We start from the raw sequence: 57,671 nt of genomic DNA, 5'->3' as shown, positions 1-57,671 counted from the left end.
AGTCAGCGGATAGGAGTCATCCAAAAATACACTGTCGCTAACGCGCCCAGATACAGGGGTCAAATCCAACTGCACTGACACCAGCATGATTAACATGATCCCCCACCAGAAAATTGGCATTGAGTAACCTGTTAGGGATAAGCCAATTGCTGTGTGATCGAAAATAGAGCCACGCTTCACTGCGGCTAAAACACCGACAGGGATCCCCACTGAAATTGCAAAAATCATCGCACAGATTGCCAGTTCCATCGTGGCTTTAAAACGGGGGAAAAATTCATCCCAAACCGCTATCCGGCTTTTCAATGAAATCCCTAAGTCACCATGAAATATGCCATTAATATAGTGAAGATATTGTTTCCACAATGGCTGGTCTAAGCCCAATTCAGCCATTAAATAAGCGTGTCGTTCGGGCGATAAGCCTCTTTCACCTGCCATAATCATCACGGGGTCACCCGGGATCATATGCACAAATGCGAACGTGAGTAATGTGATACCGATAAACGTAGGGATAACTAGCCCCAAACGTCGGAGGATAAATTGCAACATATCCTGAATCTCTTTTAATAATGCCTTTGACGGCTCTGAGTCCGTTTGGCTAATCAGAAGAGTGTGACTCTTCTGTCTGCTCACAAAGAACTGAGTTTTCTGTTTCCCTGAAATTCAGAGGTGAAAACGCCCTTCGCTATCAAAAAGATGGCGAAGGGCTGATACAAATTAACAACGATTATTTTTCAATATCGACGTTTTCAAAGTGGTGTTTGCCGAGAGGGTCGACAACATAGCCCTTCACTTCTTTACGGACTGGTTCATATACCGTTGAGTGAGCAATGATCAGGGCTGGTGCTTGTTCATTCATAACAACCTGTGCTTGCTTGTAGAGATCAATACGTTTGTTATGATCTGCTGTCATACGAGCAGGCTGGATCAAGTCTTCAAAGCCTTGATAACACCATTTCGAATAGTTAGAGCCTTGCTCTTTCGCCGCACAGCTAAACAGTGTCGCGAAGAAGTTATCAGGGTCACCATTATCACCGGTCCAACCCATCATTACCGTTTGCGGTTCACCATCTTTAGCACGCTTCAGATATTCGCCCCACTCATAGCTCACTACTTTCGATTTAACACCAATTTTTGCCCAGTCAGCTTGGATCATCTCAGCCATACGGCGCGCATTTGGGTTATATGGACGTTGGACTGGCATTGCCCATAAATCGATTTCGAAACCATTCGGGAACCCGGCCTCAGCCAATAACGCTTTTGCTTTTTCAGGATTATATTCATAATCCTTCACATCATCGTTATAGCCCCACATCGTTGGTGGAATTAAGTTTTTCGCTTTCTGTCCTGCACCTTGATAAACGGCATCGATGATAGCGTCTTTATTCACAGCCATAGATAGCGCTTGGCGCACTTTCTGGTTATCTAGTGGTTTTTTCTCAACGTTGAAAGAGAGATAACCGACGTTCAAGCCAGGTTGCTCCATCAATGTAATATTTTTATCTTGCTTCATGCGTTCCAAGTCTGCCGGATTTGGGTATGGCATAACTTGACACTCATTTTTTTGCAGCTTGGCATAACGGACAGACGCATCAGGTGTAATCGAAAAAACTAAACGATCAATTTTAGGTTTATTACCCCAATACTCTTTGTTGGCTTTATAAAGAATACGTGAATCTTTTTGGTACTGCTGTAGCTCAAATGGGCCTGTTCCAATAGGGTTCAAATCCACTTTTTGCGGTGTGCCCGCTGCTAACATTTTGTCAGCATATTCAGCAGAAAGAATGGAAGCAAAGTCCATTGCCATATCAGCTAAAAAAGGTGACTCTGGACGAGAGAGTGTGAAACGTACGGTGTAATCATCAACTTTTTCAACTTTATCGATGATTTTATCCATATCCATGCCCATAAAGTACTCATAGCTACCGCCGGAGACTTTGTGGTATGGGTGATTCGCATCTTTCTGACGCATGAAGGTATAAATGACATCATCCGCATTAAAGTCGCGGCTTGGCTTAAATTCTTTATTTGAATGCCATTTTACGCCTTTACGTAAGTGGAAAGTATAAACTTTGCCATCATCGCTTACTTCCCAACTTTCCGCTAAACCTGGCTCTATCTCTGTAGTACCAAGTTTGAACTCAACTAAACGGTTATAGAGTGGAATTGAGCTAGCATCGTAAGTCGTACCGGAAGTAAATAGCTGAGGGTTAAAGCCCTCTGGAGAGCCTTCTGAACAGTAGACTAATGTTTTCGCTTGCACAGAAGCAGAAACTGCAAGTGCTGCAAGTGTTAGCCCAATGGTTAAACCTGTCTTTTTGATTGAGAGCGTCATCTGTATGCTCCTGTGGTGTTCATGTGTTATTTGCTTGATGCCCAAACCCATCCTTGAAATGACAGATAGGGGATCTGTATTTTTTTGTTATTCACTGTGCAATTAATCAACTGTCATCCACTTCGTCAATAGTATCTCTCTTTAAACAGACAACTATCCTATAACATTTTAGAAACATATTAAGAGTGTTCTTAGGTCTTTGTATGGTTATTTAAGTCATATGGCAGACATAATAACCATAAAAATACTACAGGATAGTGTTTTATCTCTGGGTGATTTATTTTTATATTTGTGATTAAGTGCTGAATTACTGAACGAAAATAGTGCAACACCTAAGAGAGTGCGGCATAAAGTTCTGGTGTGTTTAAAATAAATAATTACTTTAGGTTGTTATTATTTTGCTTGTTTTTTATTCATATAAAAAAGTACGGTTCATTAAATTTTAACAATTTATTGATTAGTTAATAACTTCAATAATCGCACGATCTACTTGATTTCATTCTCTCTACGGGCCTTCACTATATGACTCTGCTCTCATTCAATGACTCGCCTTTTCCAAAATAAATAATTTACTTTAATATCAATCCATTATAATTATTCACGCCGGAATATCGCTAATCTCATCCCCTTTACTCGCTATATTAATTGCTTTATAAGTATTCCAATGCCTGCACAACAATGCTCAGAGATACCTAAATAGCCGTTATTTGGGGGCTTTATGAGTACAATATAACGGTTTCCTTGAACTCGCTGCTGTGTAACCCTACTTCAACCAGACTTCTGCTTACCTATTTATGTTTGGGCATAAACCATATTCATAGCCAATGAAACTGCGACCAAATAAACTGGCTAATAATCAATACTCACTTTCGCCCCAACATTCACCGCGTTCGTTGCTAATTTCGCCGACTGCCAAAGAGGAGCCTCGATAAAGAGTTGGTAGTTCAAGCGATCAATCTGCCCTCTCACACCAATTTCTGTACCGAATAACCTGTTTTCTCGCCAAATATGTGCGCTTTGCGAAGATGTCGAGGCGAAATCCAATGCACCATATAGCTCATAACCCCGCCATGGGGTAAACCACCCCCACTCATTTTTAAGTTTCAACGTGTTATCTCCCAAATTCTCCGTTAATACGCTATTTGAGAACCCCCTAATCCCAAATTTCCCAGTAGGACTATTTAGCTCAAGCTGCGGATCTAGTGGCGAGCGACTTAATTGCATTTCAAGCTCATGTCGGTGATACATCGATTGGTTGGCTAAATAAAATTGCCGTTGAAAATCTACCGAAAATAGATATATGCCGGCTCGCTCTAACCCTGTCACTTGGCGCCTTGTGGAACCGAACCAATCCGTATCTTGTTTATAACTCAATGAAAATGTCACATTACCTTGTGCAAAATGACGCTGATGCTTTACCCCAAGTAAAAGATAACTCGTAAAGCGTTGTTGGGTTTTCAAACGATATCGCTCTAAAAAGAGATCTAATGTTTGAATTTGAGTCCCCATACTTATCGACGTTGAGTGATATAAGGCTCGATGAAGAACATACTCAGCTTGTAGCGACAGTAATCGGCTTCTCACATCATTTCTAACTTTAATGCTATCAATTAATTGGAAGTTTTGATGAATGCTGTTCTCTTGATAGCCCGCATATAAACTCAATAACCAATAATGGTAAGGAACTGAATACAAAATGGAGACCGATTTCAATTTCTTTTCAGGCTCTTTTCCAATATCACTATCTAAATTTAGAAAAAAGAAATCATTCAGTGCTAATGGATTAGCTAACATAATCAGATTGCTGACAACATGGGTAGGAAATTGCGGTGATTGTTTCGACGCTAAAAGTAGTTTTCCTTTAAAAGCTCTTGCTGCATTACGTTGGATCACTAAACGGTTCATATTGTTCTGTTCGTGATCGGAAACAATATGAATTTGATGTGGGATCAACTGGGTATTGCGTAAATTAGCCAGACCTTGATTTATAGCGTGGATATCTACGACTTGCCCTTTGCGTAATGGAAAAGCGTACGCTAATGATTGGCTAGCACTATCTTGATACTCAATACTGCCGAGCTTCCCCGCGACTAATTCAACCTGCAACACACCAAATAACAGAGTTTGCTCTGGGTAGTGAATAGACGATGTGATATATCCTACCTCAGCCAACTGCGCGTTAAGAAAGTCTGCATAGCGCAATAGCCCTTCCTCACTAACACATCTCCCTTCAACGCCCTGTTTCCATTTATTGATATCACTCGAGGTAATTAACGGAAATAGTGCCAATGTTGAGAAATGAACTTGGTGAATCGCAATACAGGGGGTTGATGGTGATTTCACCGCAAAATCAAGCTGCCTATTGGCATAACAAGGCAGATAGTTGAACAGTAAAAATAACAAAATAAACAGTGTTGGTGCTGTTTTCATTAACAGGTTCCTTGTTATGAAAAATCCATTGATAGGTAATAAACAACTCGCGACTACATCATGCTTTTCATTACACTCAAGAAAACAACGTTAATGAACATAACAACAGATTATGACGAGAAAGGACAACAAAGTTACTCTGAAAGCGCATGTTGGTAAGTTAGACAAAAACCATGCCACCAGAATCAGTATTTGGATGATGAGAAAAATTACTGTGTGAAATGTTTGCTGACGTGCAAATGCAAAAAACCCCACCTCATATAAGGTGGGGTTCTGGAATCTGGTCGGCGAGAGAGGATTCGAACCTCCGACCCACTGGTCCCAAACCAGTTGCGCTACCAAGCTGCGCTACTCGCCGAAAACGGTGTGAATCATACTGTTGAGCGCCCTTCCCGTCAACCCATTTTTCACTAAATTTGTTTGTATGCTGATAAAACCATCAACTTGATAGGGTTTTTTAACTAATCGCCCCTATAAGACAACATTAAGCCCTTGCAAGATCTTATCCTGCAAGGGCTTATAAAGATTAATAAATGATATTTTTAGTCAATACCATCACTTGTTCACGATTTATTGTAGCAATGAAATATCTGCAACTTTCAAGAACAAATCACGTAATTGGCTAAGCAGAGTTAGACGGTTAATACGTACCGCTTCATCTTCATCCATAACCATAACATCAGCAAAAAATGCATCCACAACTTCACGTAAAGAAGCCAATTCAACTAAGGCATCTTGATAATTACGCTCAGCAAACATTGGCTCTAGTTTTTCTTGTAATACAACAAGGTGTGTAGCCAACTTCACTTCTTGTGGTGCTTTTAGCACAGATGCGAGAACTTTATCAGCCAGTTTCTCATTAGATTTACTCAAGATGTTCGAAACACGCTTATTGGCTGCCGCTAAAGCTTCTGCATCTTCCAATGTACGGAAGTGAGTCACAGCCTTCACACGTGCATCAAAATCGGCTGGTGATGTTGGACGGCGCGCTAACACCGCTTGAATCGTATCAATACTATAGCCAAGCTCTTGATACCAAGAACGGAAGCGGCCAAGCATAAATTCAACAACATCATTCACTACATTTTTGTTAGTGAGTTTATCACCGTAAAGGCGGACGGCTTCTTCTGTCATTTCAACGAGATCAAGCTGATAGCCTTTTTCAACAATAATGCGTAACACGCCTAATGCAGCTCGACGCAGTGCAAATGGGTCTTTATCACCTTTCGGATGCTGACCGATGCCGAAAATACCGGCTAAGGTGTCCATTTTCTCGGCTAAGGCAAGTGCCGCTGAAACATCAGTAGATGGCAACGCATCCCCTGCAAAACGAGGTTGATACTGCTCTTTCAGTGCTAATGCAACATCTTCTGATTCACCGTCATGGCGTGCGTAGTGCATCCCCATCACGCCTTGAGTGTCTGTAAATTCAAACACCATATTGGTCATCAGGTCACATTTTGCCAACAAACCCGCGCGAGTCGCATGATTAACATCTGCACCAATCTTCGCTGCAACCCAACCTGATAAGGCTTCTAAACGGTCAGTCTTATCACGCAATGTGCCAAGCTGTTGTTGAAACAGAACGGTTTCCAAACGTGGTAAATTATCTTCAAGACGTTGTTTACGGTCAGTTTTAAAGAAAAACTCCGCATCCGCCAAACGAGGACGTACCACTTTTTCATTACCGGAGATAATTTGTTGTGGGTCTGAAGATTCAATATTCGCCACAAAAATGAAATTTGGCATCAGGTTGCCAGCATTGTCATAAACAGGGAAATATTTCTGATCCCCTTTCATGGTATAAACCAATGCTTCCGCAGGTACTTCTAAGAACTTCTCTTCAAATTTTGCAGTTAATACGACAGGCCATTCAACTAATGAAGCAACTTCTTCTAGTAAGCTGTCGGTTAAATCCGCTTTCCCACCAAGGGCGAGCGCGGCTTTTTCAGCATCAGCTTTGATGACGGCTTTACGTTCTTCATAGTCAGCAATGACTTTGCCGCGTTCACGTAAGATCGCCGGATATTGGTCTGCATGATCAATCGTAAACTCTGATTCACCCATAAAACGGTGACCACGGATTGTACGACCGCTCTTAATGCCTAGCACTTCACCGTCAACAACATCGCTACCCAATAATAAGGTTACGGTGTGGACAGGGCGCACAAAATGCGTCTCTTTATCGCCCCAACGCATGAGTTTTGGAATAGGTAACTTAGCCAGAGAACGGCTTACCATATCGACCAACAATTCACTAACTGCTACGCCTTTTACTTGAGCGCGATAAAGTAACCATTCACCTTTATCCGTTTTTAAACGCTCGGCTTGGTCAACGGAAATACCGCAACCACGAGCCCACCCTTCAGCAGCTTTGGTTGGTTGACCGTCAGCGCCAAAAGCAGCAGAAATCGCAGGGCCACGTTTTTCAACTTCACGGTCAGGTGATGAGTCTGCAAGAGCAGCGACTTTTAAGGCCAAACGGCGAGGTGCTGCAAACCAGCTAACTTCACCGTGTGCAATATCCGCGCTATCCAATTCAGCCGTAAAGTTTGCCGCAAATGATTCAGCTAATGAACGAAGAGCCTTCGGCGGTAACTCTTCTGTGCCGATTTCCACTAGGAAAGTCTGTTGAGTCATGACAGCCTCTTAATTCTTGTGACACATAGGGAATCCGAGCGCCTCACGGGAAGCATAATAAGCTTCGGCAACCCCTTTAGTTAGGGTACGGATACGTAGAATATAACGCTGGCGTTCTGTCACTGAGATTGCTTTACGAGCATCCAGTAAGTTAAATGTATGAGCCGCTTTCAAAATGCGCTCATAAGCCGGTAGCGGCAGTGGTGTTTCTAGTGACAGTAAATATTGAGCTTCTTTCTCATACTCTTCAAAGCATTTAAAAAGAAAATCGACATTAGCATATTCAAAGTTATAGGTTGACTGCTCAACTTCATTTTGATGATAAATATCACCATAGGTCGTTTTACCGAGTGGGCCATCGCACCAAACAAGGTCATAAACGCTATCAACACCTTGAATATACATAGCAAGGCGTTCAAGACCGTAGGTAATTTCACCCGTTACAGGCTTGCATTCCAGCCCGCCAACTTGTTGGAAGTAAGTAAACTGAGTGACTTCCATACCATTTAGCCACACTTCCCAGCCTAGACCCCAAGCGCCTAGTGTTGGGTTTTCCCAGTTATCCTCAACAAAACGGATATCATGAACGGTGGGATCAATTCCCAATTCCTTCAATGAGCCGAGGTAAAGTTCTTGAATATTGTCAGGTGATGGCTTAATGATCACTTGAAACTGATAGTAATGTTGAAGGCGGTTTGGGTTTTCACCGTAACGGCCATCAGTAGGACGACGAGAAGGCTGAACATAAGCCGCCGCAATTGGCTCAGGCCCTAACGCACGCAAGCACGTCATTGGATGAGATGTTCCTGCGCCGACTTCCATGTCCAGTGGTTGAACAATGGTGCAGCCTTGGCGCGCCCAGTAATCCTGCAATGTCAGGATAAGACCTTGGAAGGTTTTGGTATCAAACTTTTGCATGTTAGATCCGCACGCGATACATATGATTTAATGAAAGTACGTCAGTATACCCTTTGACCGCCAGATATACAGCATTGAATCTACGTCTATTTGCCCTATAAATAAAAAAACTTTATTTTGTCTCTTTTAAACTGGACATTTATACAGTATAAATAGGGCATATAAGCCTTGGCCCCCCTTGAAAGGAGACAAAATGAATTCATCGCCAATTCGTTGCCATTGGGTAAATCAAGACCCAGAATATATCGCCTACCATGATAATGAATGGGGAAAGCCAACAAAGGATAACCAACAGCTATTTGAGATGATCTGCTTAGAAGGTCAACAAGCTGGGCTTTCTTGGTACACCATTTTAAAAAAACGCCAAGATTATCGCATACTGTTCCATCAGTTTGATCCTGCAAAAATTGCCATGATGAGTGAACAAGATGTTGACAGCTTAATGCAGGATCCTCGTATCATTCGGAACCGCGCTAAAATTAACGCGATTATTGCTAATGCAAAGGCTTATTTAAAAATGGCTGAAAACGGCGAGGATTTCTCAACATTTTTATGGCAATTTGTGGGTGGCAAACCTATCGTCAACCAGTGGCAGTCTCACACTCAAGTTCCCACAGAGACAGAGCTTTCAAAACGTTTATCCAAAGCACTTAAAAAACGTGGATTTAAGTTTATTGGTTCCATTACTTGTTATGCTTTTATGCAAGCGACAGGCATGATTAATGACCATTTAAAAGATTGTTGCCACTATAAATAAATCAGAATGAATCGGCATCACCCCCATTATCAAAAGCAACATTCACCATATTTTAACCAATTTTCACAAATATCAGCCCAGAAGTTAATAAAAAAGCAGTATTTTGTATCAATGTTATATTGATTGAAGCTGTTGAACTCTCTTGTCGAGCAGAGTATGTTTTTAAATTCCATTAACAACCTACTTAACATATGTGAATAAATGAGATGATATTTTCTAAATTCGGTAATAAATTCGCACAAAATTCAGGTATATCAACATTAATGAAAGACTTGAATGATGGCTTGAGAACTCCCGGTGCAATTATGCTAGGTGGTGGGAACCCTGCTCATATCCCTGAGATGGATGCCTATTTCCAAACACTATTAGCAGAAATGTGCGCCAACGGTAAATTAACGGATACTTTGTGTAACTATGACGGCCCACAAGGTAAAGATGCCATGTTGAAAGCGCTAGCAGCAACCCTAAAAGCAAAACTAGGCTGGAATATTAGCGCCAAAAATATTGCCCTATCCAATGGCAGCCAAAGCGCGTTTTTCTACCTATTTAACTTGCTTGCTGGTCGTTTTGAAGATGGCATCACTCGTAAGGTTCTATTCCCACTAGCCCCCGAATATGTTGGCTATGCCGATTCAGGGCTAGATGACGATCTATTTGTGGCAAATAAGCCACAAATTGAATATTTACCGAATGGTCAATTTAAATATCACGTTGATTTTAATACATTAGAAGTAACTGATGATATTGGTGTTATCTGTGTTTCACGCCCAACAAACCCTACCGGTAACGTGATAACCGATGAGGAAGTGGAGCACCTTGATAAACTGGCAAAGCAACACAACATTCCATTACTCATTGATAACGCTTATGGAGTTCCTTTCCCTGGCATTATTTTTAGTGAAGCGACGCCATTTTGGAATGAGAATGTCATTCTGTGTATGAGCTTGTCTAAGCTAGGGTTACCCGGTACTCGTTGCGGTATTATCATCGCGAATGAAGAGATCATTGAAGCGGTGAGTAACATGAACGGCATTATTAGCCTTGCACCGGGTAGTGTTGGCCCTGCATTAGCGTTGGAAATGTTGCAGCGGGATGATCTGATTTCTTTATCAAAAAATGTTATTGGCCCCTTCTATAAACAACGTGTAGAAGAGGTTATCCGCATTATCCGTCGCTATATTCCTGAAGATAAATGTCTGATCCATAAGCCTGAAGGTGCTATTTTCTTATGGTTATGGTTCAAAGATTTGCCGATTACTAGCTTAGAACTCTATCAACGACTAAAAAAACGCGGTGTTTTAATGGTTCCGGGGCATTACTTTTTCCCTGGTCTAGAAGAAAACTGGCCACATGCACATCAATGTATGCGAATGAATTATGTGCCAGAGCCAGAAAAAATCGAGAAAGGTATTGCTATCCTTGCTGAAGAATTAGAATTGGCTTATCAAACTGTCGAATGTTAGATGTTCCTGTCGTTAGCTTGTTGTCATCCTTGTATATCAAGGATGACTGGTTAACTAACACGGTTAATAGATACCTGATACCCTAAAAATAAAAAAAAAGCCCTTTTATGAATTAAAAGGGCTAAAAATTAGCGAGAACTCCGTAATCAAATATTACATTACGAATATCATTCAACTGTATTAAACCATCTTTTTAGATTATTCATCGTTTGAATAAACACCATTTTTACCTCTATATATCTAAATACCCTTCTCGCCCATCATCACTTTTAGCAACTATCGTCATAATGTCCAAAATAAAATCGCCAATAGCTGCGGTGAAATAATGCGTAAAAACATCGCTAAAGGATAGACGGTTGCATAAGAGAGAGCCGGTGCCCCACTGGTTGAATGAATATTGTTAGCAAATGCCAGTGCTGGTGGATCTGTCATTGAACCTGCCAGCACACCACACAGGCTGAGGTAATTCATCTTGCCGAAGATCCGAGCAATAAGGCCAGTAATAAATAACGGAACAAAGGTGATTAATAAACCGTAGCCGATCCAAGTTAGCCCATCACCTTTAACTAAGGTATCAATAAAACCACCGCCTGAATTTAAACCGACCACGGCAAGGAACATCACAATACCGAGCTCCCGTAATGCAAGGTTAGCACTAGGCGGCATAAACCAATATAAACGCCCTATGGTGCCTATACGCCCTAAAATCAGTGCGATGACCAATGGTCCACCTGCCAGCCCAAGTTTTAATGCTGCGGGGAAACCCGGAATAAAAAGAGGTATCGACCCCAACACAACACCAAGACCTATACCAATAAACACAGGTAGCATTTGTACTTGCTGTAGTTTTTGTTTGGCGTTGCCAAGCAATGCGCTAACGGCTTCAATAGACTCAGGCCTTCCCACAATATTGAGAATATCACCGAATTGCAGTACTGAATTATTATTCGCCACAAGCTCAATCCCTGCTCGATTTAGTCGAGTGACCACCACGTCATATTTCTGTTTTAAGTTCAGATCACGTAGACGTTTACTCAATACTGAATCATTTGTTACTACTACACGAACAGAGTGAAGTATTGAGCCAGATGTCGATAATGATGCATCCACCTCCTCACCAAGAATTAAACGGACTTTATTAAGGTCTTCTTTTTGCCCAACCACATGCAGTAAATCGCCTAATTGAATTTCCGTTGTAGGCTGAGGCACCATAAGCATTTCGCCTCTTTTCAATCTTGAGCAAACAATATCCTCACTTCCTAATAAAGGAATATCTTGCATCATCAAGCCATCTAAGTTGGTATTGCGAACCGCAATATTCATCGTTTGCAATGTTTCTCGCTGATGCACATTCTGGCTGCTAAAAGCTGCGGCTTCTTTATCAACACTGATCCTAAAAATGATACGGATCAACCACATTACTAGCAAAATACCACATATGCCCATCGGATAAGCCATGGCATATCCCATTCCCATTTGCCCAACCAGCGCAGGGTCCGAGCCTAAGTCAGTGAGTATTTGCTGGCCTGCACCTAAAGAAGGCGTATTCGTGACCGCACCAGAAAAAATCCCCAAAATAATTGGTAACGGAATATTGGCTAATTTGTAGATAACCGCGGTTACTACAGCACCTAATACAACAACTAATAAAGCAAAGCCATTTAGTTTTAATCCAGAAACACGCAATGATGAGAAGAAACCTGGCCCCACTTGAATACCGATAGTATAAACAAACAGGATCAAGCCAAATTCCTGAATAAAATGCAGCATGTGACCATTGAGTTGTAAACCATAGCTTTGTGCGAAATGGCCGACAATAATACCGCCAAATAATACCCCGCCGATCCCAAGGCCAACATTACGGATTTTCCAATTACCTATCCATAAACCAAGTGCAGCAGCTAACGCCAACAAACTCACAGTAAGAGCTAATTCACTCATAGACCGCTATCCTTTTGACGAAAAGTCACTTACAAAGCGTAACGTGAAAGACGATAAAACGTACAACTGAATCGATTATGTCAAATAAAAACAAAGTAATATGTGCATTAGTCCACAGTTCGTCATTTATGAAAAAGAGATTAGCTCACCGATTGATGCCAATACATATACGTATTAAACATTCAATGATATTAGTTAATATTGGTAACAAAATAGATCATTTGTTTAGACAGTTATCAATTTTTATAATACAAATTCAACAATTCATATTATGCTGTGATTGTGAATTTTTGATTTTTAGCTATTATTGTCACAGGGAAAGATAATAAATTTAAAACATAGGTTAAATGGACTATATGGCTGGACTATTGCTAAAAAGAATATTGATATGTTTTACACCATTAATACTTTCAGGTTGTTCAAGCATTATGACTCATGCCGGGCCTTCTGACGGTTATTACCCCGGCTCTAAAAACAGTATCGAAATGATTAAAGATAAAGATACTGGCTGGGTTATGCGCCCGCTATTAGCGATTGATTTACCCTTTACCGCGGTAATGGACACATTGCTTATTCCCTTAGATTATGTGAAATCTGATAGTAACTCTGAAGAGAGTTCACCTAAAAAGCGTATTGAAGCACTCGATAAACAAGCTAATACCCAAATAAATAACCACCCAGACTCTTTAGAGAGCAATCTAGAATAGCGTATTTGTTACAAGTAACATATTCAGTTAATGAGTATTAATTTTATAATTAATTACTCTTTGTTTTACTCTTTATTTGCATACTTTTTTCAATGTTATTCTAATTAACACGATTTAATAATGATTAAATCACCGAATAAATTACTAAGATATAATTAATTAACACTATAAACACTAGCTAATTAATTATATTTCGAGTATTGAGAAGAGGCACTTTCGCCTCTTCTCTCTTACTTTATCTAGGTGGTTACCTAGCATGCGATTTAGCATCCTAAGCCTGTTTCTACAATATGAATTTGCCTATACCCCTTTGTGTCATCACGCATAAAAGCAATCAAACGGTCATCAGGTGAAAACACAACGGCGTCCGCAACGGGAGCGGTTGCACTTCGCACCGTCAATCTTTCTAATTCACCTGAAATCACATTGCAACGCATCACGCTGTTATCACAAATAAAGGCAATATGCTTGCCCTGACTATCCCAACTAAAGGCAGATTGGATAGATGAGGAACACTGTGTAATTTGCTTAAGACTTCCTGTCGATGTACTGGCTAACCATAACTGAACAACGCCATTATCATCCTTCATTAAACAGGCAATAAAACGGCCATCAGGCGATGAACGTAACCAGTGCCTTGGTTGTTTCGCCAGCCCTGGATATTGCCGCTCATGGGTAAATGTCAACCTACGTTGTTGAATATTTTTAGGGGGAAAAGGTAGCCGAGAATCCGTGCCTTGCAGCGGGAAATCACCTTGTTGCATAAAGGCATTCTCATCCTCGGGCAGGTCAACGATGAAGATTTCAGGAATAATTTCACCATCAAGCGAGTGAGTATCACCAATAAACGCGATTGCCCTGCTTTGCCACTGCCCATTATCTGATAAATACCCTTTTTGCCCAATCCAACCTTCTTCGTAGGCTCGGCTGATTTGATGACTGCCAAGAATCGGCTCTGGGGTTGTGTGGGAAATAACACAGCAGAAATATTCCCCGCTATACTCACGTTGATGACCTTTCGGCTCCACATTGACTGCTTTGATAGGAACAGCGATAGCAACATTACGTTGATCTAACCGAATATCTCTTTCATGCATAACATGGTCGTTATAAGTAAAACTTAACCACTTACCATCGGGACTAAAGACATGAACATGTGTTCCTCCTCTTAATGCTCCTGCAAGATAAGGTGGAGTAATACACATGGCATCAATTGAATGCGCCTCTCCTAATTTATCATCTCTAACGTATACGCCTCTGCGATGATGAAAATCGTATTGCCACTGCTCATCAGGAAATTCAGGGCCATGAATAAAGGCATAACGAGGTGGGTCTTCAGCACTTACCGTCACAACACCCACATGCGCACCATGATTAGCGCGATAGATTTCACATGGCATCTGACGCTCAATATGAATTTTTTCTATGGTCAACCCAGTAAATGAACTCGGACTAGGGCGAACATCATAAGCTATCCATTGGCTATCCGCTGTCCAAACATTAATATTTGTAAGTTGATGACTTCGCTTATCGTGCGTTATTTGAGTTTCTTTATAAGGTAATTTGCCGTTCAATCTGTTATCCTTTGACATCTCTTAATATGGGCTATCGGATTACTTTAACTAATCTATTTTGTAAGGCACTAGAAAATCTCAGTCGAGAATTTCTATAAGTAATATTACCCTTTAGCAATCACTTTAGTGTCGAATAGAATCATTATGTTATTAAGTGTTCTTTATATTATTGGTATTACCGCTGAGGCCATGACAGGCGCCCTCGCAGCCGGTCGCCGTAAAATGGATGTTTTCGGCGTTATTATTATTGCCTCAGCGACCGCCATTGGCGGAGGCTCTGTGCGCGATGTCTTACTTGGGCACTATCCATTAGGTTGGGTTCAAAACCCCGAATATATCTTGACAGTCGCCGGTGCCGCTATCGTTACTATTTGGATCGCACCAATGATGAAACATTTACGTCGTTTGTTTCTAATTTTAGATGCGATAGGCCTTATTGTATTCTCAATTCTAGGTGCCCAAATAGCCCTTGATATGAATTATAGCCCAGTGATTGCCGCGATTGCTGCTGTAATTACCGGAGTATTTGGCGGTGTCCTTCGTGACATGCTATGTAACACCATCCCCCTCGTTTTCCAAAAAGAAGTTTATGCTGGCGTCTCATTTGCCGCTGCATGGCTGTATATTGGGCTTTTATATACCCCACTACCACAAGACATCGTCGTTATTATTACCCTCGTCGCGGGGCTAAGCGCACGGCTCATCGCCATACGTTATCGCTTAGGGTTACCCATTTTTAACTACGAAAGCCAAGACTAACGATTTAGGCCATCAAGCGGTTAGATTGATGGCCCGTTTCTTATCTCATCAATAACCTGAAATATCTCTTTGATATCCGGTGTTGAAAGCCATTGATTAAGCTTTGTTTTTTGTATGATAGACAAACCTAACCCCTCTAAAAAAAGCGTATTATTTAATAGGCTTAATTCTGTAATTAATGATAAATGTTTATCTTTTAAAGGGATCCCTAAGCCTTTTAGCCAATTCATGAGTGGTTGCTGCCCCACCAGCCTAAATTGCTCAATGATTTTCTTGGTTTTTTTAGTATTGGGTAGACTGGTTTGCCAACTTGGAGATAACCATGTTGTCAGCTTATTCAGATGGTAATGTTCTGCCCATTCACGCCAAGTAGCTTCACTAATTCCTTTTATCTTCAATTGCTTGCCTAGCCAATTTAAACGAGCAACAAACTGCTGCTCACACTGAGGAGTCATTACAAAACAGCTTAAAGCGTGAAACTGCTTAAACTGAGATAAGTCAGGGTAGGTGCGTTGTTGAAGGCGCCAAATTACCGATTCAAGTTTTGGAATACCATGCCCCGCTAGTGCCACTTGAATAGTATCACCAACCAGCAGATCCTTTTTCTGCCATGATTTCAATGAGCCTAAATAGAGCCGACTCACCTTTTTACTATCTAGTTCAACAGGTTCAATTTCCGCCACCACACTCACAGCCCCCGTTCTCCCCACGCGAAAATGGAGGTTAGTCACTTTTGAGGCGATTCGAGCATAAGGATGCTTCCAAGCTACAGACCAACTGTTGTGATTCACTTGCCATGCCGCTACCCGTGGCGTTGGAAATGACTTAAGTACAATACCGTCTGTCGCAAAAGGCATCGGCTGTTGATAGTAATAGGACTGCCATTTTTTCACTTGTGCCATAGTCGTGACTTTATGGCTATATTGCTGAGTAAGTGGAAACCCTAAATTTGCCAGTTGCCGCCATTGCTCTTCGGCTTTCCCCACTCCCTCTGGCCATGCCCAAATAAAGACATCAATATTGGCCTCAGGGGTTACAGGCTTACTTTTGCGCATTAACCACCCTGCAACTTGATTTCTGGCATTAACCCCACCACTGGCTTGTTGCCTATGATCTTTTAGCCGCCAAAATAGCTCTCCTTGTAATATAAGCTGTGGTTGTGATGTCGGTAGTTGCTTGGGGATAGCTGGAATAAAATCCGCCTTATCACGCCATTCAAGCCCCTCAATACCATTTCCACGACTGATCATTGAAACCAATTTCCCTTGTTGATAAACCAACGAAATGGCAACGCCATCAACCTTCGGTTGTAGCCAGACCTCCTCCCGTGTATCTATCCATTTTCCAATATCCACTTCATTTAATTTTTTTAAGCCCGTATGCACAATAGGATGCTTGACTGTGCGCGAATGAGGTGGCAAATGGATAGGCGGTAATTGCCCAGACAAATTTTGGCACTTTTGCCATTGTTGCCATGTATTCAGCAGTTGATCATATGTTTCATCTGTTACGGGGCTATTCCCCGATAAACGGTATAGACGGTTCCATTGCTGCAACTGCTCGCCCAATTTCTGGCTCTCTTTTTTTAACTCATCCTGACTCAATGTTGAGCATTGGTGGGGATAAAAAAGCCGTGTTGCGTCGGCTGACACATAGCTACAGTAAAAACTCAGTACCACAAAGACGTATTGAGCAGCCCGCCCTCTTTTTTCCTGAACAAATCCCTTTTGCATAAGCTGTCCTTATTCCTTTAGTTATCCCTTCAGATTGCACATCGATCCTGACGCGATAATCCAAAACTATCAGCTTAATTTCGATACTTCTGCAAAACATTTCGCAAAAAGAGTGTACTTTGCATCAATAAAAAAATATTTTCTGGAACGGCTTCGCAATTCATCTATTTCTTAAATAAATTGCGCTGTATACTCTAGATAATTTGAGATGCAATAAGAAATGAATCGCTATCAGCGCACTGCCGTTTGCCGTTCGCGTTAATGAATATCATCAAGAATATGGCAGCTTAAAGAGAAACAAGCATGCTTCATGCTTGATTGATAACGCTGCATGTTGGTGTAAGTCCGTGTATACTATGTGGGGTTTATCATTATCATTTATGTTTAACCCTCGATTATTCAAGAAACCATCATGATACAAGGCACATTATATATTGTTTCTGCGCCAAGCGGTGCAGGTAAGTCCAGCCTGATCCAGGCGTTGTTGAAAACACAACCGTTGTATGACACTCAAGTTTCAGTCTCTCATACAACAAGAGCTGCACGCCCCGGTGAAGTTCATGGTGAGCACTATTTCTTTGTATCCGAAACTGAATTTTTGGCAATGGTCGAAAATAATGAGTTCTTAGAGCATGCCTGTGTCTTTGGCAACTACTATGGTACTTCACGGCCGATCATTGAAGAAGTCCTCAAAAGTGGGGTTGATGTTTTTCTCGATATTGACTGGCAAGGTGCGCAACAGATTCGTGCCGCCATGCCAGAAGCACGTAGTATCTTTATACTACCGCCATCAAAAGATGAGCTTTATCGCCGTTTGCGAGGTCGTGGCCAAGACAGCGATGAGGTCATTGAGAAACGCATGTCACAAGCTGTTGGCGAAATTGAACATTACAATGAGTACGACTATCTCATTGTAAATGATGATTTCAATACCGCATTGAGCGATTTGCAATCGATTATTCGCAGCGAACGCTTAAGATTGGAGCGCCAAGTCCAGCGACATGATGCTTTAATCAGCAAATTACTGGCAGACTGAGCATAGTTTCAGTATCATATCAGGTCATTTTTTTATTTCTTTTGGAGTAGCACATTTATGGCACGCGTAACGGTTCAAGACGCTGTAGAAAAAATTGGTAACCGCTTTGACCTTGTACTGGTCGCGGCTCGTCGAGCTCGTCAGTTGCAAACTGGCGGTAAAGATCCTTTAGTTCCTGAAGAAAACGATAAATATACAGTTATCGCACTACGTGAAGTAGAAGAAGGTTTAATTAACGGTCACATACTGGATGTACGTGAACGTCAAGAACAGCAGGAGCAAGAAGCGGCTGAAATGCAAGCAGTTTCTGCTATCGCTGAAGGTCGTCGCTAATTACTAAGGTGGGTCTGCCTTGTATCTGTTTGAGAGCCTAAATCAAGTAATTCAGAAGTATCTTCCCGAAGAACAGATTGAATTACTGAAAAAAGCCTATGTTGTCGCACGGGATGCCCATGAAGGACAAACCCGTTCAAGTGGTGAGCCTTATATTACTCATCCCGTTGCTGTGGCCTGTATTCTTGCCCAAATGCGTTTGGATCATGAAACATTAATGGCAGCGCTACTTCATGATGTCATTGAAGATACTCCAGCGACATTTCAGGATATAGAAGAGCTATTTGGCACCATAGTTGCGGGGCTTGTTGAAGGTGTGTCTAAATTAGATAAACTCAACTTCCGCGACAAAAAAGAAGCTCAAGCAGAAAACTTCCGCAAAATGATCATGGCGATGGTTAAAGACATTCGCGTCATTTTGATAAAACTGGCAGACCGCACTCATAACATGCGCACGCTTGGGTCGCTTAGGCCTGATAAGCGTCGGCGCATTGCAAGAGAAACGCTGGAAATCTACAGCCCTCTTGCGCACCGGTTAGGTATTCACCACATCAAAACTGAGCTAGAAGAGCTGGGCTTTGAGGCGTTATATCCAAACCGTTATCGCGTTATTAAAGAAGTGGTCAAAGCCGCCCGTGGCAACCGTAAAGAGATGATCCAAAAAATCCTCTCTGAAATTGATGGCCGCCTTACTGAAGCGGGTATTCCCTGCCTAGTCAGTGGCCGAGAAAAACATCTTTACTCTATTTATCGTAAAATGCACCTTAAAGAGCAGCGTTTCCATTCCATTATGGATATTTATGCGTTTAGGGTGATCGTAAAAGATGTTGATACCTGCTACCGCGTCCTCGGGCAGATGCATAACCTCTACAAACCACGCCCCGGTCGTATTAAAGACTATATTGCCATCCCCAAAGCCAATGGTTACCAATCACTGCACACGTCATTAATCGGCCCACATGGTGTTCCCGTTGAAGTGCAAATTCGCACTGAAGACATGGATCAAATGGCTGAAATGGGGGTTGCAGCCCATTGGGCATATAAAGAGCAAGGCGAACAAGGCACTACCGCTCAAGTTCGTGCTCAACGCTGGATGCAAAGTTTACTTGAACTACAACAAAGTGCGGGAAGCTCTTTTGAATTTATCGAGAGTGTTAAGTCTGACCTCTTTCCTGATGAAATTTATGTGTTCACACCGGAAGGCCGTATTGTTGAGTTACCGACAGGCGCAACCCCGGTCGATTTCGCCTATGCCGTCCACACGGATATCGGTCATGCTTGCGTAGGTGCTCGGGTTGATCGCCAACCTTACCCACTTTCTCAGGCACTCACCAGTGGTCAAACGGTTGAAATTATCACTGCCCCTGGTGCAAGACCGAATGCAGCTTGGCTCAATTTTGTTGTCAGTTCAAAAGCGCGCGCGAAAATCCGCCAATTATTAAAGAACCTTAAACGAGAAGATTCCATCAATTTGGGCCGTCGCCTATTGAATCATGCGCTCGGGGCGGGCTGTAAACTCAACGATGTGCCACAAGCGAATATCGATCTTGAATTAGCACGCATGAAGCTCAATTCAATTGATGACTTACTTGCTGAAATTGGTTTGGGTAATGCGATGAGCGTTGTTGTGGCGCGTAATTTGCAAAGTAATCCACAAACTGCACCTGAAAATGAGCCTGTCGTGACGACACGCAATAAGCTCTCCATAAAAGGGGCTGATGGCGTTCTTATTACCTTTGCGAAATGTTGTCGCCCTATCCCAGGCGACCCCATTGTGGCTCATATCAGCCCCGGTAAAGGGCTTGTTATTCACCACGAGTCTTGCCGTAACATCCGTGGCTATCAAAAAGAGCCTGACAAATTTATGGCTGTAGAGTGGGATAATGATACCGATACCGATTTTATTGCTGAAATCAAAGTCGATATGATTAACCATCAAGGGGCCCTTGCCAATTTAACAGCTGCCATTAATGATGCTAACTCAAGCATTCAGAGCATGAATACCGAAGAAAAAGATGGGCGAGTTTATTGTGCCTTTATCCGCCTAACGACGAAAAATCGCGTTCAATTAGCCAACGTGATGCGTAAGATCCGGATCATGCCTGATGTGTTACGTGTTAGCCGGAACCGTAATTAACGATGAATGAACGCCGCTATCGCCGCATTTGCCAAATGATGGCGATGCGGCAACCCGATCTCACCATATGCCTTGAAGAAGTTCACAAACCCCACAACGTTTCAGCGATCGTACGTAGTGCAGATGCCGTTGGTATCCATACCATTCATGCTATTTGGCCTGACCAACAAGTCAAACTCTCTGTCTCTTCTGCTGCGGGCAGTAACAGTTGGGTCAATGTAATTTCACACCCATCAACAGAGGCTGCTATTAGCCAATTAAAATCACAAAACATGCAAGTACTTGTCACCCATTTGTCTGAACAAGCCGTCGATTTTCGTGAAATTGATTATACTCAGCCGACCTGTATTATGGTGGGACAAGAGAAAAAAGGGATATCAGCAAAGGCGCTTGAGCTTGCTGATAAGCACATTATCATTCCAATGGTAGGGATGGTGCAGTCTCTGAATGTCTCTGTGGCTTCCGCCTTGATCCTCTATGAAGCACAACGCCAACGGCAGCTTGCGGGAATGTATTCTCGAGAAACCAGCCTTCTTTCTGAGCAAGAGCAGCAGCAGTGGCTATTTGAAGGTGGCTATCCCGTCCTTGCAGAGGTTGCCAAACGTAAAGGCCTACCTCGCCCCTATATTAATGCACAAGGGCAAATAGAGGCTGAAGAGTCTTGGTGGGCACAGATGCAGTTAACCGAAAAAATGAAAAAACGACAGTTAGGTTAAGGAAGAAATAATGAACAGTGGGCTGCTTGATACCATTTCACTGACGACTCTACACGGCGTAGGGGCTAGCCAATCGGAAAAATTAAGCAAGATAGGCCTAAATACCGTTCAAGATTTATTGCTGCATCTTCCACTTCGTTATGAAGATCATACTCGCCTTTACCAAATCCGCGATCTTTTACCTGGCACAACCGCGACTATCGTTGGTGAAGTGCTCCAAACAAAAGTGGTGTTTGGTCGTAAGCGAATGATGACCTGCTTAATTACCGATGGTACAGGGAATTTAACATTACGTTTTTTCAATTTTTCTGCTGCCATGAAAAATAGCTTAGCAGAAGGCCGCCATGTTATTGCATATGGTGAAGTCCGTCGTGGCAATACTGGGCCTGAAATTATTCATCCTGAATATAAAGTGTCCCAAGATACCTCAAATATCTCACTGCAAGAAAACCTAACGCCCGTTTACCCTACAACCGAAGGGGTAAGACAAGCAACACTGAGAAAGTTAATTGAACAGGCTTTGAAGCTGTTAGAAGGGGGGCAGATCAAAGAGTTGCTACCGGAAGAGCTTAGTCGTGGCTTAATCAGCCTCCCAGACGCGATCCGCCTTTTGCATACTCCCCCCCCTGATGTGGCATTAAGTGAGCTTGAGAAAGGGCAGCACCCAGCTCAAAAACGTTTGATATTAGAAGAATTGCTCGCACACCATTTAAGCATGTTAGCCATTCGAGCCGGTCACCAACGCCTCTATGCTCAACCAATGGTGATCACAGGTCAATTAAAGAGCCAATTTTTGGCAAGCCTACCGTTTACCCCAACCCATGCACAAACACGGGTTGTCGGCGAGATAGAGCAAGATCTGATTAAAGATGCACCGATGATGCGCTTAATTCAAGGTGATGTTGGCTCAGGAAAAACTCTGGTCGCGGCTCTCGCTGCATTATCTGCCATTGAAAATGGCAAACAAGTGGCTTTAATGGCTCCCACCGAGATTTTGGCTGAGCAACATGCCAATAACTTCAAATTATGGTTTGAGCCTTTAGGCATCAATGTGGGCTGGCTTGCAGGGAAACAAAAAGGTAAAGCGCGCGAGCAGCAACAAGAGGCTATCGCCAAGGGTGAAGTGAGTATGGTTGTTGGTACACATGCCCTGTTCCAAGAGCATGTGACGTTTAAAGCTCTTGGACTGGTCATTATTGACGAGCAGCACCGATTCGGTGTTCACCAGCGCCTCGCTCTACGTGAAAAAGGTGAACAACAAGGTTTTCATCCTCACCAACTTATCATGACCGCAACGCCTATCCCTCGCACACTGGCGATGACCGCTTATGCCGATATGGATACCTCTATCATTGATGAGCTGCCTCCTGGACGAACTCCGGTAACGACAGTCGCCATTCCAGATACACGGCGTAAAGATATTATTGAACGTGTCAGGCAAGCTTGTATTGATGAAGGGCGCCAAGCCTATTGGGTATGTACTTTAATTGATGACTCCGATGTATTAGAAGCACAAGCGGCACAAGCGACGAGTGATGAATTAGCATTAGCGCTACCTGAATTGAAAGTGGGATTAGTACATGGACGCATGAAACCGGCTGAAAAGCAAAGCATTATGGCGGCATTTAAAAATAATGAGATTCAGCTACTGGTTGCAACTACCGTTATCGAAGTGGGTGTTGATGTTCCAAATGCGAGCTTAATGATCATTGATAACCCTGAACGGCTTGGCCTAGCCCAATTGCACCAATTAAGAGGACGTGTTGGTCGCGGCGCAGTCGCTTCCCACTGTGTGCTTCTCTATAAAACACCGTTGACCCATACGGCAAAACAGCGGTTACAAGTACTGCGTGATAGCAATGATGGTTTTGTTATTGCTCAAAAAGATCTGGAAATTAGAGGCCCCGGGGAGTTATTAGGTACTCGGCAAACGGGCAATGTCGATTTTAAAGTCGCCGATTTGTTACGTGACCAATATATGCTGCCTGAAGTACAACGTATCGCGCGCCATATTCAGCAGAACTATCCTGAAAATGCCAAATTAATTATTGAAAGATGGCTACCTGAACGCGAGCAATACAGCCAAGCTTAATTCAATCATAACTCGATAAATACCTTAATATTTATTGTAAAAATTAAAAGTCATAGCAACAAGGGATAGTGGAACATGAAGATACAAATCTTAATTGGTAGTGTTCGACAAGCACGAATAGGACCTCAGATAGCACGCTGGGTTAAGGATGTTGCCTAGAAAAAATACCCTACTGAAATCCTTGATCTCAGAGATTGGCATTTACCAATGGATGATGAGCCCTATCTCCCCGCCGAAGGAATATATACCCAAGAGCATACCATTGCTTGGAGCAAAAAAATCGCTGAAGCCGATGCTTATATTTTTGTTTTCCCACAATATAACTGGGGCTATCCCGCTGCACTAAAAAATGCGATAGACCATTTGTATAAAGAGTGGAACAACAAACCCGCCTTAATGGTCAGTTATGCCAATAGAGGTGGAGGAAAAGCTGCGGAGCAGTTGCAACAAGTGTTGCAAGGCATTCATATGCGTACTACAGAATCTCATTTAGAAATTAAACTCTCTGAAGTTAATTTCTCACCTTCCAACAGTGATGCCTCTTACCCTGAAACACTTTGCCACTATGAAAATGCGCTAATTTCAGCGCTAAATCAGCTGAGCCTGTTACACGCATCACGCTAATTGCATCATTTTGTACCCTATAAACGAAAATTGCCGTGAATAAATTCACGGCAATACCTGCTATTTACCTTTATATATTTTTTATCTGTTATCCAGCCACTGATGGGAATACGGGTAACATTAGATATAGTTTGATCACAATCGCGTTAACGATATCAATAAAGAATGCGCCAACCATTGGAACAACTAAGAATGCAAGGTGTGATGGACCAAATTTGTCCGTGACCGCTTGCATGTTCGCGATTGCTGTTGGCGTTGCACCTAGGCCGAAACCACAGTGCCCTGCCGCCAATATCGCCGCATCATAGTTTTTACCCATCACGCGGAAGGTAACGAAAATAGCATAACCCGCCATCACACAGGCTTGGACTGCCAAAATAATCAGCATAGGAATCGCTAAAGATGCCAGTTCCCACAACTTCAGGCTCATCAGAGCCATCGCAAGGAATAGGGAAAGGCTAACGTTACCAACAACAGAAACCGCGCGGTCAAACACGCGATAAAAGCCCGCTAAAGATAGGCTATTACTTAAGATAACCCCAACAAATAACACACAAACGAATTTAGGAAGTGCAAAGGCAGTATCTGCCAGTAAGCCAGCAATAAAACTCCCCGCCATCAAACAAATCGCAATTAATGCAATAGTTTCAATCAACACCATAGAGGTGATCATTCGGCCTGATTGCGGCTTCTCAAATGCTGTTGGTACATCTTTATCATCTTCAGCAGTGCCTGGCGTTGGAATATTACGGATTAAGAAACGTGCAACTGGCCCACCAATGAGCCCGCCAAGCACAAGACCGAATGTTGCACATGCCATAGCAACTTCAGTCGCACTCTGGAAACCATAGCTATCTGTAAAGATTTTACCCCAAGCAGCCCCTGTACCATGACCACCAGATAAAGTGATAGAGCCAGCAAGCAGCCCCATTAGCGGGTCAAGGCCAAGTAATTCGGCTAAGGCAATACCAACCGTATTTTGTACTAATAGTAAACCTACAACGACAAAAATGAAAATAAACAGTGCTCTACCACCAGCTTTCAAGCTGGCTAAGTTTGCGTTTAAACCAATCGTGGCAAAGAATGCCAACATCATAGGTTCTTGTAATGAAAGGTCGAAAGACAAGCTCCAATCAAATACTTGCTTGATCACCAATAAGCTAAAAGCGACCAGCAACCCGCCTGCAACAGGCTCCGGGATAGTATATTTTTCGAGGAAAGGAACTGATTTTACAAGCTTACGTCCGAGCAATAACACAAGGGTAGCAGCCACAAGCGTACCGTAGACATCGAGATGATACATTTATGTACCTCGTCTGTTGTTAATATTATTTAAAACTAGTAAGACGTTAATTTCTTCCTTAAAACGCCAAAAGCAGGTTCCTGAATTAGAAAAAAAATCGGAGATAAACACAAGTTAAAACATATAAAAATGTGACATTCCTTATCTAACTATAAAGAAATATTTTTCGCGCAAACGATTGCTTTTTTACGTGGTCGCTTTACAATGCGTTTTTTGTTGGCAGAGAAATACCAAAATGACCACCGAAGCATCTCAAAGACAGGCCGTTGAAGTCGAGCCAAAAAGTGAACTCATTTACCGTTTAGAAGATAGGCCACCACTCCCTCAGGCGTTGTTTGCTGCGGGTCAGCACCTTCTCGCCATGTTTGTGGCCGTCATTACCCCCGCAATGCTTATTTGCCAGTCATTAGGGCTACCCGCCCATGATACACAGCGCATTATCAGTATGTCACTGTTTGCTTCGGGTATTGCTTCCTTAATTCAGATCCGTGCTTGGGGGCCTGTTGGCTCCGGGCTATTATCTATCCAAGGCACCAGTTTTAACTTTGTTGCACCTTTAATTATGGGGGGTGTTGCACTCAAACAAGGTGGCGCTGATATCCCCTCAATGATGGCGGCACTGTTTGGCACACTGTTGGTCGCAGCACTCACTGAAGTTGTTTTATCGCGTTTTCTGCATTTAGCACGTCGAGTGATTACCCCATTAGTATCTGGCGTGGTAGTCATGATCATTGGGCTGTCACTGATCCAAGTCGGTCTGACTTCTATTGGTGGCGGGCACAGCGCAATAACTGATAATACCTTTGGCTCCCCCGATTATTTGCTACTGGCAGGTATTGTGTTGGCTGTCATTATTTTACTCAATCGCCAAAAAAACCCTTACTTACGCGTCGCCTCTTTGGTGATAGCTATGGCAATCGGCTATCTTGCGGCTTGGTGGATGGATATGCTTCCCACAACTCAAGACACCGATAGCACACAATCCGTGATCACCATACCTGAACCTTTCTATTATGGATTATCCTTTGATTGGAACTTGCTGATCCCACTCATGCTCATTTTTATGGTGACCTCTTTAGAGACAATTGGCGATATCACCGCGACCTCCGATGTCTCCGAGCAACCTGTGCGCGGCCCCATTTATATGAAGCGAATTAAAGGCGGAGTGTTAGCAAATGGTTTGAACTCCATGGTATCTGCTGTATTTAACACCTTCCCTAACTCCTGCTTTGGCCAAAATAATGGCGTGATCCAGCTTACTGGCGTGGCAAGCCGCTACGTGGGTTATATCGTTGCTTTAATGTTGATCCTATTAGGGGTATTTCCTGCTGTCGCCGGCTTTGTTCAACAAATTCCTGAGCCTGTTTTAGGCGGTGCCACCATTGTGATGTTTGGTACGATTGCAGCTTCTGGTGTGCGTATTGTTTCCCGTGAACCCCTCAACCGCCGTGCAATTATGATTATCGCCTTATCGCTTGCGGTCGGTATGGGGGTTTCACAACAGCCACTTATTTTACAATTTGCCCCTGATTGGCTGAAAACACTCTTTTCATCCGGTATTGCCGCAGGGGGTTTAACCGCAATTGTTCTGAATTTAATTTTCCCTCACGAAAAGTAACCTGTCATTTACCGCCAGAGTTGAATACACTGGCGGTTATTCTGTATTCTATCTTGATAATTTATCCATCAGCGCATTTACCCATCAGTCCAATTATGGAGGGGCAGATAAACCATGAGGTGGTTAACCAAGCTCATCATAGCGCTTCTGCTACTGTTCTTACTCGCCGTGATATTCACCTATGCAGGGTTGCAAACACGCTGGGGTGCATCCTACGCTAGCCATTTTTTAAGTAAATTCACCGATTTTGATATTGATGTTGGTATCATGGGGCATGAGTTTTCGAATGCGGGTGAATTTGTTTTCCAAGACGTAAAAATCGCTTCGCGTAATCAAGACATGACACTGGATGCGAAACAAATTGTTGTCGATGTTAATTGGCGGAATCTGTTTAGCGGTACCGCAATTCGTCGCTTCGTGATCACGCAAGGTAATTTAGCGGCGACGACCTCAGAAACGTCAACGCCAATTCCATTGAGTGCAAATATCCTCCAGTTTGAAAATAGCAATATCCAGCTAAACCAAGCAGAAAATCGCCTTCAAGTTTCTGGGTTCACAGGTGGCATCACACCATGGCAGCCAACCACAAACCATCCGTTTGGTTATGGTGATTTCCGCTTCACCACTAAACAGTTAGATATCAATGAATTGCCCTTAAAAAATGTTGCAATCACAGGGAAGCTTCAAGAGAATCTCACTGAATTTACCGATGCCAGCGGCTATCTTAATAATGGCTACATCACAGGCTCAGGAAAAGCATTAGCAGACGGTTCTATCACCATTAATTCTTTAGCGATGGATAAAGTTGGCTGGCAAAATAGCATTCCCTTTGACTCATTGCGTGAAGCAATCGAGAGCCAACGCACTATCTCATTAAAAAATGTTGCGCTAACTAATGTTGATCTCCAAGGTAAAGACTGGGCAATCTCAGGGCTTAATACTGAAATTGACCATATCAACTGGGTGAGAGGAAGTTGGAGCAGTCCTAAGAGCCATATTAACTTTACTGTTAATCAATTGGTTATCAAGGACCAACAGGTCGATACACTGATTGGTGATCTCAATATTCAGGGCGATAACCTCAACATTGAAAAGCTTTCAGGTTATTACTATAAAGGGGTATTTAGCCTTAATGGTGTGTGGCAACGTAACGACCAAACCCTTACCCTCAATGACGCAAAACTAGCCGGTATTTTATACACCCTGCCTGAAAATTGGCTGCAATTTTTCAGTCAACCTTCTCCTAATTGGCTATCAGGGCTGACTATCAAACAATTTACCCTATCTCAATCATTGCTTATGAATATCGACTCTCGTTTCCCATTCGAATTGACTGCGCTCAGTGGCAACGTAGAAAATGTGAGTCTTATTAAGCAAAAACAGTGGGGAATTTGGAGTGGTAAAGCCTCATTCAATGCAGATAGCGGAACGGTTAATCAAGTTATGATACGCCGGCCTTATATGGATTTACGCCAAAGTGGGCAAGCCTCTGCTGCGGCTTCATTAACTGCCAGCACTGATAAAGGGGTTGTGAAGGTAGGTCTATTGGTGAAGCAGTCACCTAAAAAAGTGCCATTTTTACTGCGAGCTTCAGGTACGAATGTCGACCTTTCCGTCCTAAATCAATGGGGCTGGCAAGGCTTTCCACCTCAAGTCATTGGCGATTTTGATACATCACTACAAGGGGATTTATTAGCGCCATCCTTAGCAAAAAGCGTAAATGGTGAATTAGTCGCTACTCCACTGCAAGGGAAGCAAATGTATCGGACTGTGGTGAACGGTGTTGTTACCTCTTCTGTTGAGAGTGATACGCCCCCTACCGAGTCACAACCTGTGGGCTCTCTACCAACGAACGATCAGCTCCCAGCGCTACTTACGCAATAATAGAAAGGCAGGCCAATCATCTCATTGGCCTGCCTCTCAATCGCTATCATCAAGGTGATTTTATGGTCTTTTCCACCGGTAAAACCATATAGACACCACTAAATACTGCTCCAACCTCACTGTTCGCGCCACTGACGGCTACCTCAAGTTTCACTCTCGCTTTACTTCCTCTTGCGAGACGGTCAAGGTCGCCACTCATATGTGACATATCGGCAACGGCTGTTGGCCTGCCACTAACAGGCTTGCTATAACGAATGCTGGCATCCACTAAGACAATATCACCACCGAGTTGGTGCTCTTGCATGAGTAGCCAAATCAAACCCCATCCCGTTAATGTTGCCAGTGAAAATTGGCTACCTGCAAAAATTGTTTCATGGGGGTTTTGGTTACCCGCTTCAGGCATCGTGGTAATAAATTTTTTCCCTGTATATTGTTCAATACGAACACCCATTTTTTCACTTAACGGGATATATTTATACCACGCTTGTTGCAGTTCGCCGCACCAATCGGGTCGATGGAGGATTTGATCGAGGGTTTCAATCGGTTTAATCATTAAATAGTGGCGAACGGGTGTTTTCAGTTCACCAGCGATAAGGCCACGACTTTCAAAGCCGATCTTACTAAAGAAAGGAACGGCCTCTTCCCGAACACTCGATACAATGCGTTTTACACTTTCTTGTCGCGCAATGGACTCTAGGGCCATCAAGATGAGTTTACCTAAACCTTTACCTTGCATCACAGGATTAACAGCAAGAAAGCGGATCGCGCCTTCATTATCGGCATTAATATAAAGCCGCCCGATCGCTAAAATACGGTTTTTATCATCAACGACCATTTGATGATAAGCAGTAAGATCATAGCCATCTTTCTCAGAACCAAGAGGCTGATTAAAGGGTTTACGTAACATCTCCCAGCGGAACTGGTAATAAGCATCAAACTCAGCGTCATCTTTAGGTGCACGCAGATGGTACATAGTCTCCCCCTAAATAGTTGAATCAGACTTGCAACCAGAAAGTCACAGGACCGTCGTTGGTCAGGCTGACTTGCATATCCGCGGCAAATTGCCCTGTTTCAGTGATCACACCTTGTTGGCGACTCTGTTCAACAAAATATTCATATAGCTGTTCAGCGCGTGCAGGCTCTGCTCCCCCTGAAAAGCTGGGTCTCATCCCTTTTTTCGTATCTGCTGCCAATGTAAATTGCGAGACAACTAACAAATGACCGCCAGCTTGTTGAACATTCAGGTTCATTTTTCCCTGTTCATCACTAAAAATTCGATAACCAAGTACTTTCTCACACAGCCGTTTTGCTTTTTGTTCGTCATCATCTTTTTCAACGCCGAGTAAAACAAGTAACCCAGAACCGATTTGACCAACAACTTGCTCATTCACAACGACTGCTGCATGAGCGACTCTCTGTATTAATGCAATCATGGTAACTCTATAAAAATATGGAGTAACGGTTTAGGTTACTCCACGGTGATAACTCATTAATTATTCGACTTCAGCGTTGAAGTCATAAGTACGAAAATATTCAGGTACAGTGTCTTTGTTAACGACATGAACACCTTTGATACCTAGCGCTTCGGCAGCCTTAATATTGTCCTCAACATCATCAAAGAATATGGCATCTGCCGCGTCAAACTCTTCAGATTCCAGAACATATTGGTAAATGGCTGGATCAGGTTTGCGCATCCCCAAGTCTTGAGAGAGGTAGAGGAAATCAGAGGAGGCTGCAATTTCAGGGTAATGTTCAGGCCAGTAATCAAGGTGTAGGCGGTTGGTGTTAGATAAAACAACAACACGATGCCCTTGCTCACGTAGGCGCTCCATTATATCAATAACTTCTGGGCGCACCGACATAAAGATAGCGTGCCAGCCTTCCGCAAACTCTTCAAAACTGAGTGTAATGCCGAGTTCTTCGCATAGCATTTCAGCAAATTCAATATCTGAAATTTTGCCACACTCATGTTGTTGGAAGATATTCCCAAAAGTAAACCGTGATTTGATCTGCTCAGAAGGCGTACCGCTCAGCTCTGACCATTTATCAAAAACACGATTAAAGTCGATATCAATAATCACATTACCCATATCGAAGATATACAGCATACCGTTTCCTCGTTGTTATTAACTAAATTCACTTTAATCATAATTCATACAACTGAACAGCCCTAATTGCAGATTATTTGTTGTTTTTTTATTAATAAAGGGTGCCATCATCTCTATCATGACAATAGATTCGAAACAGTCGAGCTAGATGCTCCCCTGCTGGCGACAAGGTATGATCCCGCCGTTGCACCAGCGCAAAAGTTGCATAAGGCAATTTTTCAGCCAAATCTAGTGCGATAAATTGCTGGTCAAATAAAGGGTCATCAATTGTATCAACAGAGACAATCGTCAAAAAATCGCTTTGTGCCACCAAGCTCATGCAGCCAATTAATGTTTCACATGTCACACTAAAGCTCATTGGTCTCTCCATTCTGGAGAACACTTCAGAAAGCTGCTTATAATAAGTGCCTTTCGGTGTCGGCATTGTCCAGTCACAATTTGCTAATTGCTCTAATGACGTAGCATGCCTCATCGGGTGATCTTTACGCATGATCACCTTATATTCTTTGCGCATTAACCTTTCAAAATTAAATTCAGCATCCAAACTACCGGGGTAATAAGTATTCACCGTAAAATCTAATTCACCTTGGCGTAATTGCGGCAACATCGTCAATAATTGCCCTTCCATGATACGGATCTTGATATTGGGAAAGTCACGATGAAATTGAATAATGACTTTTGGCATCACTGAACGTGCAATACTCCCTGCGACACCAATATTAATCGTACCGCTGGATAACCCAATGCGCTGCTGTATTTCCTCTTGCCCTACACGTAACTCTTCCAAAATAATACTGGCACGACGTAAAAAACTTTCTCCGCAATCCGTTAAATAGATCCCTTGATTACTACGAATAAATAATTTTGCTCCCAAAGAGCTTTCTAATTCACGAATGGATTTGGTCAATGCTGGTTGAGAAAGCTGTAAAAAACGGCTTGCCGCCCTAATGCTGCCATGGCGACTCACTTCAACGAATGCCCTCAATTGATTCAACTTTATTGGCAAAGCCATATTAGCCCCTGATAACCATTAGTTATATAGACAAAGATAATCGTATCTTTTTTACCCTATTTTGATTGTGTACAGTCAACTTTTGACAATAACAAATAATTAACATAACTACTTATTAACTATTTTTTAATTATTAAAACAATCAAATGCAGCATATTAAATTAGTTTAAAAATATTAAATAAAATTTAATTTTATTTAAATTGAATCGTTCTGGGTATTTATACCGAGCCACTCCCACTTTATCGTGATAACTAAAAGAGATAACAATTATGGAGATTTCTTTAAATAACGCTATTGGATCCATCACACATCAATTACAAATTTGGCGGCGTGATTTTCATCAATATGCCGAATCCGGTTGGTTTGAATTTCGAACTGCAACATTAGTTGCTGATGAGCTGGACCGCCTTGGCTACCAATTACAACTAGGAAAGGAGGTCATCAACGCTGAAGATCGTATGGGGCTTCCCTCACCACAGCAATTGGCAGAGCAAGAAAAACGAGCCATTGAGCAAGGCGCGCTAACCAAATGGCTTCCCTATTTTTCAGGAGGATTTACGGGGATCGTTGCGACGTTAGATACGGGTAAACCGGGGCCTACACTGGCGTTTCGTGTTGATATGGATGCGTTAGATCTGAATGAAGATCTCACTGAGCAGCACCGTCCACACGCAGAAGGCTTCTCTTCTTGTAATGCCCATATGATGCACGCCTGTGGTCACGACGGTCATACCGCCATTGGCCTCGGTTTGGCACATATCTTGAAGCAATTTCAATCACAACTGACTGGTCGTATCAAAATTATTTTCCAGCCTGCCGAAGAAGGAACCCGTGGAGCAAAATCAATGGCAACCGCTGGCGTTGTGGATGATGTCGATTTCTTTGTCGCCATACATATCGGCACTGGAGTGCCTAAAGGGGAATTAGTGTGTGGCAGTAAAAGTTTTCTTGCGACCACTAAATTTGATGTCACTTTTCAAGGGAAAGCCGCACATTCAGGAGCAAGACCAGAAGATGGCAAAAACGCATTAGTTGCCGCCGCTCAGGCCACACTGGGTCTATATGGTATTCCTCGGCATAGTGAAGGTAGTTCTCGTATCAATGTTGGTGTACTCAATGCAGGAATTGGACGTAATGTCATTGCTGATCACGCATTAATGAAAGTTGAGACGCGCGGCGAAACGAATGATATTAATGAGTTTATGTATCAAAAAGCCCTCAATATCATTGAAGGTGCCGCCAAAATGCAAGATGTTGAGTTCAACATCAAATTAATGGGCGCTGCACAAAGTAGTCATCCTAGCCCGCAATGGGTCGATTTCATTATGCGTCTAGCACAGAACAATATTCCTGAGCTGACTTCCGTTATTAAAGATAAACCTCAAGCAGCAGGTTCAGAAGATGCAACCTACTTTATGGAGCGCACCAAAGCACTTGGTGGGCAAGCAACCTATATGATTTTCGGTACTGAGCTTAGCGCAGGGCATCACAATGAACGTTTTGATTTTGATGAAGATGTTATGCCTGTTGCCGTCAAAACCTTAGCCACTATTGCGCTTTCGCTACCTGAATTTGGAGATCACCCTAATGAGTAACGCATTCACATCATTCATCAATCATTATATTGAACAGAATCGCGCACGTTTCACCCAATTAAGCGATGCGATTTGGGATCATCCAGAAACCCGTTTTGAAGAGACCTTCTCGGCTGGGCTACTCGCTGATGCACTGGAGCAAGAGGGCTTTACTGTAGAAAGAGGGGTGGGCGATATTGATACCGCATTTATTGCCAGCTTTGGCTCCGGCGCCCCTGTGATAGCGCTGCTGGGTGAATTCGATGCGCTTGCTGGTTTAAGTCAGCACTCCGCTTGTAGCCATCCTAGCCCCGTTATTGAAAACGGTAATGGTCACGGTTGTGGGCATAATTTATTGGGAACTGCCGCATTAGCTGCCGCCTTTGCCGTAAAAGCTTGGATAGAGGAAAACCAACTACCAGGTACAGTACGTTTCTATGGCTGTCCGGGTGAAGAAGGCGGCTCAGGTAAGACTTTTATGGTAAGAGAAGGCTTATTTGATGATGTAGATGCGGCGGTAACATGGCACCCTGAATCATTTAGTGGTGTTTTCAATGTTCAATCCCTCGCCAATATTCAAACTGCATTTCGCTTCAAAGGCATTGCAGCACACGCGGCAAACTCTCCACATTTAGGCCGTAGCGCACTTGACGCGGTTAGCCTAATGAATGTTGGTGTTCAATTTTTACGTGAACATATTATTCAAGAAGCGCGCATCCACTATGCAGTCACGAATACGGGAGGCGCTTCCCCTAACGTCGTTCAAGCAGATGCCGAAGTTTTGTATCTGGTTCGTGCACCACAGCTAGACCAAGCTCAAGATATTTATCAACGAGTTATTGATATCGCTAAAGGCGCAGCTTTAATGACTGGTACACAATTAGAGATCCGACTCGATAAAGCATGCTCAAATTATGTTCCTAATCGCACTATTGAAAAAGCGATGTATCAGCATATTACCCATTACGGTATTCCTGAATACAGCGAGCAAGAGCGCCAATTTGCAGAAGAGATCCATGCCACCTTAACCAAAGATGATTTGCACAACGCAAAACTGAATGCCGCGCGTAGTGGTGGTGAACAAGCGATAAAATGGGGTGAGCGCCAAGGTAACAAGGCTCTGACGGATGAAGTTTTACCCTATGTTGAATCAAAAGAACTGATGTATGGCTCAACGGATGTGGGGGATGTCAGCTGGGTCACACCAACGGCACAATGCTTTAGCCCTTGCTTTGCATTCGGCACACCTCTGCATACATGGCAATTGGTTGCGCAAGGAAGAACATCTATCGCCCATAAAGGCATGCTATTAGCAGGGAAAATTATGGCAGCTACCGCCGTTGATCTACTCACAACACCGAACTTACTCGCTCAAGCAAAAAGTGAGTTCCAACGTCAACGTGCTCAACAACCTTACCACTGCCCAATTCCCCCTGACGTTAAGCCGTCTAAATTGCAGTAATTTTGTATTGGCGGGTCAATAACAATCACAAATCCCGCCATCAAGACCATAAAAATAACAATAATTGCAAATACATAGGAAAAACATCATGAGCCAAACCACAACATCAATGAATAAGAGCCCAGGTGCTATTTTTCGTTGGATAGAGCGTGTTGGGAATAAAATACCAAACCCTTTCATTCTTTTTGTCTATCTTCTAGCGATCTTAATGGTCGCTACGGCTATCCTTTCTTGGTTTGATTTATCGGTAAAGAACCCAGCTAACGGCGAACTCGTTTCCGTAAAGAACCTATTGAGTGTCGAAGGCATACAGTGGATTTTGCCTAATATTGTCAAAAACTTCAGTAGCTTTGCTCCATTAGGCGCCATCTTAGCGCTCGTCATCGGGGCAGGACTCGCTGAAAAAGTGGGTTTATTACAAGCCTTAATGTACAAAATGGCATCAGGGATTAATAAACGTTACGCCAGCTATATGGTGTTATTTATCGCCTTTTTCAGCCATATTTCATCAGATGCCGCTTTGGTGGTTATGCCCCCTTTAGGTGCATTAATTTTTATTGCGGTTGGTCGTCACCCCGTCGCGGGTCTACTCGCAGCTATTGCTGGCGTAGGCTCCGGCTTTACCGCTAATCTCCTGATTGTTACAACGGATGTTTTACTCTCTGGGATCAGTACGGAAGCCGCCATGATCATCGACCCTAACTTACATGTTAGTGTCATTGATAACTGGTATTTTATGGCTACATCCGTCATCGTCTTAACGATTGCAGGTGCCATCTTAACGGATAAATTTATTGAGCCACGATTACCAAAGTGGGAAGGCACTTCTCATGACCGCTTAGAAAAATTAACCCCATTACAAAATCGTGGGTTATTAATGAGCGGGCTCTCGGCATTAATATTTATTGGACTCGTCGCATTAATGGTTGTACCTGAAGGTGCACCACTTCGTGACCCACAGACAGGCTCGGTGATCCCTTCACCATTTATTAAAGGTATTGTGCCTGTCATCATTATTTTCTTCTTTGTCGTCTCAATTACTTATGGTATTTCGACCAAGCAAATTAAAAAACCAAATGATATTCCTGACCTATTAGTTGACCCCATGAAAAGCATGGCGGGCTTTATTGTCATGGTTTTCCCTCTGTCTCAGTTCGTTGCGTTTTTCAACTGGAGCAACATGGGGAAATTTATGGCGATTGGCTTGACTGATTTACTCGAAAATTTAGGAATGACAGGCGTACCTGCCTTTATTGGTTTGATGTTTTTATCTGCATTCTTATGTATGTTTATTGCCAGTGGCTCCGCAATTTGGTCTATTTTAGCGCCAATATTTGTGCCAATGTTTGTGCTGTTAGGCTTCCACCCTGCTTTTGCACAGATAGTCTTTCGTATCGCTGACTCCGCGGTACTCCCACTTGCACCGATGTCACCATTCTTACCTCTATTTTTAGGGTTTCTACAGCGATATTACAAAAATGCCCAACTTGGTACTTATTACACCTTAATTCTGCCTTACCCACTGGTTTTCTTTGCAGTATGGATATTGCTGCTCGTCGGTTGGTACTATGCCGGTTTACCAATAGGGCCAGGGGTTTATCCTCAACTGACACCTTAATAAGTCACCCATTACCTTTAAAATTTACTGTATCAATAGAAGGTGGGATAGCCTCCCGCCATCCTCTTACCCTACCGTACATACAGCGCTGTATGCACGGTAGTTTGTACTTATTCCGCTCAGGTCGTCACACATGTGTGTCGCTAATAATTTCGTTACTGTTCGTTTATTGCGACTAACAAAATTAAGGTGATTTTGGGAAGTGCTTTCCTTCTCCACGCGCGATGACTGATTATTCGTTATATCTACTCAAGTTGCAGTGTGATAATAGATATCACTCAGAACTGATTGATTTTACGAACGTAAATATCCTTCCAAAATGTGTTTATCTCGTGCGATAGCTTGGAATTAATATGATGGGAATAAGAGGCTTTTAATATGTCGGCTAGCTCACTATTTATACTAGCCCCATAACAGCAAAGTCCTAACCTTTTAGGCTAGGACTTTGTTAGCAATCTGAAAGCGCCCAATGAGCGCCTTCAGCAAGAAGAATAACTAAAAATTAGTCTTCTTTTGAACGGTTCGCACGGCGACGATCGTTTTCAGTTAAGTGACGTTTACGCAGACGGATAGACTGTGGAGTCACTTCAACTAATTCGTCATCATCAATAAACTCTAGTGCTTGTTCCAAAGTCATTTTAATTGGTGGTGACAAGGTTGTCGCTTCATCCGTACCAGACGCACGCATGTTAGTCAGTTTTTTACCTGTTAAGCAGTTCACAGTCAGGTCATTTGAACGTGAGTGAATACCAATGATTTGGCCTTCATACACTTCTGCACCATGACCTAAGAATAGCTTACCGCGGTCTTGTAGGCTGTACAGGGCGTAAGCAACTGCTTTACCTTGACCATTCGAGATCAATACGCCATTTTGACGACCACCAATTTCGCCTGGGCGAACATCATCGTAGTGGCTGAATGTTGAGTACAGCAAACCCGTACCTGACGTCATCGTCATAAATTCAGTACGGAAACCGATCAAACCACGGCTTGGGATAACATAATCAAGACGTACACGGCCTTTACCATCTGGCATCATGTCACGTAGGTCACCTTTACGCTCACCCAACGCTTTCATGACATCACCTTGGTGCTGCTCTTCAACGTCTAAAGTCACTTGCTCAAATGGCTCTTGTTTACGGCCATCCACTTCACGGAAGATAACTTTTGGACGAGAAACACCTAACTCAAAGCCTTCACGACGCATGTTTTCGATCAGAACTGACAAGTGCAATTCACCACGACCGGAAACTCGGAATGCATCTGGATCTTGAGTTTCTTCAACACGCAATGCCACGTTGTGCACTAGCTCTTTGTTCAAACGGTCAAGGATCTGACGCGAAGTCACATATTTACCTTCACGACCACAGAATGGTGAGGTGTTAACACAAAAGAACATGCTCACGGTTGGTTCGTCGACCGCCAATGCTGGTAACGCTTCAACATTACCCACATTACAGATAGTGTCTGAAATGTTTAGTTCACCTAAACCCGTCAGAGCAACGATATCACCTGCTTCTGCATGTTGAGAATCAATACGTTCTAAACCTAAGTGAGTCAGAACTTTACCGATTTTACCGTTACGTGTTTTGCCTTCGCTATCGATAACTGTCACTTGTTGGTTTGGCTTAACAGTACCACGTTTGATACGACCAATACCGATAACACCTAAGTAGCTGTTGTAATCTAGTTGTGAAACTTGCATCTGGAAAGGCCCTTCCAGATCAACTTTTGGTGGCTCAACATATTTGACAATTGCTTCATAAAGCGGGGTCATGTCTTCTGCCATATCTGTATGGTCAAGACCCGCGATACCGTTTATTGCTGACGCGTAAACGATAGGGAAATCAAGCTGTTCATCCGTTGCGCCTAAGTTAACGAATAAATCGAATACTTGGTCAATAACCCAATCAGGGCGTGCACCAGAGCGGTCAACCTTATTGATAACAACAATCGGTTTTAAGCCATTATCGAACGCTTTTTGGGTAACGAAGCGTGTTTGTGGCATAGGGCCATCAGTGGCATCAACCACCAGCAGAACGCTGTCAACCATTGACATTACACGCTCAACTTCTCCACCAAAGTCGGCGTGACCTGGGGTATCTACGATGTTGATGCGATAGTCATTCCATTTGATAGCGGTATTTTTGGCAAGGATAGTAATACCACGCTCTTTCTCCAAGTCATTGGAGTCCATAACACGCTCATCCACAGTTTCACGTTCACCGAACGTGCCTGATTGCTGCAATAATTTACCAACCAGTGTTGTCTTGCCATGGTCAACGTGAGCGATGATGGCGATATTTCTTAAGTTTTGAATTGACAAGGATTTTTACCGTTTAATTGACAGGAAAGGAATATGCTTTATAGAGCCTAACTATAAAACTGCAAAATAGGAAGCATACTTTCTACGTTAATTTGCTGTTATTTTACACGTTTTTCCGCGCAAGTGGAATAAATGTGAATTTCATCACTGTATAAAAAGTTTTTAACTAAAAAACATTTAGTTGCGTAACAACTACGGAATATCTCAAAAAATAACTGGTATCAATACTGAGAAATCACAAAGTAACAGAATAATACGCTATATTTTAAATTTTAACAGCCGTAAAAAAGAATAAAAAATAGAAATTCTTCTACTAACTCCCTCTTTCACGCTTTTTTCTGTAATTTAGATATATCTAAATTGACCAATTAGATATATCTAATTATATTTGTTCTCGTAAATTCGATATATCTAATCAAGGAGAATTATATGCGAATTCATTGTTGCCGTCATGTTTATCATTCACGCCATGAAGACGGTCATGGACACCAATGTTGCCACGGCGAAGGTCGTCATGGTCATGGCGAAGGTTGCCATGGTCGCGGTGAGGGACGTGGGCAGGGTGGTGGTCGCCATAGAGGTCGTGGATTACGCCGTTTATTTGATCATGGTGATTTGCACATTATGGTACTTTCATTAGTGGCTAAAAAACCTAGCTATGGCTATGAAATTATCAAAGATATCCAAGAAGCCTCAAATGGCCTTTATGTACCAAGCCCAGGTGTTATTTATCCAACGCTAACACTACTCGAAGAACAAGGTTTCCTTGAGTCAGAAGTGGTTGAACGTAACCGTAAAAGTTTCAAAATCACGGCAGAAGGTGCAGCACATTTAAAAGCGAATCAAGAGACAGAAACCATTATTTTCCGTAAATTAGCCAAAGCGCGTGATATGCAGCACGGCGGTAATTTATCTGAAGAAATCGAAATGGCTGTCAGCCGTTTTAAAGCGCTCTTGCGCCATAAAATGGTTTTAAAACAATTAAGTGAACAACAAACTCGTCAAATTGCGCAAATCATCAATGATGCCGTACAGCAAATTGAGCAAGTCAACATTTTATTAACTGATAACATTGATGAATAAAAAGCGGGTTGGTTAATCATTTATTTTATCTAAATGGCCTTGTGTTTTGACGTCAAGCACAGGGCTAACGGTCAAAGCTCCCCCTCTCTACTAGCCATTAATAATGACTTTCCTTTGGTACGGCAAAACCTTTGTGTAGCCGCTAATCCTCGCTTTTTATCACTAAAGCACCAATATGATGCACTCCACACAGAAAATGCACCATATTGGTGCAATAATTCACATGTACTCTCCTACTAATTTGTCATAACGGCGTAACACTCCATATTTAGGCTATTTTAAAAAGTTGGCACGTTTTTCGCTTATACTTTTATGTGAGAAGTTACACCTTGATTAACTGATGCTGAAAAGCCAGAAATAATTGCAAAAAGTAACGCAACTGTATGTGGTTATTTTGCAGACCCGACCTGACCAGGAGAGCCGACGATGTCCGCAGAACACGTTTTATCGCTGATAGAAGAGCACAAAGTAAAATTTATTGACATGCGTTTTACTGATACCAAAGGTAAAGAGCAACACATCACCATCCCTGCTCATCAAGTCAACGAAGACTTCTTTGAAGAAGGTAAAATGTTTGATGGTTCATCAATTGGTGGCTGGAAAGGCATTAACGAGTCTGACATGGTGCTAATGCCAGATCCATCCACTGCAATGCTCGACCCATTTTTTGCCGACCCAACTTTGATCATTCGTTGCGATATTCTTGAACCAGGCACAATGCAAGGTTACGACCGTGACCCGCGCTCTATTTCTCAACGTGCAGAAGATTTTTTACGTGCCAGCGGTATTGCTGACACCGTGCTGTTTGGGCCAGAGCCTGAATTCTTCATCTTTGATGATATTCGTTTTGGTAACAGCATGCACAGCAGCTACTATCACATTGATGATATTGAAGCGGCTTGGAATACTGGTACAAAATATGAAGGCGGTAACAAAGGCCACCGTCCGGGTGTAAAAGGCGGTTACTTCCCAGTTCCCCCCGTCGATTCTTCACAAGACCTCCGTTCTGCGATGTGTACCACCATGGAAGAAATGGGCTTAGTCGTTGAAGCTCATCACCATGAAGTGGCTACCGCAGGTCAAAACGAAGTGGCATGCCGCTTTAATACAATGACCAAAAAAGCAGACGAAACACAGATTTATAAATATGTCGTGCACAATGTTGCCCATGCTTACGGTAAGACGGCGACCTTTATGCCTAAGCCATTAGTCGGTGATAACGGTTCAGGTATGCACTGCCATATGTCACTGTCAAAAGATGGTATTAACCTATTTGCAGGCGATAAATACGGTGGTTTGTCAGAAATGGCGCTTTACTACATTGGCGGCATTATCAAACACGCACGCGCACTGAATGCCTTCACTAACCCAACAACCAACTCGTATAAACGTCTGGTTCCGGGCTTTGAAGCACCAGTTATGTTGGCTTATTCTGCACGTAACCGCTCTGCATCTATTCGTATCCCTGTGGTTGCAAGCACCAAAGCGCGTCGTATTGAAGTGCGTTTCCCTGACCCAGCAGCCAACCCATACTTAGCGTTTGCTGCGCAATTAATGGCGGGTCTTGATGGCATTATCAATAAAATCCATCCGGGCGACGCCATGGATAAAAACCTATACGACCTGCCACCAGAAGAAGCAAAAGAGATCCCAACAGTGGCTGGTTCACTAGAAGAAGCCTTGGCTGAGCTAGATAAAGATCGTGAATTCTTAATTCGCGGTGGTGTATTCACCAACGATGCAATTGATGCCTATATCGAACTACTCCGTAGCGATATTCAACGCGTTCGCATGACCCCGCATCCATTAGAATTTGAAATGTACTACAGTGTGTAACACGCCGTTCCACTGCTAGTCTTTGTTGCCGTGAAACATTTGCCCCATCTCTGATGGGGCCTTTTCTCCTACTTTCAGTGGTATCATTTTATTTACGGCACCGTTATTCAAATTGCAGCTTTGTTGGGTAAATCAAGTATAATGCACCAAAATAGTGCAGGAGCAGAATTACATGAAAGCCGAACATTTGCCAGCACCGGAACATATTCTTGATTCACTGTTAAACAGCGTCTTAATCGTTGATTATGACCTTGTGATCCATTATGCCAATCATGCGGCTTTACAAATACTTGCCCAAAGCCAACGTAAAATATATGGCACCCCATTACCTGTACTTTGCAATTATTGCTCCTTAAATGATGAGCTAATGTTAAATAGCTTAAAAGAGGGCCATAGCTTCACCGATAACGAAGTTACGCTCGTTTTTAATAATCATTCCCATGTCATGTCGTTAAGTGCACAGCCTTTCTCTGCTCAGTTTATTTTGTTGGAACTGTCTCAATTAGATAGCCAACGCAGGCTCAGCCAAGAGCAGGTACAAAATGCTCAGCAATTGGCAGCAAGAGAGCTGATCCGGGGTTTGGCTCATGAAATAAAAAACCCATTAGGCGGCTTAAGAGGCGCTGCACAGTTGCTTTCAAGGGCATTACCTGACCCAAAACTGAATGAATATACGCAAGTTATTATTGAACAAGCCGACCGATTAAGGGCATTAGTCGATAGATTACTTGGCCCTCAATACCCTGGGCCAAAAACGCAACAGAGTATTCATCACAGCGCTGAAAATATCGTGCGCCTAGTGTCATTAGAGAAGCCCGAAAATATCACGTTAATACGCGATTATGACCCTAGTTTGCCTGATCTTGAGTACTATCCCGATCAAATTGAACAGGTTCTACTCAACATTATCCGTAATGCGTTACAAGCACTTTCCGATACGGGTGGCACAATAACGCTACGCACTCGCACAGCATTTCAGGTCATGTTACAAGGGGAGCGTTATCGCTTAGCCGCTCGTATTGATGTTGAAGATAATGGCCCAGGTATTCCACCCGCTATCCAAGATACGTTGTTTTATCCTATGGTAAGTGGTCGCGAGGGCGGAACAGGATTAGGCTTATCTATCGTTCACAGTTTAGTGGATCAGCACGCTGGGAAAATTGAATTTACCAGTTGGCCCGGTCATACCGAATTTTCTATTTATCTACCAATTAAAAAATAGGGGATAACAATGCAGCAGGGAAAAATCTGGGTTGTTGATGATGACAGTTCTATTCGTTGGGTGCTTGAGCGCGCCTTAAATAGTGCCTCTTTTCATTGCACCTGCTTTGACAGTGCCGATGCTGTTCTTGCCGCTTTAGAGCATGATTGCCCTGATGTTTTGTTATCAGATATTCGTATGCCGGGTATTGATGGTTTAGCCTTACTTAATCGGCTAAAGCAGTCGCACCCATCGCTTCCCATTATTATTATGACGGCACACTCTGATCTTGATGCAGCGGTAAATGCTTATCAATCGGGGGCTTTTGATTACCTACCTAAGCCTTTTGATATTGATGAAACCGTCGCTTTAGTCGAACGTGCCTTGAGCCATAGCCGAGAACAAAACCACCTCGAACGTGATTCGAAACAGAAAACGGAGAGTGTCTCTTCCACCATGATAGGTGAAGCTCCTGCTATGCAAGAGGTTTATCGGATCATAGGTCGCCTCTCTCGCTCATCCATTAGTGTGCTGATTAATGGTGAGTCCGGTACAGGTAAAGAATTAGTTGCACATGCACTGCATCAGCATAGCCCCCGTGCCAACGGCCCTTTTATTGCTCTCAACATGGCGGCTATTCCTAAAGATCTCATTGAGTCAGAGCTATTTGGTCATGAAAAAGGGGCCTTTACTGGCGCCACACAGGTTAGGCAAGGCCGTTTCGAGCAAGCTAATGGCGGCTCACTATTTCTTGATGAAATTGGCGATATGCCTCTAGATATACAAACACGACTATTGAGAGTTCTTGCGGAAGGGCAATTTTATCGTATCGGCGGTTATACTCCGGTAAAAGTCGATGTGCGTATTATCGCAGCAACACACCAAAATCTAGAAAAACGTGTTAAAGAGGGGCTATTCCGTGAGGATTTATTTCATCGCTTAAATGTCATCCGTGTACAGCTCCCACCATTACGTGAAAGAACAGAAGATATCCCACGTCTTGCCCATTATTTTTTACAAAATACTGCCAAAGAGCTAGGTGTCGATAGTAAGGTACTACATCCAGATAGTGAACATATTCTGCAACGCTATCATTGGTCCGGTAACGTGAGGCAATTGGAGAACGTTTGTCGCTGGTTAACGGTTATGGCGGCTAGCCAAGAAATTCTACCGCAAGATTTACCAGAGGACCTGTTGGATAGCCCACAACCGGACGATGCTAGCGAGGAGCCAGCAGCACGTCAGTCTGTCACAAGTCATCATCCATCATGGTTTGAACTGCTCGAGCAGTGGACACACAGTGCATTAGCTGAAGGTAAAGAAAACTTATTAGCTCAAACCGTTCCTCTAATGGAGCATACCATGCTAAATTGCGCCCTCAAATATACGAATGGGCACAAACAAGAAGCGGCTCGTTTATTAGGTTGGGGGCGAAATACTCTCACCCGCAAATTAAAAGAGTTGGGTATCGAGTAAATCACCACAGGCTTATTTCTGCACCTCTGCAAGTAGCCAATGACGAAAGATAGCCATTGCAGGGGTTATCGGTCGTGATTTCAATCGACTCAGCCAATATCCCCCTAAAGTGACGCTAATATCAAACGGTTGAACCAATGTACCGGCGCTCAATTCGTGCTCGAACATACAACTTGGAGCCAGCGCCACGCCATCCGTTAACAGCGCAGCTTCAACCATTAAGCGCGAAGAGTCGAAAATTGGCCCTTTCACTCGCCATGGCTCAAGCTCTGCTGCTATCTGCCATTTTTCCCATTCGTCTTTACGATAAGAGCGCATCAAACTGTGATCTTTTAAATCTAATGGATGAGTTAACTTATTGGCCACTTTTTCAGAGCACAGTACGGTATGAGCCGCTGAAAATAGCGCCGTATTTTCTGCTAATGGCCACAATCCTTCCCCAAAACGGATCGCAAAATCAACCCCCTCAGCTGCTAAATTAACCACGTTATTGTGCGTCATGATGCGCAAATCGATATAAGGATACAATGCAGCAAAAGCGGGTAAGCGTGGTAATAACCAACCTACTGCAAACGTACCGACAACGGAGACACTCAAGACTTCATGGTAATGCCCATCTTCAAATTGTTGTAACAATGACTCTATTTGGTCAAATGAGCGGCTGAGTACAGGAAGTAAAGCCAACCCTTCATCGGTCAGAGCCAGCCCCCGAGGTAAGCGAATAAATAGCTCAAGTCCAAGCTGCTCTTCCAGCAAACGTACCTGCTGACTCACAGCGGCTTGGGTCACATTCAACTCCAGCCCTGCTCTTGTAAAGCTTAGGTGCCGCGCTGAAGCTTCAAATGCTCTCAACGCATTCAAAGGGAGACGATGACGATAATTCCCTGACATAAGTTTTTCTTTTACCTCATCGAATTTTATATCGTTTCAAATCAGAATTTAAAATAGGCATACTCTTTGCTCATCATCGGACAATACGGTATTAATCAATGCCTCAGCATCTAAGGCATGTGGAAATTAGAATACCTGAATTTTAATTATCAATAACTAAAACTTTTACTTTAATGGATAACTCTATGAAAAATATTTTTCGTCAGGGGCGGCTTTTTATCGCCTTAAGTTTAGCAATGACATCGATTTCCGCCTTTGCCCTTACACAGCAAGAGGTCGATGACATTATCAAGCCCCTGATGAAACAAGAACAGATCCCGGGTATGTCTGTTGCCATCTCAGTGAATGGCAAACAAGCTATTTACCATTACGGTGTTCAGTCAAAACAGACCCAAATTCCTGTTTCTGATAGGACGCTGTATGAAATTGGCTCCTTATCAAAAACCTTTACCGCAACACTGGCAACTTATGCGCAAATTCAAGGAAAACTCGACTTTAGCCAAAGTGTCAGTCATTACCTACCTGAATTAAAAGGCAGTGCTTTTGATAATGTTAGCGTGATGAATTTAGCCACCCATACATCAGGGTTATCGCTATTTGTACCTAGCGATATCAAAACCAACGATCAATTAATGGCGTATTATCAAAAATGGCTTCCTGACAATGAGGTTGGACAATATCGTTCTTATTCAAATTTAGGGGTTGGGTTACTTGGTATCGTGACGGCAAAGCAACTTAATATGCCTTTTTCTCAGGCTATGGAAAAATTGATGCTGCCTTCACTTGGCTTAAAACATACTTATATCCATGTTCCCAAAAGCCAAGAGAAATATTACGCACAAGGCTACAATAAGCAAAATCAGCCTGTTCGCTTAAACCTAGCAATCCTTGGTCCAGAGGCTTATGGCCTAAAGTCCAATGCCAAAGATTTGATCCGTTATTTAGAAATCAATATGCAATCCATTAAAGTGGCGAAAACTTGGCAAGAAGCGATTGAAAACACCCATACTGGCGTTTACCTAACCGATTCGTTTGTGCAGGATATGATGTGGGAAAGCTATCCATGGCCGGTGTCGCTTTCACAATTACTGCAAGGCAACCGTGATGATATGGCTCTCAAACCACAAAAAGTGGAATTGATTAAGCCAGCCATGGCGCCAGAAGTACGCGCTTATTATAACAAGACTGGCTCTAGCAATGGCTTTGCGACATACGCGATATTTATTCCAGAAGAGAAGATTGCCATTGTTATGCTATCCAATAAATGGATACCTATTCCTCAGCGCATTACAGCGACTTACCAGTTACTAGAGAAAATCGAACGCTAAATACTCAAACGGCTCCATTGTAATATGGAGCCATGTATTTAAATAACACGAGAAAATTGGCGTTGACGCATTTGATTACGCAAATAGACATCAAAGCACATACAGATATTACGGATCAGCAAGCGCCCTTGAGGAGTCACCTTAATCGCGGTTTCTGTTATTTCGACTAAGCCATCTTCTTCCATCGGTTTTAACAGCGCTAAATCCTCTGCAAAATAGCGTTTAAACTCGATAGGATAAAGCGCCTCAATTTGCGCATAATGAAGTTGGAAATTACAAATCAGTGTCTTTATCACATCTCGGCGTAAGCAGTCATCATTGGTTAACACTAACCCACGCCACAAAGCATGCCCTTGCTCTTCTACTTGCGCATAATAGGTTTTTAAATCTTTTTGGTTCTGCGCATAACTATCACCCAACATACTGATCGCCGATACGCCCAATCCTAATAAATCACAATCCCCTTGAGTGGTGTAGCCTTGGAAGTTGCGATGTAAAATCCCTTCACGCTGTGCAACGGCTAACTCATCTTGTGGTTTGGCAAAGTGATCCATACCAATAAACTGATAGCCTTCTGAGGTTAAGGTCGCGATGGTTTCTTGCAAAATATCCAGTTTTTGCTCAGCACTTGGCAAGTCTTCATCTTTAATTTTACGCTGTGCCGCAAACAAGTTAGGCAAATGAGCATAGTTAAACACGCTCAAACGATCCGGTGACAGTTCAATCACTTTTTTCAAGGTAAAAGCAAAGCTTTCTGGGGTTTGCTTTGGTAGACCGTAAATCAGGTCAATACTGGTTGATGTAAACCCCGTTTCTTTTGCTCGATTAATGAGCGCAAAAATAAAATCTTCATCTTGTTCGCGGTTAACTAAAACCTGAACGTCTTTATTAAAATCTTGCACCCCCATACTCAGGCGGTTGAACCCTTCGCTGCGCAAATGATCTATCATATCCAGTTCAATTTCACGGGGATCTACCTCTATCGACATTTCAACGTCATCAGAGAAATGGAAGTGTGTTTTGAGCAAAGTGACCAAATGGCTAACTTGAGCCTTATCGAGATAAGTAGGTGTGCCGCCGCCCCAATGCATCTGTGTAACGGTTCGCCCTTTTAATAAGGCTGCACGTTGAATAATCTCTTTTTCGATGACCTGCAAGTATTCATCTGCTTTATGTTTTTGCCGTGTCACCAGTTTATTGCAGCCACAAAAATAACAAAGCTTATGGCAAAAAGGGATGTGAACATAGAGCGATAATGGGGTTTCAGGGTAGCGTTGAGTTGCAGCCACAAACGCACTCTCATCATACTCTTGGTTAAATTCCAAAGCTGTCGGGTATGACGTATAGCGTGGCCCTGAATAATTATATTTTTGGATGAGAGAGAGATCCCAAACGATATTTTGCTCTGACATTAACATTCCTCAATTGCGCCGAATACCTACTTACAGGCTGTATCTTATGCTTTTTTATTGGCGAACTTATATACACGACATAATAACATAAAAGAAATTATAACTTGTGATTGGCAAGAGAGAGTTGATGCAGCACCAAAAGTCGCATGACTTGAATGAATTTTAACCAAAACCTCCTCCAGCAGTGCACCGGAGGAGATAGAAAAACGATTATTTACTTTTCAGGATACGCATAATGTCATCCAGTTTATCTTCGTCTTCTTCTTCATCGTCGTCGGTCAGTTCAATACCTAAAATAGACATCAGCTCATCAATGCGGTCTAAACAAGTATCAATATACGCCTGCTCTTCCGCTGTCACCGTTTCACCATCTTCTAAACGCGCCAACAAGCTATCTAAACGATCGTCCTGCTCAAGCATTTCAAGCTCTTGCTCTGGTGATAATTTAACTTTTACTGCCGGCTCTTTAGCGGGCGCTGGGCGTGTTACCACCGCATTATCATCAACAACCAACGGAATCGGTTTTTTGCTACCCACACGTGGGTCTAGGGCCTGATTTTGATTTCCAGACTTGCTATTCGTTGATTTTTCTTGATAACGCGCCCCTGATTTATTACCACGATGCTTTTTCTGGCGTTTGCGCTCACGCCCTTCTGCATTAAGCTCTTCTTTTGTTTTACGGTACTTTTTCTTGGTTTTGCTGGCGGTTTTACTTGCCGGTTTTTTTGGTGAATTCATGGTCTGATACCTTGATAAGTCAGTTTCTGCTGCGGAATCTAGCAGAATCCCTCAAGCTGTGAAAGCACTTGAGCAGCAATTAAAACGGTTTTTTGCATTTTGCTTGTCAGTCTTATTGATTATAGCTCGAATTGATAGCAATTAAGAGTATTTGATGACAAAACGGCTCCAAGAAGGGAGCCGTTAGATAAGGAAGGTGATTAGGCGTCGACTAAAACCATTTTTAAAATAAATAAAATGGAAACTAAAACAACACATAACCCTAAGTCGCGCCAACGACCAGTACCGATCTTCATTGCACAGTAAGCGATAAAGCCTAATGCAATACCTTCTGTAATCGAAAAGCTAAATGGCATCATGACCGCAGTAATAAATGCAGGCACCGACTCCGTCAAATCATCCCACTTCACACGCGTTAAACTGGATGTCATCAACACGCCAACATAAATCAGCGCGCCCGCGGTTGCATAAGCAGGAACCATACCCGCTAAAGGAGAAATAAACATGGTTAATAGGAATAACACCCCGACCACAATGGCAGTCAGACCAGTACGCCCACCAACAGATACCCCCGAAGAGCTTTCGATATAAGCAGTTACCGATGATGTTCCCATTGCAGAGCCGGCAACAGAACTTAAGCTATCCACATAGAGTGCTTGCTTCATGCGCGGGAATGTTCCGCGAGCATCAGTAATGCCAGCTTTATCCGTAACCCCAATCATTGTGCCGGATGAGTCGAATAAGTTAACCAACATAAAAGCAAAGATGACCCCAGACAGCGCCAAGTCCAGTGATCCCAAAATATCGACTTGCCCCACTACACTGGTAATGCTAGGCGGCAAAGAGAAGATGCCGTTGAACTTCACATCGCCTAATGCAAGGCCAATCAAGGTAGTGACCACAATGGAAACTAATACTGCTGCATGAATATTACGGGCAGCTAAAATTGCAATAATGAAAAAGCCCAGAGCACCTAACCAAACGTTATGTTGGGTGAAGTTACCAATGGAGACTAAAGTGTCTGGATTCGCCACGATAATACCTGAATTTTTCAGCCCCATCATGGCAATAAATAGACCGATACCGCTGGTGATCCCCACACGCAAACTCAATGGAATATTTGCAATGATCCAGTAGCGGATACGAAAGAGTGTTAGAATAAAGAGACCCACAGCGCCCCAGAACACAGCGCCCATCGCAACTTGCCATGAATACCCCATCGCCCCAACGACGACAAAAGCAAAAAAGGCATTTAGCCCCATTGCTGGCGCCACCGCGATAGGTAGGTTTGCTAATAGCCCCATCAAAATACTGCCGATAGCCGCAATTAAACAGGTCGTTACGAATACGGCTTTAATGTCCATCCCTGCGACAGATAAAATTTGAGGGTTAACAAAGACAATGTAGACCATTGTGAGGAAGGTTGTAAAACCTGCAACGACTTCAGTTTTCGCCGTTGTTCCGTGTTCTTGTAATTTAAACACGCGTTGGAACAGACCCTGTTGTTGCACAGAGCCAGAAGATTGATTACTCATTAGATATTGCGCCCAAAAAAAGTTTTTTTCGCCCTATCCTACAACAAACAAATCGAGAGTGTTACCGTTAAAATGAAAAAAAGAAAACGTTTGCGTGATGATAATACTCAAAAGTGCGATAACTTACTGATACAGCAAGATGAATTGGAATTTACAGAAAAAAGAAATTTTTGCGTGATCGTGGCGGCGCCATTTGCACCGCCACATTATGATGATTACGATAAGGCGAGTAGCTTCTGCCTGCGCCAAAAGAGTAATGACCGCTTCGCAGCAAATGGTTTAGCCCCACGATGATGGCTTAAACGTTTTGCTATCAAGTTGGCGACAATTTCTAATGTCAGACAGATGACAAAGTAAATAAACGCGACAAATAAGAAAATTTCGAGTGGATAAACCATTTCACGGTTATTCACCTGTGTTGCCAAAAATGACAGTTCAGCAACGCCCACAATGTAAGCCAAAGACGTGTCTTTAATCAGCGCAACCCATTGGTTAATAAACGATGGCACCATCATGCGTAATGCTTGGGGTAAAACTATTTGCCAAAGCACTTGCCAACGGCTAAAACCTAACGATAAGCCAGCCTGCCATTGCCCTTTGCCTATTGCTAAAATGCCCGCCTTAACCGCATGGGCCAAATACGCCGACGTGATTAAGGCGAGAGCGCAAATCACTGAGGCGATACCCGGTATTTCGGTTCCGAGCACAACGGGCAAAAAGAAATAAGTCCAAAAAATCAGCATAATGACGGGAATGGCGCGGAAAAAGCCTAAAACAGCAGCGAACAGGTTCATCCAGAAACCACGTAACATCGCTAAGGCAACACCACCAAGCGTACCGAATACAATCGACATTGCCCCCGCGACCAAGCTGATAATTAATGTTAATGCGGCACCTTCAATAGGGCCATCTGGAAACGCACCAAACAAAAGGTACTGCCAGTTTTGCTCAATGACTGAAAAATCCATCTTACACACTCTCCACTAAATTACGTTGCGCTCGCCACTGCCCCCAACCTTCCATTACCGCGATAATCGCAATATACAGCACAGTGGCTAGGCCAAATGCCGTAAATGTCTGTAGTGTTTGGCTTTCAACCTGACGTGATACATAAGATAGCTCAGCCACACCAATCGCCATGGTTAAAGAGGAGTTTTTAACGACATTCATGTATTGCCCAAGAAGAGGTGGCATGGCTATTTTAACGGCCTGGGGTAGCACCACATGTTTCATCGCTTGCCACCCTGTTAAACCCAGCGCAAAAGCGGCATATTTTTGGCCTTGTCGTACACCACGGATACCGGAGCGTATTTCTTCGGCAATAAATGGTACGGTATATAACGTTAAGCCAATAAAACCCGCTAAAAATTCAAACGAAGGCCAACTGAGCGCCATCCCCGCAAATGTGATTTCGTGGGGAGTATTAAGCCACGCCATCATATCCGATGATAAAATTTCACCGGAAGCGAAATACCAGAAAAAGAGTTGAACCAACAACGGGGTATTGCGAAAAACGGAAACATACACTCCGACAATCCAGCGTAGCGGAGCAATTTGGCTATCCCTTGCCGCAGCAACCACAAAACCTAATAACGTTGCAGCGATAATGGTACAAATGGAGATCCAGAGGGTCAGTAAAAAACCATAACCAAACCATTCCAAATACTCGGGAGCTAAAAAATGCTCAGAAAGAAACTCGCCGCTCGTTAATTTTTCAAACATAAGTGCTGCCTTTTATAACTAAGAACCCCGCGATAATATGCGGGGCTATTTATTCTATGCTTATCGACCAGTGAGCATGGAATCGGCGAAAGAGAACGCCTATTATTTTTGCTGATCCAGTGGTGCAAATTTGAACTCACCGCGAGGTTGAGCGGCCTTTGTATCAGGGCCAAACCAACGGTTATAAATCTGTTCTGCTTTGCCTTCTTTTTCAAGCTTCAACAACGTGTTATTCACATTTTCGATTAAACGTGTTTCACCTTTAGCGGCAGCAACCGCTTGATATTCGCGAGTGATGCTAAATGGAGAGATTTCAAAATCTGCTTTGACTTTCTCAGGTAAGTTACCAAGTAATCCCACTAATTTTGCATCGTCTTGGGTAATTGCTTGTACGTTACCATTGCGTAAAGCCGCAAATGCCTGTGGTGTATCATCATAAGAAATGACTTTTGTATTCGGATAACGTTCACGTAATGTCACTTCTTGCACGGTACCTTTGTCGGCACCAATACGTAAAGGTGCGATATCATCAGGCGTCTTCAATACCCCTTTGCGCGCAATAAACTTTTGCCCTGTTGCAAAATCAGGAATAGAAAAATCCACCTGCTTAGCACGTTCATCAGTGATAGTGAAATTTGCCCCAATTAAATCGACTTTACCTGAAGTCAGTAGTGGAATACGGTTTGCTGGGTTGGTTGGACGCAACTCTAACTTGACGCCAAGGTCATCCGCTATCGCCTGTGCGATATCAACATCATAGCCCGCGAGTTTTTTCGTTTGTGGGTCAATAAAACCAAATGGTGGGTTACTGTCAAAAACAGAGATACGGATCACACCCGCTTGCTTAATATCATCCAGCTTATCTGCATTGGCGACATTGGCCACCAGCGCAAGGCCTGCAAGTAGTGCGGTAGTTAAAACGCGAGCTTTCATTGAACACCTCTGACGGTAAACTTATGTAAATTGACCATCCCAAGTTATCAAGGAACGCTTATTTCTTGAAATACTATTAGTTAATATATTTATATCAAAAAAGAATATAAGAATGCGGATATAAAAAAAGGGCAAACACCATCGGAGACGCCCTAAATTATGGTCTAAACCATGAATAGCCTTTTCTTATAACAAAAAGGAAAAACGGAAATGTTTAAAGGTTGACTAGAGCGGGTATCACCCCAGACGAAAAAGAAAGTTTGTACCAAGGAGTCACCGTGAGGCGGCCCCTTGGCGGCATTACCTCGTTATTCCTTCTTAGTGATCATCTTTTCTAAGCGATCACCACCTACATGACGGAAGTCTTGGCCTTTGACATAGTAAAAAATAAATTCACAGATGTTTTGGCAACGATCACCGATACGTTCAATAGAGCGAGCACAAAACAGCGCAGTCAGTACACTTGGGATAGTCCTTGGGTCTTCCATCATGTACGTCATCAGTTGACGCACGATCCCTTCGTATTCTTGGTCTACCTTTTCATCTTCTCGATAAATCCGAATGGCTTCTTCCAAGTCCATGCGTGCAAAGGCATCTAAGACATCATGCAACATTTGCACAGTATGACGGCCTAATGACTCTAGGCTCACCAATAACGGCTGGTGCTGGTGAGAAAACTTTTCCAATGCAGTTTGGCAAATTTTATCGGCAACATCACCAATACGCTCAAGTTCGGCAATCGTTTTAGAAATTGCCATAATCAGTCGCAAATCGCTCGCTGTCGGCTGGCGTTTTGCGATAATTTTCACGCATTCTTCATCAATAGCCACTTCCATCATATTGACTTTATGGTCATTTTCGATAACTTCGCGCGCAAGAGCCTCATCCTGATTATGCATCGCTGTGATAGCTTTGGTGAGCTGTTCTTCAACCAGCCCTCCCATTGTCATCAACTCTGTATGGATATGTTCCAGTTCAGCATTGAACTGCCCAGAAATATGTTTGTTGTGGTTCAGCGTATCCATAGTCGGCTCCATATCAACCGTAACGACCAGTAATGTAGTCTTCAGTTTGTTTCTTTTCAGGTGTGGTGAACATCTTGTCTGTATTATTAAACTCAATCAGCTCACCCAAATACATAAAGGCCGTATAATCAGAACAACGCGCAGCCTGTTGCATATTGTGAGTTACGATCACCACGGTGTATTCAGATTTGAGTTCGCTGATCAACTCCTCAATGCGCCCTGTTGAAATTGGGTCAAGAGCTGAACACGGCTCATCAAGCAATAACACTTCTGGGCGGATAGCAATACCACGTGCGATACATAGACGCTGTTGCTGACCACCAGATAGGCTATAACCACTTTGATGTAATTTATCTTTGGTCTCATTCCACAAAGCCGCTTTGGTTAATGCCCATTGAACGCGCTCATCCATCTCTACACGAGAGAGTTTTTCAAACAGGCGTACACCAAATGCAATATTATCGTAGATTGACATTGGGAATGGCGTTGGTTTTTGGAATACCATTCCGACCTTGGCACGTAACAGAGCGATATCCTGTTTGTCTGTCAGAATATTTTGACCATCAAGTAAGATTTCACCTTCCGCACGCTGTTCACCGTACAGCTCATACATTTTATTGAAGGTACGCAGTAAGGTCGATTTACCGCAACCAGATGGGCCGATAAAGGCGGTGACTTTATTTTTTTCGATATCTAATGAGATATTTTTTAATGCGTGGAATTTCCCGTAATAAAAATTAAGGTCACGTACTTTAATCTTACTGTTTGCAATATCATTTGCATTAATCATGGCAACTTCTCTCTATAAATCTTTATTCAATCCGGGGTTAGTGTTTTTTCTGAGCAAACACAACACGTGCGACGATGTTAATTAACAAGACACATAGGGTGATTAATAGAACCCCTGCCCATGCCAGTTGTTGCCATTCAGAGAACGGGCTCATCGCAAATTTAAAGATAGTGACGGGTAAGTTAGCAATTGGCTCATTCATATCCGTACTCCAGAACTGGTTCGACAGTGATGTGAACAGTAATGGTGCGGTTTCCCCCGCAATACGAGCAATAGCCAGCAAAATACCTGTAATGATCCCGGAGACAGATGCTTTAAGCGTAATCGATAAAATCATTTTCCATTTTGGCGTACCTAGCGCATATGCGGCTTCTCGTAAGCTATCCGGTACTAACTTCAACATGTTTTCAGTGGTACGGATAACAATCGGAATTTGCAACAACGCCAATGCGATAACGCCAGCCCAGCCAGAGAAGTGCTGCATTTGCGCCACCACAATGGTATAGACGAATAGCCCCACCACAATCGATGGTGCTGAAAGCAAAATGTCATTAATAAAACGCGTTACAGAAGCTAGCCATGATTTACGACCATACTCTGCCAAATAGATGCCTGCTAAGATCCCAAGCGGTGTACCCACGACCGTTGCCCACAAGATCAACAGCCCACTGCCTACGATAGCATTAGCAAGGCCGCCCCCTTCCGTATTCGGTGGAGGAGTCATTTCTGTGAACAAGTTCAATGACATGCCATCGAACCCTTTGGTAACGGTTGAGAACAAAATCCAAATTAACCAGAACAGCCCAAATGCCATCGTTAGCATCGAAACAAACAGAGCGATTCGGTTAACTTGGCGTCGCCATGCCTGACGACGGGCTCGTTCTTTTTGATTAACGACAATATTATCGGATGTCGACATATTAACGGCCCTCGTTCTTCGCTAAACGCATAACCATGAGTTTTGATATCGCCAGAACAATAAAGGTGATAACAAATAGAATTAACCCAAGTTCCATCAGCGCAGCGGTATGTAGACCACCTTCCGCTTCGGCAAATTCATTCGCCAATGCAGAAGTAATACTGTTACTCGGCATAAACAACGAGAAACTATCCAGTTGATACGTATTACCAATTACAAAGGTCACCGCCATTGTTTCACCAAGCGCGCGCCCTAAACCTAACATTACCCCACCTATCACACCGTTACGTGTATAAGGCAGAACAATATTCCAGATCACTTCCCATGTAGTACAACCGATACCATATGCTGACTCCTTCATCATGACAGGTGTTTGTTCAAACACGTCACGCATGACAGAGGCAATATAAGGAATGATCATAATGGCGAGGATAATACCTGCTGCCAAAATACCAATCCCGAATGCAGGACCTGAGAAAAGCTCACCGACAATTGGGATACTCGACATCACATTGCCGACAGGCTCTTGAAAATATTCCGCAAACAGCGGCGCAAAAACAAACAGCCCCCACATACCATAAACGATACTAGGAATGGCAGCGAGAAGCTCAATCGCAATCCCTAATGGGCGTTTTAACCAATTAGGTGCAAGTTCAGTTAAGAAAAGAGCAATACCAAAGCTCACGGGTACTGCAATAATCAGGGCAATCAGTGATGTGACGATGGTGCCATAGATAGGCACAAGCGCACCAAACTCCTCAGCGGGAGCATCCCATTCTTTAGTCCATAAAAACGAAAACCCAAATTTTTGCATACTCGGCCACGAGGCAAAAATAAGGGAAATAATGATGCCACCAAGCATTAACAAAGTGATTAGCGCGGCAATTTTGACTAATGCGCCAAATATCACATCGCCTGACTTGCTCGGTGCTTTAAATGCCGTTGTTTTTTCGGCCATGCGCTTTGTCTCATCCTACACCTACTTTATTTAGTAGGATTTAGTTACTACGTCAGAAGGCGGATGTTAATCCTAAGCATCCGCCTACCATTACCAACCCGAGGCTCACTGATTAGAACAGTGGTTTGCCTTGGCTATCTTTGACTTCTGTTTTCCATGCTGCACGAATTGCTGTCACAACTTCTTGAGGAAGGATAGCATAATCCAATGCTTCTGCTTGCTGACCACCTTTCTCATAAGCCCAGTTAAAGAAATCGAGCACAGCTTTTCCTTTTTCTGCATTCGCTTGATCTTTGTGAACTAAGATAAACGTGGTTGAGGTAATTGGCCATGCGTTCTCACCATTACGGTTAGTCAGGTCTTGAGCGAATGACTTAGACCAGTCAACTTTCTTCGCTGCTGCGCTGAAGCTTTCACCTGTTGGGGAAACAACCTTACCATCTGCGGAAATGAGTTTAGTATAAGCAAGGTTATTCTGTTTCGCATAGGCATACTCCACATAACCGATAGAGCCTGGTAAACGCTGGACGAAAGCTGCAACGCCATCGTTACCTTTACCTGCGACGTTGTTTTTCGGCCAGTTTACTGTAGAGCCTGCACCAATATCATTTTTCCAGCTTGAGCTGACTTTTGATAAGTAGCTCGTAAATACGAACGTCGTACCTGAGCCATCAGAGCGTCTTACCACTGCAATGTTTTGATCGGGTAAGTTAACACCTGGGTTCA

At 43.0% G+C, this 57,671-nt stretch carries 46 protein-coding genes and 1 tRNA gene (2 of these 47 cut by a window edge); 20 read left to right on the top strand and 27 right to left on the bottom strand.

Going from position 1 to position 57,671, the window contains the following annotated elements; translation table 11 throughout:
* From dppB to glyQ, 6 genes are all read right to left on the bottom strand, one after another.
* On the bottom strand, window positions 1-546 hold the 5' portion of the coding sequence (gene dppB, locus PR709_RS11330) for a dipeptide ABC transporter permease DppB (protein WP_040132698.1). The gene continues 474 nt to the left of window position 1, outside the view; 546 of the gene's 1,020 nt are visible here — the first part of the coding sequence; its start codon is at window positions 544-546; its stop codon lies off the left edge, out of view.
* Window positions 547-724: 178 nt separating this feature from the next.
* On the bottom strand, window positions 725-2,332 hold the full coding sequence (gene dppA / locus PR709_RS11325; RefSeq protein WP_014656985.1) for a dipeptide ABC transporter periplasmic-binding protein DppA: 1,608 nt from the start codon (window positions 2,330-2,332) through the stop codon (window positions 725-727).
* Window positions 2,333-3,181: 849 nt separating this feature from the next.
* Window positions 3,182-4,762: a ShlB/FhaC/HecB family hemolysin secretion/activation protein gene (locus PR709_RS11320; RefSeq protein WP_004923734.1), complete on the bottom strand. Its 1,581-nt coding sequence runs from the start codon at window positions 4,760-4,762 to the stop codon at window positions 3,182-3,184.
* A gap of 281 nt (window positions 4,763-5,043) precedes the next feature.
* Window positions 5,044-5,120, bottom strand: a tRNA-Pro gene (locus tag PR709_RS11315).
* A gap of 212 nt (window positions 5,121-5,332) precedes the next feature.
* Window positions 5,333-7,402 carry a glycine--tRNA ligase subunit beta gene (gene glyS, locus PR709_RS11310; protein WP_004923731.1) on the bottom strand — a complete coding sequence of 690 codons (2,070 nt, stop codon included), beginning with the start codon at window positions 7,400-7,402 and terminating at the stop codon, window positions 5,333-5,335.
* Window positions 7,403-7,411: 9 nt separating this feature from the next.
* Entirely contained in the window at window positions 7,412-8,320 is a 909-nt protein-coding gene (glyQ, locus tag PR709_RS11305) for a glycine--tRNA ligase subunit alpha (RefSeq protein WP_004923728.1), read from the bottom strand.
* A 193-nt stretch (window positions 8,321-8,513) separates the two neighbouring features.
* On the opposite strand from glyQ, the gene PR709_RS11300 reads away from it, so the two are divergent.
* Window positions 8,514-9,077 (top strand): DNA-3-methyladenine glycosylase I, encoded by a 564-nt coding sequence (locus tag PR709_RS11300; RefSeq protein WP_272570893.1) that lies wholly within the window; start codon window positions 8,514-8,516, stop codon window positions 9,075-9,077.
* Between the two features lie 206 nt (window positions 9,078-9,283).
* Complete coding sequence (locus PR709_RS11295; protein WP_004923720.1) at window positions 9,284-10,540, top strand: valine--pyruvate transaminase; 1,257 nt, start codon at window positions 9,284-9,286, stop codon at window positions 10,538-10,540.
* A gap of 282 nt (window positions 10,541-10,822) precedes the next feature.
* Here the strand turns inward: PR709_RS11295 and PR709_RS11290 are convergent, their stop codons facing one another.
* The gene (locus PR709_RS11290) at window positions 10,823-12,481 is read right to left on the bottom strand and encodes a putative transporter (RefSeq protein WP_004923717.1); all 1,659 of its coding nucleotides are present in this window, start codon (window positions 12,479-12,481) and stop codon (window positions 10,823-10,825) included.
* A 347-nt stretch (window positions 12,482-12,828) separates the two neighbouring features.
* On the opposite strand from PR709_RS11290, the gene PR709_RS11285 reads away from it, so the two are divergent.
* A complete protein-coding gene (locus tag PR709_RS11285; protein ID WP_004923714.1) occupies window positions 12,829-13,188 on the top strand; it encodes a YceK/YidQ family lipoprotein in 360 nt (119 codons plus the stop codon).
* Between the two features lie 263 nt (window positions 13,189-13,451).
* Here PR709_RS11285 and PR709_RS11280 read toward each other — a convergent pair whose 3' ends face one another.
* Window positions 13,452-14,780 carry a DUF3748 domain-containing protein gene (locus PR709_RS11280; protein ID WP_004923712.1) on the bottom strand — a complete coding sequence of 443 codons (1,329 nt, stop codon included), beginning with the start codon at window positions 14,778-14,780 and terminating at the stop codon, window positions 13,452-13,454.
* 126 nt (window positions 14,781-14,906) lie between these two features.
* Between PR709_RS11280 and PR709_RS11275 the strand changes: the two genes are divergently transcribed.
* The gene (locus PR709_RS11275) at window positions 14,907-15,521 is read left to right on the top strand and encodes a trimeric intracellular cation channel family protein (protein ID WP_004923710.1); all 615 of its coding nucleotides are present in this window, start codon (window positions 14,907-14,909) and stop codon (window positions 15,519-15,521) included.
* A gap of 20 nt (window positions 15,522-15,541) precedes the next feature.
* On the opposite strand, the gene ligB is transcribed toward PR709_RS11275, so the two are convergent.
* Entirely contained in the window at window positions 15,542-17,254 is a 1,713-nt protein-coding gene (ligB, locus tag PR709_RS11270; RefSeq protein ID WP_196715924.1) for an NAD-dependent DNA ligase LigB, read from the bottom strand.
* Between the two features lie 412 nt (window positions 17,255-17,666).
* On the opposite strand from ligB, the gene gmk reads away from it, so the two are divergent.
* From gmk to PR709_RS11240, 6 genes are all read left to right on the top strand, one after another.
* Complete coding sequence (gene gmk / locus PR709_RS11265; protein ID WP_004923701.1) at window positions 17,667-18,290, top strand: guanylate kinase; 624 nt, start codon at window positions 17,667-17,669, stop codon at window positions 18,288-18,290.
* Window positions 18,291-18,347: 57 nt separating this feature from the next.
* Window positions 18,348-18,623 carry a DNA-directed RNA polymerase subunit omega gene (gene rpoZ, locus PR709_RS11260; RefSeq protein WP_004262665.1) on the top strand — a complete coding sequence of 92 codons (276 nt, stop codon included), beginning with the start codon at window positions 18,348-18,350 and terminating at the stop codon, window positions 18,621-18,623.
* A gap of 19 nt (window positions 18,624-18,642) precedes the next feature.
* Window positions 18,643-20,760, top strand: coding sequence for a bifunctional GTP diphosphokinase/guanosine-3',5'-bis pyrophosphate 3'-pyrophosphohydrolase (gene spoT, locus PR709_RS11255; RefSeq protein ID WP_141173255.1), 2,118 nt, complete (start codon window positions 18,643-18,645; stop codon window positions 20,758-20,760).
* A 2-nt stretch (window positions 20,761-20,762) separates the two neighbouring features.
* A complete protein-coding gene (gene trmH / locus PR709_RS11250) occupies window positions 20,763-21,476 on the top strand; it encodes a tRNA (guanosine(18)-2'-O)-methyltransferase TrmH (protein ID WP_040132696.1) in 714 nt (237 codons plus the stop codon).
* A gap of 10 nt (window positions 21,477-21,486) precedes the next feature.
* Window positions 21,487-23,568 carry an ATP-dependent DNA helicase RecG gene (gene recG, locus PR709_RS11245; RefSeq protein WP_040132695.1) on the top strand — a complete coding sequence of 694 codons (2,082 nt, stop codon included), beginning with the start codon at window positions 21,487-21,489 and terminating at the stop codon, window positions 23,566-23,568.
* Between the two features lie 177 nt (window positions 23,569-23,745).
* Window positions 23,746-24,192, top strand: coding sequence for an NADPH-dependent FMN reductase (locus PR709_RS11240; RefSeq protein WP_272570899.1), 447 nt, complete (start codon window positions 23,746-23,748; stop codon window positions 24,190-24,192).
* A gap of 88 nt (window positions 24,193-24,280) precedes the next feature.
* Here the strand turns inward: PR709_RS11240 and gltS are convergent, their stop codons facing one another.
* The gene (gene gltS / locus PR709_RS11235) at window positions 24,281-25,495 is read right to left on the bottom strand and encodes a sodium/glutamate symporter (protein WP_004923688.1); all 1,215 of its coding nucleotides are present in this window, start codon (window positions 25,493-25,495) and stop codon (window positions 24,281-24,283) included.
* 235 nt (window positions 25,496-25,730) lie between these two features.
* On the opposite strand from gltS, the gene PR709_RS11230 reads away from it, so the two are divergent.
* Complete coding sequence (locus PR709_RS11230) at window positions 25,731-27,113, top strand: uracil-xanthine permease family protein (RefSeq protein ID WP_004923685.1); 1,383 nt, start codon at window positions 25,731-25,733, stop codon at window positions 27,111-27,113.
* Window positions 27,114-27,227: 114 nt separating this feature from the next.
* Window positions 27,228-28,997, top strand: coding sequence for an AsmA family protein (locus PR709_RS11225; protein WP_272570892.1), 1,770 nt, complete (start codon window positions 27,228-27,230; stop codon window positions 28,995-28,997).
* Window positions 28,998-29,046: 49 nt separating this feature from the next.
* On the opposite strand, the gene fabY is transcribed toward PR709_RS11225, so the two are convergent.
* From fabY to PR709_RS11205, 4 genes are all read right to left on the bottom strand, one after another.
* Window positions 29,047-29,970, bottom strand: a complete 924-nt coding sequence (fabY, locus tag PR709_RS11220; protein ID WP_036942222.1) for a fatty acid biosynthesis protein FabY — start codon at window positions 29,968-29,970, stop codon at window positions 29,047-29,049.
* 22 nt (window positions 29,971-29,992) lie between these two features.
* A complete protein-coding gene (dtd, locus tag PR709_RS11215) occupies window positions 29,993-30,430 on the bottom strand; it encodes a D-aminoacyl-tRNA deacylase (RefSeq protein WP_004923673.1) in 438 nt (145 codons plus the stop codon).
* A 60-nt stretch (window positions 30,431-30,490) separates the two neighbouring features.
* Window positions 30,491-31,105, bottom strand: coding sequence for a glucose-1-phosphatase (gene yihX / locus PR709_RS11210; protein ID WP_004923670.1), 615 nt, complete (start codon window positions 31,103-31,105; stop codon window positions 30,491-30,493).
* Between the two features lie 91 nt (window positions 31,106-31,196).
* On the bottom strand, window positions 31,197-32,117 hold the full coding sequence (locus PR709_RS11205; RefSeq protein WP_014656999.1) for a LysR family transcriptional regulator: 921 nt from the start codon (window positions 32,115-32,117) through the stop codon (window positions 31,197-31,199).
* A gap of 270 nt (window positions 32,118-32,387) precedes the next feature.
* On the opposite strand from PR709_RS11205, the gene PR709_RS11200 reads away from it, so the two are divergent.
* The 3 genes from PR709_RS11200 (at window position 32,388) to abgT (ending at window position 36,772) form a co-directional block, all read left to right on the top strand.
* Window positions 32,388-33,713: a M20 family metallo-hydrolase gene (locus PR709_RS11200; protein ID WP_004923662.1), complete on the top strand. Its 1,326-nt coding sequence runs from the start codon at window positions 32,388-32,390 to the stop codon at window positions 33,711-33,713.
* A complete protein-coding gene (locus PR709_RS11195) occupies window positions 33,706-35,154 on the top strand; it encodes a M20 family metallopeptidase (RefSeq protein WP_004923660.1) in 1,449 nt (482 codons plus the stop codon). The genes PR709_RS11200 and PR709_RS11195 overlap by 8 nt, the downstream gene beginning before the upstream one ends.
* Window positions 35,155-35,242: 88 nt before the next feature.
* Window positions 35,243-36,772, top strand: a complete 1,530-nt coding sequence (abgT, locus tag PR709_RS11190; protein WP_014657002.1) for a p-aminobenzoyl-glutamate transporter — start codon at window positions 35,243-35,245, stop codon at window positions 36,770-36,772.
* A gap of 502 nt (window positions 36,773-37,274) precedes the next feature.
* On the opposite strand, the gene typA is transcribed toward abgT, so the two are convergent.
* A complete protein-coding gene (gene typA, locus PR709_RS11185) occupies window positions 37,275-39,098 on the bottom strand; it encodes a ribosome-dependent GTPase TypA (RefSeq protein ID WP_004923655.1) in 1,824 nt (607 codons plus the stop codon).
* A 429-nt stretch (window positions 39,099-39,527) separates the two neighbouring features.
* Between typA and PR709_RS11180 the strand changes: the two genes are divergently transcribed.
* From PR709_RS11180 to glnG, 4 genes are all read left to right on the top strand, one after another.
* A complete protein-coding gene (locus tag PR709_RS11180; RefSeq protein WP_225829616.1) occupies window positions 39,528-40,181 on the top strand; it encodes a PadR family transcriptional regulator in 654 nt (217 codons plus the stop codon).
* Between the two features lie 426 nt (window positions 40,182-40,607).
* Window positions 40,608-42,017, top strand: coding sequence for a glutamate--ammonia ligase (gene glnA / locus PR709_RS11175; protein ID WP_004923644.1), 1,410 nt, complete (start codon window positions 40,608-40,610; stop codon window positions 42,015-42,017).
* A 172-nt stretch (window positions 42,018-42,189) separates the two neighbouring features.
* Window positions 42,190-43,239, top strand: a complete 1,050-nt coding sequence (gene glnL / locus PR709_RS11170; protein WP_004923641.1) for a nitrogen regulation protein NR(II) — start codon at window positions 42,190-42,192, stop codon at window positions 43,237-43,239.
* A 9-nt stretch (window positions 43,240-43,248) separates the two neighbouring features.
* Window positions 43,249-44,694 (top strand): nitrogen regulation protein NR(I), encoded by a 1,446-nt coding sequence (gene glnG / locus PR709_RS11165; protein ID WP_004923638.1) that lies wholly within the window; start codon window positions 43,249-43,251, stop codon window positions 44,692-44,694.
* A gap of 12 nt (window positions 44,695-44,706) precedes the next feature.
* On the opposite strand, the gene PR709_RS11160 is transcribed toward glnG, so the two are convergent.
* Entirely contained in the window at window positions 44,707-45,585 is an 879-nt protein-coding gene (locus PR709_RS11160; protein ID WP_004923634.1) for a LysR family transcriptional regulator, read from the bottom strand.
* 173 nt (window positions 45,586-45,758) lie between these two features.
* On the opposite strand from PR709_RS11160, the gene ampC reads away from it, so the two are divergent.
* Window positions 45,759-46,913: a class C beta-lactamase gene (gene ampC / locus PR709_RS11155; RefSeq protein ID WP_004923631.1), complete on the top strand. Its 1,155-nt coding sequence runs from the start codon at window positions 45,759-45,761 to the stop codon at window positions 46,911-46,913.
* A 38-nt stretch (window positions 46,914-46,951) separates the two neighbouring features.
* Here ampC and hemN read toward each other — a convergent pair whose 3' ends face one another.
* The 11 genes from hemN to pstS form a co-directional block, all read right to left on the bottom strand.
* Window positions 46,952-48,325, bottom strand: coding sequence for an oxygen-independent coproporphyrinogen III oxidase (gene hemN, locus PR709_RS11150; protein ID WP_004923626.1), 1,374 nt, complete (start codon window positions 48,323-48,325; stop codon window positions 46,952-46,954).
* 210 nt (window positions 48,326-48,535) lie between these two features.
* Window positions 48,536-49,063 carry a Der GTPase-activating protein YihI gene (gene yihI, locus PR709_RS11145; RefSeq protein WP_004923620.1) on the bottom strand — a complete coding sequence of 176 codons (528 nt, stop codon included), beginning with the start codon at window positions 49,061-49,063 and terminating at the stop codon, window positions 48,536-48,538.
* Window positions 49,064-49,263: 200 nt separating this feature from the next.
* The gene (locus PR709_RS11140; RefSeq protein ID WP_004923617.1) at window positions 49,264-50,598 is read right to left on the bottom strand and encodes an NCS2 family permease; all 1,335 of its coding nucleotides are present in this window, start codon (window positions 50,596-50,598) and stop codon (window positions 49,264-49,266) included.
* A gap of 215 nt (window positions 50,599-50,813) precedes the next feature.
* Window positions 50,814-51,566 carry an amino acid ABC transporter permease gene (locus PR709_RS11135; protein ID WP_004923612.1) on the bottom strand — a complete coding sequence of 251 codons (753 nt, stop codon included), beginning with the start codon at window positions 51,564-51,566 and terminating at the stop codon, window positions 50,814-50,816.
* A 1-nt stretch (window position 51,567) separates the two neighbouring features.
* Complete coding sequence (locus PR709_RS11130) at window positions 51,568-52,320, bottom strand: amino acid ABC transporter permease (protein WP_004923608.1); 753 nt, start codon at window positions 52,318-52,320, stop codon at window positions 51,568-51,570.
* Between the two features lie 102 nt (window positions 52,321-52,422).
* Window positions 52,423-53,253 (bottom strand): ABC transporter substrate-binding protein, encoded by an 831-nt coding sequence (locus PR709_RS11125; RefSeq protein ID WP_004923605.1) that lies wholly within the window; start codon window positions 53,251-53,253, stop codon window positions 52,423-52,425.
* Between the two features lie 308 nt (window positions 53,254-53,561).
* Entirely contained in the window at window positions 53,562-54,278 is a 717-nt protein-coding gene (phoU, locus tag PR709_RS11120) for a phosphate signaling complex protein PhoU (protein ID WP_014657010.1), read from the bottom strand.
* 13 nt (window positions 54,279-54,291) lie between these two features.
* Window positions 54,292-55,068 carry a phosphate ABC transporter ATP-binding protein PstB gene (gene pstB / locus PR709_RS11115; RefSeq protein WP_004923601.1) on the bottom strand — a complete coding sequence of 259 codons (777 nt, stop codon included), beginning with the start codon at window positions 55,066-55,068 and terminating at the stop codon, window positions 54,292-54,294.
* Between the two features lie 37 nt (window positions 55,069-55,105).
* Window positions 55,106-55,987, bottom strand: coding sequence for a phosphate ABC transporter permease PstA (gene pstA / locus PR709_RS11110; protein ID WP_004923598.1), 882 nt, complete (start codon window positions 55,985-55,987; stop codon window positions 55,106-55,108).
* A 1-nt stretch (window position 55,988) separates the two neighbouring features.
* Window positions 55,989-56,945: a phosphate ABC transporter permease PstC gene (gene pstC, locus PR709_RS11105; protein WP_004923595.1), complete on the bottom strand. Its 957-nt coding sequence runs from the start codon at window positions 56,943-56,945 to the stop codon at window positions 55,989-55,991.
* 112 nt (window positions 56,946-57,057) lie between these two features.
* Window positions 57,058-57,671, bottom strand: partial view of a phosphate ABC transporter substrate-binding protein PstS gene (gene pstS / locus PR709_RS11100; protein WP_004923592.1) — the 3' portion only. 430 nt of this gene lie beyond the right edge of the window; only the last 614 of its 1,044 coding nucleotides appear in the window; its start codon lies off the right edge, out of view; the stop codon is at window positions 57,058-57,060.

This window comes from Providencia sp. PROV267 (assembly GCF_028477825.1).
GTDB classification, from domain to species: Bacteria; Pseudomonadota; Gammaproteobacteria; order Enterobacterales; family Enterobacteriaceae; genus Providencia; species Providencia stuartii.
Note: the sequence above shows the minus strand (reverse complement) of the source record. Positions and strands in the feature narration are given on the sequence as shown.

Excerpts from the sequence above, each read along its gene's own strand:
- glyS (WP_004923731.1), bottom strand. The coding sequence starts at position 7,402 with ATGACTCAACAGACTTTCCTAGTGGAAATCGGCACAGAAGAGTTACCG.
- PR709_RS11225 (WP_272570892.1), top strand. The coding sequence starts at position 27,228 with ATGAGGTGGTTAACCAAGCTCATCATAGCGCTTCTGCTACTGTTCTTA.
- recG (WP_040132695.1), top strand. The coding sequence starts at position 21,487 with ATGAACAGTGGGCTGCTTGATACCATTTCACTGACGACTCTACACGGC.
- PR709_RS11195 (WP_004923660.1), top strand. The coding sequence starts at position 33,706 with ATGAGTAACGCATTCACATCATTCATCAATCATTATATTGAACAGAAT.
- PR709_RS11125 (WP_004923605.1), bottom strand. The coding sequence starts at position 53,253 with ATGAAAGCTCGCGTTTTAACTACCGCACTACTTGCAGGCCTTGCGCTG.
- PR709_RS11230 (WP_004923685.1), top strand. The coding sequence starts at position 25,731 with ATGACCACCGAAGCATCTCAAAGACAGGCCGTTGAAGTCGAGCCAAAA.
- glyQ (WP_004923728.1), bottom strand. The coding sequence starts at position 8,320 with ATGCAAAAGTTTGATACCAAAACCTTCCAAGGTCTTATCCTGACATTG.
- hemN (WP_004923626.1), bottom strand. The coding sequence starts at position 48,325 with ATGTCAGAGCAAAATATCGTTTGGGATCTCTCTCTCATCCAAAAATAT.
- abgT (WP_014657002.1), top strand. The coding sequence starts at position 35,243 with ATGAGCCAAACCACAACATCAATGAATAAGAGCCCAGGTGCTATTTTT.
- gltS (WP_004923688.1), bottom strand. The coding sequence starts at position 25,495 with ATGTATCATCTCGATGTCTACGGTACGCTTGTGGCTGCTACCCTTGTG.
- PR709_RS11280 (WP_004923712.1), bottom strand. The coding sequence starts at position 14,780 with ATGTCAAAGGATAACAGATTGAACGGCAAATTACCTTATAAAGAAACT.
- PR709_RS11140 (WP_004923617.1), bottom strand. The coding sequence starts at position 50,598 with ATGAGTAATCAATCTTCTGGCTCTGTGCAACAACAGGGTCTGTTCCAA.
- rpoZ (WP_004262665.1), top strand. The coding sequence starts at position 18,348 with ATGGCACGCGTAACGGTTCAAGACGCTGTAGAAAAAATTGGTAACCGC.
- ligB (WP_196715924.1), bottom strand. The coding sequence starts at position 17,254 with ATGCAAAAGGGATTTGTTCAGGAAAAAAGAGGGCGGGCTGCTCAATAC.
- PR709_RS11290 (WP_004923717.1), bottom strand. The coding sequence starts at position 12,481 with ATGAGTGAATTAGCTCTTACTGTGAGTTTGTTGGCGTTAGCTGCTGCA.
- dppA (WP_014656985.1), bottom strand. The coding sequence starts at position 2,332 with ATGACGCTCTCAATCAAAAAGACAGGTTTAACCATTGGGCTAACACTT.
- PR709_RS11130 (WP_004923608.1), bottom strand. The coding sequence starts at position 52,320 with ATGTTTGAAAAATTAACGAGCGGCGAGTTTCTTTCTGAGCATTTTTTA.
- PR709_RS11300 (WP_272570893.1), top strand. The coding sequence starts at position 8,514 with ATGAATTCATCGCCAATTCGTTGCCATTGGGTAAATCAAGACCCAGAA.
- yihX (WP_004923670.1), bottom strand. The coding sequence starts at position 31,105 with ATGCTGTATATCTTCGATATGGGTAATGTGATTATTGATATCGACTTT.
- PR709_RS11275 (WP_004923710.1), top strand. The coding sequence starts at position 14,907 with ATGTTATTAAGTGTTCTTTATATTATTGGTATTACCGCTGAGGCCATG.
- pstC (WP_004923595.1), bottom strand. The coding sequence starts at position 56,945 with ATGGCCGAAAAAACAACGGCATTTAAAGCACCGAGCAAGTCAGGCGAT.
- glnL (WP_004923641.1), top strand. The coding sequence starts at position 42,190 with ATGAAAGCCGAACATTTGCCAGCACCGGAACATATTCTTGATTCACTG.
- pstA (WP_004923598.1), bottom strand. The coding sequence starts at position 55,987 with ATGTCGACATCCGATAATATTGTCGTTAATCAAAAAGAACGAGCCCGT.
- trmH (WP_040132696.1), top strand. The coding sequence starts at position 20,763 with ATGAATGAACGCCGCTATCGCCGCATTTGCCAAATGATGGCGATGCGG.
- glnG (WP_004923638.1), top strand. The coding sequence starts at position 43,249 with ATGCAGCAGGGAAAAATCTGGGTTGTTGATGATGACAGTTCTATTCGT.
- ampC (WP_004923631.1), top strand. The coding sequence starts at position 45,759 with ATGGATAACTCTATGAAAAATATTTTTCGTCAGGGGCGGCTTTTTATC.
- PR709_RS11320 (WP_004923734.1), bottom strand. The coding sequence starts at position 4,762 with ATGAAAACAGCACCAACACTGTTTATTTTGTTATTTTTACTGTTCAAC.
- PR709_RS11295 (WP_004923720.1), top strand. The coding sequence starts at position 9,284 with ATGATATTTTCTAAATTCGGTAATAAATTCGCACAAAATTCAGGTATA.
- PR709_RS11205 (WP_014656999.1), bottom strand. The coding sequence starts at position 32,117 with ATGGCTTTGCCAATAAAGTTGAATCAATTGAGGGCATTCGTTGAAGTG.
- PR709_RS11160 (WP_004923634.1), bottom strand. The coding sequence starts at position 45,585 with ATGTCAGGGAATTATCGTCATCGTCTCCCTTTGAATGCGTTGAGAGCA.
- fabY (WP_036942222.1), bottom strand. The coding sequence starts at position 29,970 with ATGTACCATCTGCGTGCACCTAAAGATGACGCTGAGTTTGATGCTTAT.
- PR709_RS11200 (WP_004923662.1), top strand. The coding sequence starts at position 32,388 with ATGGAGATTTCTTTAAATAACGCTATTGGATCCATCACACATCAATTA.
- glnA (WP_004923644.1), top strand. The coding sequence starts at position 40,608 with ATGTCCGCAGAACACGTTTTATCGCTGATAGAAGAGCACAAAGTAAAA.
- PR709_RS11135 (WP_004923612.1), bottom strand. The coding sequence starts at position 51,566 with ATGGATTTTTCAGTCATTGAGCAAAACTGGCAGTACCTTTTGTTTGGT.
- PR709_RS11180 (WP_225829616.1), top strand. The coding sequence starts at position 39,528 with ATGCGAATTCATTGTTGCCGTCATGTTTATCATTCACGCCATGAAGAC.
- PR709_RS11285 (WP_004923714.1), top strand. The coding sequence starts at position 12,829 with ATGGACTATATGGCTGGACTATTGCTAAAAAGAATATTGATATGTTTT.
- pstB (WP_004923601.1), bottom strand. The coding sequence starts at position 55,068 with ATGATTAATGCAAATGATATTGCAAACAGTAAGATTAAAGTACGTGAC.
- yihI (WP_004923620.1), bottom strand. The coding sequence starts at position 49,063 with ATGAATTCACCAAAAAAACCGGCAAGTAAAACCGCCAGCAAAACCAAG.
- gmk (WP_004923701.1), top strand. The coding sequence starts at position 17,667 with ATGATACAAGGCACATTATATATTGTTTCTGCGCCAAGCGGTGCAGGT.
- dtd (WP_004923673.1), bottom strand. The coding sequence starts at position 30,430 with ATGATTGCATTAATACAGAGAGTCGCTCATGCAGCAGTCGTTGTGAAT.
- phoU (WP_014657010.1), bottom strand. The coding sequence starts at position 54,278 with ATGGATACGCTGAACCACAACAAACATATTTCTGGGCAGTTCAATGCT.